Genomic DNA, 57,671 nt, shown 5'->3' with positions numbered 1-57,671 from the left:
ATAGTATACGACCAAGAAGGAAATTTTTCTAGGTGGATGGTTTTTGATAAAAACCTACAACCCGTTGAAGGAAATGCACCAGAGTTTGCAATAGGAGAACATTTGTACGATACGCGTGGTAACAAGGTAGAACTAAGGGGCTTTGATGTGATTGGACGTATGAAAGCGATGCCTTCTGGTGTAGCTAGAGTACTCAATACATATGACGAGTATAATAATCAAATTGAAGTTAAAATTTTAGATATTAATAATAAACTTCTTCAACATGTAAAAAGAGAATATAGTAAAGATGGGAAACGAATTGAATGGTTACGTTTTTACAACTCTGATGGAAATCTATTGATGCATCCTCAAGCAAAATTTGCAGCAATGAAATTCTTATATGCCAAAGATGGCAGTATGAATGGTAGGAAGTATTACAACGATAAAATGAAAGAAGTAAAAAGGTCGTAAAATAGAGCGTTGAAAAACTAAAATTGCATTCCTAATTTAAAGTTTAGTACTCTTCCTGTCATATAGTTAGGAATACCGTATTGATTTTTACTGTATGCATCACGCACCCATGTATTGGTATTGGAATTGCGAATATCAAAAATATTAAAGAGTTCTAAACCAGCGGTTAGTTCTTTAAAGCTTCGTAAAAAGCCAGTTTTATGTTGTTTATTGGCATCAGCAAAAACATAAGAAATTCCAACATCGGCACGTTTATAATCGTTCAAACGATTTTGAAATTGATATACATCAGCATAAGCAGGAGCTCCGCCAGGTAACCCTGTGTTATAAACAAGGTTTAGATAAGCTTTTAAGTCAGGTAAGTTAGGTACATAGTCTTGAAATAACACTCCAAACTTTAACCGTTGATCGGTTGGTCGAGCAATATAACCTCTGTTATTGATATTTTCTTCCGTTTTTAAATAACCAAAGCTTACCCAACTATCGTTGCCAGGAACAAATTCACCATTCAAACGAACATCTAAACCATAAGCATAGGCTTTGGTACTATTATCAGCGCGATAGCGAATACGGACATTGTCTACCGAATAAGCATTTACATCTGATAAATCTTTGTAATAAAGTTCAGTAACTAATTTAAAAGGGCGTTCCCATAAGTTGAAACTATATTCATTACCAGCAACTAGGTGAATTGATTTTTGAGCTTTTACTTCAGGGTGTACTTGTCCGTCATAGTCACGTAATTCTTTATAAAAAGGAGGTTGTGAATACCATCCACCAGATATTCTAAATAGCATATCGCTATCCCAATCAGGTTTTATAGCAAATTGTGCTCTAGGACTAAAGATTGTTTGAGAATAGTTATTAGTAGAAGCTGTTTTTATGGACCAATAATGAGAACGAACTCCAATATTCATCCAAACTTGGTGCTCGTTCCAAGTAGTTTTTCTACTAAATTGTAAAAAGCTAGTAATACGATTAATATCTGTTTCATTTTCTGCTCTTACATTTCTGTAAGGTTCAATAGGGCCTGTAAAAGGTTCGTATGGTTGATTATTAGTAATATGGTGCGGTGGGCGAACAGAAAAACCTAATGAATCTATCACTTCCCATTCACGAATACGATCCTTAATATTTTCTTTTTGGTATTTAATACCAGCTTTCCATTCATTATTACCGTCTTTTAAAGTAGCTTTTAGTTGAATGTTACTAATTAAAGCATCTAAATCGTTACGTGCATGATTAATTTGCGAACCTATTCCTTGAGAAAATTCAACTTCACCAAAATTTTCAGAACCAATATTACTATTTACTTCTCCTATAGCGTAAGCGGCAGCGATATCAAAGTATTCTTCTTCTTGAGTGTTAAAAGATGAAATTGTACCAGTAAGTTTTAGGTTGTCGTTAACTTGATAATCAGCAGATAATGCTCCAAATAAGGTTTGAAAACGATCTTTTTCTTGTCCTTGATAAAAAACAATCAACTCCAATGGATTTGTTAAGGTTCCAAATCGAGTTTTACGAGTTAATGGTTTATAATTGTAATTGTTGAGAGAGAAGTTCCCTAAGAAGTTTAATGTTAGTTTATTAGTAACTTGATAGCTTAAAAATGATTGAACATCTGTAAATTGGGGTCTAAAGTTAACTTCAGTCTGCTTATTATTTACAAATAAGCTATTATCACGATAACGAACACCAACAATAGCACTTAGTTTATTATTGACAAAAGTATCTTCAATAGTAAAACTTCCTCCTAATAGACTCAAATCCAATTGTATACCAAAATTGGTTGGTTTTCGATAGGTAATATCCAAAACAGAAGATAGTTTATCACCGTATTTTGCTTGAAATCCACCTGCAGAAAAATTGATATTCTGAATCATATGCGGATTGGTAAAACTTAATCCTTCTTGTTGACCAGAACGGATTAAAAATGGACGATATACTTCTATTCCATTTACGTATACTAGGTTTTCATCAAAATTACCTCCGCGAACATTGTATTGAGTACTTAATTCGTTATTGTTACTAACCCCAGGTAATGTCATTAATATATTTTCAACACCAGCATTAGCACCAAGTATGTTTTTTACCTTTTTAGTTTTTATTTTGGTAATACCTTGTGCTTCTTTTTGTTGGTTTTTAACGATAACTTCTTCCAGCTCTTCACTCTTAATTTGTAAAGTAGGGGAGAAGTTAAAGCTTTTTTTTCCTCTAGAAGTGAATTTTTTTACCAAAGTTTTATAAGAAACATGTGTAAATGTGACAGTAACAGTTTTACGAATAGGAATTGTAAATTGATACATTCCGTTGGCATCAGTAGTAGTTCCTTTAGATAAATAGGAAATCGCAACTCCTTCAATAGGTGTATTGAATTTATTGGTGATGATTCCTTTTACTGTAGCTGTTTTTTGTGCAAAAACAAGTGAAGGGAACAGTAATAAAAGAATAAATTTTTTCAAGCTTGTCTAGTTTACTTTTCTGAAAAATGTTGCTGAAACTGTTTCAGTATTACCCACATTATCAGAGACTACAAGTTTAAAAATATGTTTGCTACCTACCAACTTTTTATCATTAAAATCGTAAGTAAGAATTCCTTTTTTATGATTGTATTCCATTAAAACCCATTCACCATCAATGGTAGCACGGTAATTTTTAATACCGGTTTCTTTATCACTAATTTTAACTTTAAGTGTTTTGTTTTTAGAAATCCATTGATTATTGTTAAAGTTATATAATTGAATTGTTGGTTTTTCAGTATCAAAGCGTAAAGCATAACTTCCTAAAAGCTTAGTAGTGGTATACACTTTGTCTATTTTTTTTCTTGTAGATGTATATCTTGGATATCTAGGATTTGTAATATTAGCAATATATACATGTTGTTTTTGGTCTTCTGTTAAAAAAGAAGTCTCAAAAGTTAGTGTATAACGTTTATCTAAAGGAATTGTAGGATCATGAATCTTAGCAGTACCATTTTCAACCTTAAAATCGATAAAACAATCTTCATAAAAGGTGTTTTTAGGAAAAGCAATTGTTACATTTTTTTGGTGGAACTTATTAAATTCAGTTGCTATAATTTTATAGTTTGTGGTGTCTTTTTGCTTATATACTAAATTACTAGCAGTTCCACTAACTGGTATTCTTACTTTAGAGGTGTTGTGTTTGAAATCTTTGGCTATAATTTCAATATTGTAATTAGCTCCGTCTTCGATATGAATCTTTCCATTATTGACCAAATCTTCATAAAAGCTAAGTCTGTTTGCCTTTACTTTATGTGTTCTTTGTACTCTGTTTCTATACTTTTTATAGTGTTTATAATCGATTAATAGATTAATATATTTGCTTTCAGCAAAAGAAAAGGTTTCAACATCATGATAATATACTCGTTGACCATTTACTTTCATTTCTAAGCTATAAATTCCATTTTTATTCAATGCACCATTTAATCGGTCAAATACACTAATACCAAAACCAATAGTACCACTAGCTGTAATTTTTTCGGCAACATAATTGCCATTACCGTTGTTTTTGAAAGAAATAACAGATTCTAAAGCAGAATTATTAATTCTGGCATCGTCACTTAGTGGATATGCCATTAGCTTTTGAACAGTAGGAGTTTTATTATCCTTAGCTGTTAAGCCAAAATGCATTGGGTTTATAATATTTTCTGTTTGTGTATTTCTAATTTCATAATGTAAGTGTGGACCTCCAGAACTACCTGTGTCACCAGTATAACCAATAAGTTGTCCTTTTTTTACAGGAAATTTATCTGATTTAAGGAAAAGGTTTCCGGTACTATATTTTTCTTTTTTATACTGGATGTTTTTTACATATCGTTGAATACTTGGCTCAAATCGTTTTAAATGAGCATATACGGTAGTATAACCATTAGGATGTGTTATATACAAAGCTTTTCCAAAACCATATTGCTGCACTTTTATGCGAGAAACATAACCATCTGCCGGTGCATAAATAGGAATACCTTCTTTTCCTTGGGTTTTAATATCTATTCCTGAGTGAAAATGATTACTTCGTAGCTCTCCAAAAGTACCAGATAGTACTACGGGAATTTTTAAAGGATTTGAAAAATAATTTCGTGGATACTTATTTTGAGCATTCCCACTAATAAAAAAGACTAATAAAATAAGAGAAAAATAAAATTTCAAAATGCAATAGTTTTAAAGCAAAACTAGTAAAAATCTGACAAAAACCTTAAGGGTTCAGAATCAGTGTTTTGGTAAAAAACACTAAAAGAGTTGCTAATTATAAGTTATATTAATAACTTTGTGAATATAGTTTTATTCTCTAAAATAAATGAGTAACCCTTTAAAAGCAATTCATTTACTGGAAGATAGGTTGAAGAACTTACTTTCGAACTATGAGTTTTTGAAAGAAGAAAATAAAGTTTTACTTCAAAATAACGCGGAGTTACAAGTTTTATTACAAGAAAAAGAGAAGCAATTAGAAGAACAGCAGAAACAGTTTAATTTGCTGAAGGTTGCGAAAACTATTGAGGGCAGTAACGAAAATACAAGAGAAACAAAACTCAAAATAAATGCTTTAGTTCGAGAGATTGATAAATGTATTACTCTTTTGAACACATAATATAAAGTTCTTTACATGGCAAAAATAAAAGTTAATGTGGTAATTGCTGGTAGGACGTATCCATTGAGTGTAAATAGTACCGATGAAGAGGAAGGGTTACGTAAGGCAGCGAAAAGTATTAATGAATTAATTGCCAAGTTTGAACAAAGTTATGCGGTAGCAGATAAGCAAGATGTTTTAGCAATGAGTGCTTTACAGTTTGCATCAAAAGCAGAAATAGTATCGTTAAAAAATACTAAAGAAAAAGCCGAAGTATTGCAAAAGATAAATGAATTGACTAACTTGCTAGAAGATCATTTATAAAACGTTCTTTAAAATATATATATTTAATATACTGCCTACATTAGTACATTGTTTGTTAAACTCAACGTTATTCAATTATAAAGGATGAGTCGTGGTTAGTAAAGCAAGCCGATTTTACCTCGGATCCTTGATCAATCAGTTAATCCTAAACTTGTTATTTTGGAGTTTTTTAAAACCCTATTAATGTAGGCTTTTTTTATACAATCAAATCAAAATTATGGAGGGAATATTATTTCCTGTTTTAGCAGGAATTATAGGTGTAGCAGTAGGTTTTTTTATTGCTAAAATGTTAGAAAAATCTAATGCAAATAAATTAATACAAGAAACAAAAAAGGAGGCTAATAGCATATTAAAAGAAGCTAAAGTAGAAGCCGAAGCAATAAAAAAAGATAAGATTTTACAAGCTAAAGAAAAGTTTATAGAGCTTAAATCTGAGCATGAAAAAGTAATCCTATCAAGAGAAAAGAAAGTTTCTGATGTAGAAAAAAGAATAAGAGATAAAGAAAGCCAAGTTTCATCAGAGTTAGATAAAACCAAAAAACTTAATAAACAGTTAGAAAAGAAAGAAGCTGATTTTGATTATAAATTAGAATTCTTAGAAAAGAAAGAGTCAGAATTAGAAAAAATGCACAAGCGTCATGTAGATATGCTTGAGCAGATTTCAGGACTATCTGCAGATGAAGCCAAGACAGAATTGGTTGCATCATTAAAAGACGAAGCAAAATCTGATGCTATGTCTTTCATCCAAGACACTATTGAAGAGGCTAAAATGACAGCTCAACAAGAAGCTCGTAAGGTAGTTTTAAACACTATTCAGAGAGTAGGAGTAGAGCAAGCTGTAGAAAACTGTGTTTCTGTATTTAATTTAGAGTCGGATGATGTTAAAGGTAGAATTATTGGTAGAGAAGGACGAAATATTCGTGCTTTAGAATCAGCGACAGGAGTTGAGATTATTGTAGATGATACGCCTGAAGCAATTATCTTATCGTGTTTTGATCCAGTTCGTCGTGAAATTGCTCGTTTATCAATGCATAAATTAGTTACAGACGGAAGAATTCACCCAGCAAGAATTGAAGAGATTGTAAAGAAAACCGAAAAGCAAATCACTCAGGAAATTATTGAAGTAGGTAAACGTACTGTTATTGATTTAGGAATTCACGGTTTACATCCTGAATTGATTAAAACAGTTGGACGTATGAAGTATCGTTCTTCTTATGGTCAAAACTTATTACAACACTCACGTGAAGTAGCAAACCTTTGTGGTATTATGGCTGCTGAAATGGGATTAAATGCCAAAGCAGCTAAGCGTGCAGGTTTATTACATGATATAGGTAAAGTGCCTGAAACAGAAAGCGAATTACCACACGCATTATTAGGAATGCAATGGGCTGAAAAATATGGAGAGAAACCAGATGTGTGTAATGCAATTGGTGCTCACCATGATGAAATTGAAATGAAGAGTTTAATAGCTCCTATAGTACAAGTATGTGATGCAATTTCAGGAGCAAGACCTGGTGCACGTCGTCAAGTATTAGATTCTTATATTCAACGTTTAAAAGATTTAGAAGATATTGCTTTTGGGTTTAATGGTGTACAAAAGGCTTATGCTATTCAAGCTGGACGTGAATTAAGAGTAATGGTAGAAAGTGCTAAAGTAAACGATACTAAAGCTGCTGAATTATCATTTAATATTTCTCAAAAAATTCAGAATGATATGACTTATCCGGGACAGGTTAAGGTTACTGTAATTAGAGAAACAAGAGCAGTTAATGTAGCTAAATAAGTTTATTAGTTTATAAAATAAAAAAATCCCTCATCAATTTTGATGAGGGATTTTTGTTTAATCATGGTTTCTTCTTGATTTACCTTTTTGCTCAGGCTTTCCTTTTCTGTATTTGTTTTTATACTTTTTATTTTTGTAAGCCTTATGTTTACGTCTTTTTATAACTTTACTATGCTTTCCTATTTTTGCATTTGGTAGTGCTCTGTAATAGTAAAAGTTATTGTCTTCTCTATATTGACGGTAGTTTCTTCCAAAGTCTTTTCTGTAAAAATAAACGTCATCATAATCAAAAATATCTCCAATGTTTATATCGATATTTACATCAAACCCATCATCATCGTAGTAATAATGATCATCATCATGGTGATGGCTGTGTCCTGGTTTTACAAATCCTCTAAATCTTGGATTACCCCATCTATCATATTGAATGTGTAAGTTCCCCACTTTAAATAAATTTCCAAACTTATACCTCATAAATACACTACCAATTCTTTTTACATTTCCTCTGGCATCGTAGTTTATGTACACGTTTCCTACACTTCTAACACGGCCTCTTCTATCACGTTTTATACGTACACCGTAGTCAGAATATCTATCGTAGTGGGTATTGAAATCGAAATCTCCGTTTAAAAATACATGAAATTGGATTCCTCTTTCTACAAAGGTAACAGCATCATTATAACGATTTGTAACCCCAATTTTGCTAGTTGATTTTTCAATGTTGTCGGCATTTACAGTTGTTAATGACATCATTGCTAATAATAATAGTATCCCTGTTCTCATAATTGCTAATTTTAGGGTTATGCTTACTCTATATGCTTTTCGGCTTCCGCAGTTGTTGTGTAATTTTCAAAGAACGTGCCAAAAAATATTTTAATGCTTTTTTAAAATGGTAATATAAAGTGATGTTTTGCTTTATGTTGTTGATATATAGTGTCTTATTTTGAATTGAAAAAATAATTTATTTCTCCCCGTAAAAAGTTCTATATTTATACGACTTACTAGAAAACTTATACTTACGAATGATAGCAGCTATTGATAAAAACTTACAAAGGGGAATTAAACTATTAGAAGCGATTAGTGATGAACAATACAGCGATACATCAATTCCACCTTATTATTCAAGTATAGGTGCTAACATGAGACACATTCTAGATGTTTTTGCTTGTATTTTTAATGGATTAAATAAAAAATGTGTTGATTTTTCTGATAGAGAACGCAATCAGCTAGCAGAACAAAAAACAGCACATGGAATTGCATATTTTAAAGAGGTTATTGAGCAATTATACTGCTTAGAGGCAGAAGATTTTGATATAATTATTTCTGTTACAGATGATTTAGGAGCAGGGAAAGTAACGGCAAATTATACTTTAGGTAGCGCTTTGATACAAGCACACAGTCATGCAATACATCATTTTGCTAGTATAGGTTTTATTATAAATCAATTAGGAATAGAGTTGCCAGATGCAGATTTTGGATATAACCCTACGACACCAAAAAAAGAGCTAGTAAAATAATTATCGGTTAATATAAACCCAGCCTTTTTTAAGTTTTTGATAAGCATTTGGTTCGTCACCTAGTTCTAAATAGTAAAAATAAGTTGCTGCTGGAAGCTTGTCTTCTCTATTAATAGTCGATCTACCATTAGAGGTACCGTCCCAATTATTTCTATAGTCTTCAGTTTGATATACAATATTACCCCAACGGTTATAAATGACTAGCTTATTGTGAGCATATTCATCCACTTCATCAAAAACCAAGAAATCGTTAAGATTATCTCCATTTGGAGAGATTAAGATATTGTTATTGTTGGTTTTAATTTCATCATCTAATAATGAGCCAATAGTAATTACTTCATAATTGTCAGGAACAAATGCAGCAGATGTAATTGTTCCTTCAGACAAGTCTCCAGTAACTCTTAATACATCTAAATTTACCCATTGGTTTTCATTTTTACTCCAACCTACTACAATTAATTGAGAAACTTGATTAGCTAAAGAAGCAATATCACTACGACTATTCCATGTTAAAGTGATTTGGGTTTCGTTTTTTCCGTCCAAATCCCAGAATTCGATATTGCTAATATTTTCAATTACAGCTTGTTTTTGGTCTGTTAAAAAATTAGCAGTAAAGTTAGTAGGGAAATTAGGATCTTCGTAAAAATACGCTCCTTTAAAGAAGTAATATTTATCAGTATGAGGTAAGCTCATTGGACGTAACATTACCCCATCTCCTACAGGAAAGGTAAAATTGGAAGTATTTTTGTTTCCTTGTTTTAAAGATATATATCCGTTTACATGTCGCTGATTATCTTCACCTGCGTAGAAATCATAATCAACAAAATCTAATGAAATATTAAGGCTATTTTTAGGTGTAATTACTTGCCCATTAATAAAGCTCAATTGATTTCGTATTCCTAGAGAGTTGAGTAACTCTAAGTTTTGTAGAGCATCAATTTCTACATTAAAAAAAGTAATTCTATTAGTTCCGGAAATAATTCTAGTTTCATTCTCAGCATAAAAGCCAGCAAATCCTGTATAGTTATCTAATGTACCATCATTAATAACGTTAGTATGAAAACCTACTTGAGCATCATCATGTAATTGCACATTTCCTGAATTATAAAAGGCATTTTGTGCTGTAGTAAGAGTAATACAACTTATAAAAAATAATAACAATATGTGTTTTCTATAGAACATCATTTGTTTACTCTATAGGTTATACGGCGATTAGTAATGATTTTACCAGACGGCTGATTACAGTTATTAACGGTTATTGTAACTGAGTTTGAAGCATTATAACCAGAGTGTGTAATATTTATTTGATAAGTTATACTGCCATCTGTTGTAGGAGATGCAGATGTTGTATCAGAGTTTGTATTAGTGATATTTCCTGTTGTAGGCGTAGAAGCCCAATTATAAGTAGTAGTATTTCCTGAATTATAAGCAGTACCAGAAGGGTAAGCTGTAAATGAAATAGTTTCTCCAGAGCATAACTCTGTAACACTAGGCACTATTGTTACGGTTAATGATTGGTTACCTCCAGAATTATTAACTTCATTAAAAGATTCTACACTGCTACCACCACCACCGTTACAAGTAGCATAAATGTTTTTTCTAGCAGTACCTATTTCCAATGTTTGATTTTTACTACAAGGAGGAGGATTTATATAAATACCATGTGTTGAACCCAAAGAAGGATCGTCAGGTAGTGTGTTTTCAACAATTAGTTCAGTATTATCATTAGATAAGGTTAACGTAACAAAGCTAATCCATTTTAAGAGCCCATCTAGTTTGATTAAAAAAGTATTGGTAAAAATGGTAGCATTTGAATTTACCTCTAAAATTTCAATATTGGTGTCATCATTATCTCCAATAGTTATCGAGTTTACAGAGATAGAAATAGGTGAATTAATAGTGATAGTGTTACCATTAATTATATTAATGTCGTTTGTAGGGCCATTCCCAGGGTAATAAGTAGCGGTTACCCAGTTGGTACCATCAAATCGCTCCCAGTTTGTAGCTGTTGTCCAGTTTCCTGAATTAATACTTCTAAAATCATTAATATTTTGTGCAGATATATTGGTAAACATTCCTAGAAGGAAGAAAAACAGTAAGAACTTATTTTTTAACATATCGGCCTCTTTAAGGTTATTTAACTACAAAAACAACATTGATAATTGTGTTGTCATTTGTAGGAACATTGTCCACGCTATAAGTCATTAACCCGTTATCATCTATACTATTAATAGTTAAGATAGACGTGTCATAATCGGTAACGTAGTAGTATAATTCATCAGCATTATAAGTAGGTATTGTAGCTGGAGCACTAGTGCTACCAATCGCAGGGCTATTAAATTGAGCTGTGTATTGTGTATATAAGTTAATGGTTCTACCCGAACCAGTTGTACTAGCATCTATTGCAATTGATGGAGGATAGAATATTCTTGAAGCTTTAGTAGGGGCTATTTGTTCCCAGGCTCCATCATTATATATATATATCGTACTATGCTCACCTGAAGTTAATTCATAAATAAAAAAATCATTTTCTATAGGAGTATAGCCTACAGGAAAAGAAAATGTAGCAGGTGTGCTAGTTGAAGAGTTTGAAGTTTTTGTTACAGTATTTTGTTGGTTATTAGCCCATTCTACACCTGTACCAGTAGAGGTTAGTATTTGACCAGAAGTTCCAGCAGAGTCATTAATATCTAATAATGTATTGTTAAACTCAGTAGGGCTTTGTAACATAATATTATTAGGAGCAGAAAGTTGCATTGTTGTACCTGCTGAAATTTGAGAAGAAGTTCCAGAAGATATTTGCATTGTACCACCAGTAGAACTTATTTGTGTACCTAAAGTACTAAGCAACTGTAAGTAGTTAATGTTATTAAAAACTAAGTTATTTGTGTTACCGTTTAGTATACGGTTACTTGTTAAGGTTCCATCAGCAGTATAGATGTTTTGAGTAGCCAATGTAGAGGTGATTAATTTCCAACCATCTACAGTATCATATATTTTTATTTGATTGTTGGTAGTATCAAACCAAACATCGTTTTCAACTGGAAGTGTAGGTGCAGTTGTAGAGGTGGTTACAGTATTGTTGTTAACTGTTTGTATAGTTCCTTTATTATCAATAACCCTAACTTCTTGAGCATTGGCACTAAAAGTAAGTAGTACCAATGCAAAAGTTAGTATATATGTTTTTATATGTTTAATATTTTTTGACACTAAAAAACAAGCTTTATTATCTGATATAGTTTATTTCTATCTGATCACCATCATACATGTTAAAATTAGTACCACCAGCTACAGTAACACTATCTGCACCAAATGTGTAGTCAGTACCAGCAACTAATTTAGCTCCATTTCTATATACAGAAACTTTGTAAAATGATGTTGTAGCTGTAACACCAGTAACAGTAATTGTTTTAGAGTTAGCAGTTTGGTCTGTAGCATCCACAGTAGCTGTTGCATGAATACCTTGTACTTGTAATAGATCAGCAGCTAATATTTTTCTTACAGTTCCATCAGTTTCATCTTTAACTAATACTGTAAAACCATCTCCGTTATATGCAGTAGCAGCAACTTGATCAACAGCAGCAACAGTAGCAGCATCTACTTCATCTGTACCTACTAAAGTGAAGGTATTTCCATCAATAGTGAAGCTTTGACCATTAGTAGTAATTGTAGTTGCTGTATTTAATGTACCTCCTAATTGCCATGTAGTAACTACGCCTCCATTAGGAGCAGTATCAGTAAATTGTGTAATACCATTAGTTGATTGTAAGTACTTAACAGTACCTTTATTATCAATAACTTTTACATATCCAGTTGAGCTCCCTAGTGTTCCAGCCGCTTGTCTACCTATGTCTCCAGTTGTAGTTTGCGCACTAATAGTACCAACGGCTAGGAAACCAATGGCTACTAAAGCGACTTTTAATTTGTTTGTAATTGTTTTCATAATTTGAGTATTGATTGCGTTATTAAACTTTTTTATTGGTTATTTATTAATATAATTGAACTATTCGTATTTCATCACCTGCATAGCACATAGCATCAGGTTCTATGGTAATTGTTGTTGCGTTATCAACTGTAAAGTCTATTCTAACTCCGTTTCTGTATACGTTAATTTTATCAGTTGTGTATAGCGTAAGACCAGTAAAGGTTACTTGTCCATCTGTAGCTGTAATTTCTGTAACTTCTTCTCTTAGTAGATTTGATGCTGGAACTCTTCGCAATACTCCTGTAGCTCGATTAACTGTAACGATATCATCGGTATCAATATCTCCATTTTGTAGTCCAGTAATAGCCAATGTATTTGTGGCATCAGCCTCTATTAATGTAGGCTTAATTAAGGTGCCGCCTAATTGAAAGTTAAATCTGGAAATAGATATCCCATTGCTAGCAGTGTATAAACTACCGTTGGATGTACTCGTATTCGAATTTATCCAAGTAGTTCCATTATATGCATATACAAATCCTGTAGAACTGTCTATATATAGATCTCCTGGAATAGGGTTGGGGGCAGTAGTTGCATTAGGTGGGCCACTACCTCTTCTTGGATTGTTGTCTATAGAAATCCAATTGGTTCCATCCCAAATACTGGTGGAGTTATTTAGAGTATCGTTAATCCAAAAATCACCTATATTATTGTCAGATGGTGGAGAAGAAGAAGTAGTTACTTTAATTGATTCTCTTGTGTTCCCTGAATCTCCACATAGGCTTATCCATGCAGTTCCATCGTACATAAAAACACAGTTTTGATCAGTATTGTAAACTAAGGCACCATGTAGAGGTTGAATAGCATTCATTTGTGCGTCTGTCATTCTACTAATAACCAAAACCTTGTCTGAACTTTCTAATTCTAAAATAGAGTTTGAATGTATGGAAGAGGGATTTTCTCCAACTTTAACTTGAGAGAAAGTTGGAATTATTGCACAAAAAAGAAGTAAAGAAAAAAGTAATCTTCTTTCCATTCAGTTGAGTAGTTAATTGGTTTAAGACTCGGGGGGATTCTTAACAATACATGAACATGTATTCGCGCACAAATATAGAAAAGAATTTCTATTTAGAAAGGCGTTTAATTTTTTTTGTATACTTTTTCAATAAAATAATTTCATTAAGAAAGCTCAAAGAATCTTTGTATGGAGTGTTAAAATTTTTATGGTTTGTAATAGCAATATTAAAGAGCGACTTCCAATGTGTTCTTATTGCTTTCAAGGCTTTTAAATAGGTGTAATTTTGCGAATCGTAGATATGAGTAGGTTCAGCTATAATACCATTGATTTCTAGTATTTTAAAGTTGATTCCTTCTTCTAACTCCTCAAAAGTATTGTACTTTAAATCAATTCGTCCATAGTACCAACCGGGGATTGATTTACTTAGTGTGTCAAAGGTGTCAGTTAGTTTATCACTTATCAAATGATTACCATTAATAAACTGTGTGCCTTTGGAGTGATTGCCAACTGCCGTAAGTTTAATAACCTTATTTTTAACAGGGATTTCTGTAAGTTTATCTTGGTGAATTTTAGAAAATAAATCTACATATAATTTAGCTCTTTCATCAGCTAAAATTAGTTCTTTTAATGTAGATATTCCGTCTCCTGTAACAGATAAAAAGCGTTTTAAAGTTAATGAAGAAATTTTTCCAGAATCATCTTTTGGGTTCCTATGGTAAAATATACCGCACTCATTTTTATAGTCTAAAAACTCTTGAATAATAATATTAATAGAATATTTATCAAGATAGCTTTTTAAGGCTTCTTTTGTAGCTATTTTTTCAACTAATAAACCTCGAAAACCAACATCAGGTTTTGCAATTAAAGGAAAATTAATTTTTTGTTCATGAATTTCTTTACAAACAATTTTAAAATTAGTGTTTGGTTTAACTAAAACTGATTTAGGTCTATGTTTTTCAGGAACTAATAAAATTGTTTCGTACTTACTTTCGGTACCATTCCCAGAACTTTTTATACACGGATTAGCAGCGCTAAAAAAGGCGAAGTGTTTAGCCTTGAAAGCTAAATAAAAAGCATAAGGAAGATTAGGGAGGTAAAACATAGCGGATGGCCAATGCTCCCAATCAGTTATTTTTTTTATGGAATTGTTTTTAATCAAAAGTTATTTACTGAAAAGGTGGTCTAATATGGTTTTAAACGTTTTAAAGCCATAATATACGGTAAATAGTATTAATAAAACACCAACTACAAGTAGCCCATATGCAATAAAAACTTTGGGAGCGTCTTTAAAAGCGCGTAAAGCTTTAAAAGCAATACTTAATACTAAAGGAGAAACGATTAATAATCCTAAAAAAACTAAAAGCTTTTTTATACCAGTTTCCATAGTAGTAGGTTTATTCATTGGTAAAGTTTTTTATTGCTTCACGAACACTTCCATATTTTTTTAATAGTTCGCTAGCTGTTTTTTGGTCGATATTTAATTCAGAAGCTAACATTTTTTCACCTCTATCTACTAGTTTGTTGTTAGATAGTTGCATGTCTACCATTTTATTTCCTTTGACTCTTCCTAATTGAATCATACAAGCTGTAGAAAGCATATTTAATACTAGTTTCTGTGCTGTACCAGCTTTCATTCTAGAGCTTCCAGTTACAAATTCAGGACCTACAACAACTTCAATAGGAAATTGAGCAGTTAATGCTAAGGGACTTCCCTGGTTGCAGGTTATACAACCTGTAATAATACCGTTATTATTACATTCTTCTAAGGCAGAAATAACATAAGGAGTAGTACCAGACGCAGCAATTCCAACCACAACATCTTTTGATGATATCTCATGCTCTTGTAAATCTTTCCATCCTTGATTTGTTGAATCTTCAGCGAATTCAACAGCTTTTCTAATAGCATAATCACCACCAGCGATTAGTCCAACAACTAATTCATGAGGGACACCAAAAGTAGGAGGACATTCACTTGCATCTACAATACCTAATCTACCACTGGTACCAGCACCAATATAAAACAATCGTCCACCTTCCTTTAACTTTAAAACAATTTGTTCCGTAAGCATTTCTATTTGTGGAAGTGCTTTTTCTACAGCTAAAGGAACTGTTTTATCTTCTTTATTTATGTTAAACAATAATTCAGAAATACTCATTTTTTCTAAATCATTGTAGTTAGAGTCTTGCTCGGTTGTTTTAATAAACTTCATGCTTCAAATTTACTAATTAAAAGTTTTAAGAAATTAGAATGTGACAATTATAATTTTGTTGTGTCTTAACTGTAAGCCAAACAATGTTACGAGGGATTAAATAGTAATTCGGGGGACATTATTGTTTAATAATTTGTTTGGTTCACTTTTTTTAATAAAAAAAGCAGGTGATTTATCACCTGCTTTTGAGTTTTATATAACTAACTAATTATATGCTTTGTAAAATATCGTTAAGAGTTTTACTTGGTCGCATTACTGCATTAACTAAATCATCATTTGGTTCATAATACCCACCAATGTTAACCGCTTTACCTTGTACAGAATTTAACTCTTCTACAATTGTAGCTTCATTTGTAGCCATTTTCTCAGCTATAGGAGCAAATTGAGATTTTAAATCAGCATCCTTGTCTTGAGAAGCTAAAGCTTGTGCCCAATACATAGCTAAATAAAAATGAGAACCTCTGTTATCTAATTCTCCAGTTTTTCTAGAAGGACCTTTTTTGTTTTCTAATAAGGTATCAGTAGCATCATCTAAAGTTTCAGCTAATATTTTTGCTTTATTATTGTTATTTGTGTCACCTAGGTGTTCTAATGAGACAGCTAACGCTAAAAACTCTCCTAATGAATCCCATCTTAAGTGGTTTTCTTCAACTAATTGTTGAACATGTTTAGGAGCAGATCCACCAGCACCCGTTTCAAATAACCCACCACCGTTCATTAATGGAACGATAGATAACATTTTAGCTGAAGTCCCTAATTCTAAAATAGGGAATAAGTCAGTTAGGTAGTCACGTAATACATTTCCAGTCACAGAAATAGTATCTTTTCCTTCTTTAACTCTTTCTAAAGTATATTTGGTAGCTTCTACTTGAGACAAGATTTTAATTTCTAAACCTGTAGTATCGTGGTCTTGTAAGTATTTTTCTACTTTTTTGATAACCTCAGCATCATGTGCTCTTTCTTTACCTAACCAGAAAACAGCAGGAACTCCTGTAGCTCTTGCTCGAGTAACAGCTAACTTCACCCAGTCTTGAATAGGAGCGTCTTTTGTTTGACACATTCTCCAAATATCACCAGCTTCAACAGTATGCTCTAATAAGGTAGTTCCGTTAGCATCGATAACTTCAACTTTTCCATCAGCATCGATTTCAAAAGTTTTATCGTGAGAACCATATTCTTCTGCTTTTTGAGCCATTAAGCCTACGTTAGGCACAGTTCCCATTGTAGTAGGGTCGAAAGCACCATTCTTTTTACAGAAATCGATAGTTTCTTGGTATAAACCAGCATAAGAACTATCAGGAATCACAGCTTTAGTATCTTGCTGTTTTCCTTCTTTATTCCACATTTGTCCAGAAGTACGAATCATTGCTGGCATAGAAGCATCAATAATTACATCAGAAGGAACATGTAGGTTGGTAATTCCTTTATCAGAGTTTACCATTGCTACATCAGGATTGTTGGCATAAATAGTTTCGATATCAGCTAAGATTTCCGCTTTTTTATCAGCAGATAGTTCTTCAAGATTGCTTACTAAATTACCAAATCCGTTATTTACATCTATACCAATTTCTTTGAAAGTTTCACTGTGTTTAGCAAATAAATCTTTAAAGAAAACACGAACAGCATGTCCGAAAATGATAGGATCTGAAACCTTCATCATGGTAGCTTTCATATGTAAAGAAAATAAGACTCCTTTATCTTTAGCATCTTTAATTTGCTCTTCTAAAAAAGCTAGTAATGCTTTTTTACTCATTACAGAAGCGTCAATTACTTCTTTAGCTAATAAAGAGGTTTTTTCTTTTAAAACAGTCTTGTTTCCATTAGCATCTGTATGTACAATCTGTACATCAGTTGCATTAGGTACAGTAACTGATTTTTCACTGTGTGCAAAATCTCCTTCTGTCATTGTAGAAACATGAGTTTTAGAGTTTGAACTCCAAGCTCCCATTGAGTGAGGATTCTTTTTTGCGTAGTTTTTTACAGCTTTTGGAGCTCTACGATCAGAGTTACCTTCACGTAAAACAGGATTTACTGCAGAACCTTTTACTTTATTATAACGTGCTAAAACTGCTTTTTCTTCATCGGTGGTAGCTTCTTCTGGGTAATCAGGTAATGCATAACCTAAAGCTTGTAGTTCTTTTATTGCGGCTTTTAACTGAGGAACAGAAGCAGAGATGTTAGGAAGTTTAATAATGTTAGCTTCTGGCCTTTTTGCTAAATCTCCTAAAAAAGCTAAAGCATCTTCAACTTGTTGTTCTTTAGGTAAAAAGTCTGAAAAATTAGCAAGAATACGACCAGCAAGAGAAATATCTTTGGTTTCTACTTCTATGTTAGATGATTTTGTAAAAGCTTTTACGATTGGTAAAAACGAACGAGTAGCTAATGCTGGAGCTTCATCCGTTTTTGTGTACATAATTTTAGCAGTCTTATTCATATTTATAAGTAATAAATTAAATTATATTTTGAAGTGACGCAAATTTAAGAATTACGGTTGAGTTTTTTGATAGTAAATTATTATTAATTAGGGTGTTTTGTTGTGAATATGATAATTTAAGAAGGTGGAATAGAGAATTTGTTATTAAAAATAAAAGCCATATCAAACAATTTCTTGTAATTGATATGGCTTTCTCGAAATAGTAAGAGGTACTAATCTGTATTACTACATTATCAAATAAACAGTGTTTATGCTTTTTCCTTAGAGAAAGCTACATTACTACTTCAAAAGAAACTTTACCTTATAAATTATGTCACCTATAAAATAAAAGTTTCGATGTTTTTAAACAGGTTAGTTCAGCTAAATTTAAACCAATAATACTTATAAACTTATAACTAGAAAACTATAAATTATTAATAACTTACAATTAATCAAAAATTATGATGATCATATTTAGCCTAATTACGTTTAAAAACAAAATATATAAAGAACGTTACTTTAAAGGTTTACTTTTAGTGATTAATACAGCTAACTATAATTCTGACGTCACTTACTTTGTAAACTCTTTCCCAAATATAAGAAATAAATATCTCTTTTTAAGTGTTTTAGGTGTTTTGTTATCAACAAGTTAGGTGTGGTGTTTTATTAACAAATGTGAATAAAAAAAACACCATGAAAATCATGGTGTTTTTAATTTCTTTTGAAAAGAAGCTTCTAGCGTCTTCTTTCTTTAATTTTTGCTTTTTTACCAGTAAGACCTCTAAAGTAGTAAATACGTGCTCTACGTACTTTACCTTTTTTATTGATCTCAATCTTTTGGATAGTTGGTAAGTTAATAGGGAAGATACGTTCAACACCTACAGTACCAGACATTTTTCTAATAGTAAATGTTTCAGAAGCTCCACTTCCTCTTTTTTGGATAACAACTCCTCTAAAGAACTGAGTACGAACTTTATCTCCTTCTCTAATTTCGTAGTATACTGTAATAGTATCTCCAGCTGCGAATTCTGGTAATTCGTTTTTTGTTACAAATTCGTCTTGAACAAATTTTACTAAATCCATTTTCTTGTTATTTATGGTTGTATAAAAGCAACATTCACGATTTTCGTCAGAGGTTGATTTTGTGGCTGCAAATTTAGAACTTTTCTTTTGATAAAAAAAATAAATAAATCACTGATTACTAGTTAATCTAATAAATCTGGACGTATTTCTTTTGTTCTTTTGTATGCTTGTTCTGAGCGCCACTCTTCAATTTTAGGAAAATTACCTGATAGTAATACTTCAGGAACCTTCATTCCTTCATATTCTGAAGGTCTTGTATATACAGGAGGTGATAGTAAGTTGTCCTGAAAACTATCGGTTAAAGCAGAAGTTTCATCACCCAAAACTCCAGGAATTAAACGAATGACAGCATCACATAAAACTGCTGCAGCCAATTCTCCACCAGTTAGCACATAATCACCAATAGAAATTTCTTTGGTTACATATTTATCACGTACACGTTGATCTACACCTTTGTAATGTCCTGTTAGAATAATTATATTTTCTTTTAAAGAAAGGGTATTTGCTGTAGCTTGATTTAGGGTTTTTGCATCAGGAGTCATGTATATGATTTCATCATACGTTCTTTCAGATTGTAACTTTTCAATACATTTTGCAATGGGCTCAATCATTAAAACCATTCCAGCACCTCCACCAAATTGGTAGTCGTCTATTTGACGATAATTACCAAAACCATATTCTCGTAGGTTATGAAAATGAACTTCAGCGAGTCCTTTATCAATAGCCCTTTTCATCATTGAGTTTTCAAATGGGCTCTTTATTAAGTCGGGTTCTACCGTAATAATATCTATTCGCATGCGGCAAAGATAGATGTTTTAAAGGAGACTTTTTATGGGAATATTTTTTTGAATTTTTTAGGAAGTTCTTTTGTGATAGTGATTTTTTTATCACTAAAAGGATGTGTAAAAGTAAGTGTAGATGCATGCAGAAATAATCCTTTCCCTTTCAAAACCTTGTTTTCTAGAAAGTATTCTTTATCACCTAAAATAGGATTTCCAATACTAAATAAATGTTTGCGTAGTTGATGTTTTCTTCCTGTTTTAGGTTGTAATTTAACCAGGTTCAAGAAAGCAAACCGAGGAGATTCAATTGACTGTATGACTTCAAAAGAAGTAGAAGCCTTTTTATCATCAATAGGGAAGTTAATTTCTCCGTTCCTCTCCATTTTACCGATACAGATTGCATGATATGTTTTTTGAATCTCCTTTTTTTCAAATAGTTGGTTCAAAACAATAATACTTTCAGTTGTTTTTCCTATTAGTAATAGTCCACTTGTAGGATAATCTAATCGGTGTACAGGTCGAGGGCGAGTAGTATTAGGAGAAGTACTTTTTTGTAAGTTTTGCATGAGAGCATTATCAATTGTAGCAAAAGAATTTCCGCTAACTAAGATTCCTGCTGGCTTATAAATAATAGCTAAGTAATCATCTTCAAAAAGAACTTCTAAAGTAAAATTGAAATGTTTTTTTTGAGCTTTTTCTTCTAATTGAAATAACTCAATAGTGTCTCCTTCATTAATGTGTAAAGCTGTTGTAGCTGTTTTACCATTGACCTTTACTACCCCCTTTTTAATGGCTTTTTTTAGACTAGATTTAGTAGAGGTGGTTTTAAAAATTCCGACAGCATATTCTTGTAGTCGAATTGGGGTTTCAATAACTTTTACGAAGTGAGTTTCTAGGACTTTCAAAAAGGAGTGATGTTTTTTCAAAATTAGTTAATAAGATTAGAAAAATAGGGGATTTATATAGTAAAAATTATGAATAAGATAGTATATGAGTAAAAAAGTAATAGGTTGTGTATAAATTACCTTTAAGTTACATAGTATATATTAGGACTGATGTATATTAATAGCAGTAATGAAAGTTTGTAAATGAACATCCTTACCTCTTATACTTACGCTTATAGAAGTTTTTTTTAATGGTTGCAGACGGTATTATAACTTTAATATTCAAACTATTATTTATTATAAAAACTAACCCATCATGAAAAATTTAATATTTAATTCAACTATAGGTGTTAACTTTAGTAATACCTTTCAAAGTACAGGAAAACAAGTAAGTGCAACAAAAGCAGCCGCGCAAATAAAAGCAACGGGTGTTAAAACGGTTAAGATGTTTACCTACAATCAGACAGATTGTATTAGTGCTTTTGCTAAGGAAGGATTACAAGTTTTAGTTGATATTCCTAATGGAGATTTAAAAGCCTGTGCTAATAATGATACAACTACTATAAATGCCATTATAAAAGTATTATCAGATTATTCAACTACCATTCCAATGATATGTGTAGGAAATGAACCTCTAGGAAGTTGGTGGGGAAATGAGTTTACTGGAGATCTTGTAAGTGCTTTAAAAAATATTAAAAGTGCTATTGCAAAGAAAGGACTTACTACCAAAGTAACTGTTCCTTTTAATTATGCTATTATGGGAAGTTCATATCCACCTTCAGCGGGAGCTTTTAATGGTAGCTTGAAAGACACAATTTTAGACGTTTGTGCTATTTTAAAAGCAGATAATTCAGTGTTTATGGTTAATGTATATCCATTTATTACTCAAAAAAATCAGCCGAATAATGTTCATTTAGATTATTGTCTGTTTACTGCAGGTGAAAAGCATTGGGTTCATGATGGAAGTTATACATATAAAAATATTTTTGATGCAATGTATGATGCGTTATATGTAGCATTAGGAAATAATGGATATGGAAGCTTACCTATTGTTATTGGTGAAGCAGGATGGCCAACAGGACCAAGTGCCACTTACACTACAGCAACAAAAGCAAATGCACAAATGTTTAATCAAAACTTAATCAATCATTGTAAAAGTGGCAATGGTACACCACGGAATTCCAATGTAAAAATTCCTTGTTTTATTTTTGAAATGTATGATGAAGATAAGAAGCCAACTGATGCCGGTTTTTTTGAGCAACATTGGGGAGTTTATGGTTATAATGCAACAAAGAATGATTATGAAGCTAAATATTTATTGACTTGGTAATTATCCCTAGAGGAAATTTTTATTCTTTTTATTGAAACGAATCACTTTACGAATATAAAAGGAACTTTCTTGCCAGTTTTAAACACACTTATGGTTTTTTAAATGAAAAGTGACTTACAAGTTTTTAAATTAGATTCACTAATAACCTTAGGATAAGTCAAATATTAAATAAAATTTAAAGCTGATATACTACCAAATTTTATAAAACATGAAAACAACTAAGAAAGCCATACTTGCAATTAGTATGTTAATAATGATGGTATATGAATTACCTGCTCAAACCATTACTCATATAAGTCCTAGCTCAGGTTCTTTAACGGGGAATACAGTAGTAACTATAAAAAGGACTGGTTTTACAACCAAACCGACCGTTCTTTTTGGGGCAGTTGGAGTACCACTTAATGATATAAAAGTGGTTTCAAACACTAAAATAATAGTAAAAAGTCCAGCGGTAAGCTCACCAAAATCTGTAAAAGTAACGGTAATTGTAAACGGAAATAGTGCTACAACACCAAAATTTTTTGAGTATAAATTACCAGAGATTACGTCTATAAGCCCAGATTCATCCTCTGTAAAAGGAAATGAAATTATAACTATTAAAGGGAACTATTTGTCGGGCGCAACCTATGTTAAATTTGATCAAGCAGGTAACCCTCCGCTAACCGTAAATGATACCATAATTACGGTAAAAAATCCACCTCATATATCAGGAAAGGTTGGAGTGCAAGTACAGGTACAAGGTGTATATTCAATTATCAATAATAATTCAAAGTTTATTTATTCAAGCAATGCGCCAAAGGGTTCATACTCTATTTCGCTGAAAGATTCAACAGGATTGTCAAAAAAATACAAAGTATATGTTTTGGGGTATACTACAAACTCTCAAAAAATGTTAACGGTAAATCCTGCTACATTACAGGGGGAATTTACAACCATTACTTCAAAAGAAGGGTATATAGAATCATACGAATTAGGAAAAGAAATTACCTCTATAAAAGTAAGTAATAAAAATCCTGTAGTGGGAGCCAGAATATTTTTCTTTATAGCAGATACCTCTAAAACGTATAATGATAATGCCAGTAAGACGTCTAATAGGAATTTAGGGTTTCCTTTTTCAGAAAGTGGAGCGTCTGTATTACAAGTTAATAACCCTCCTCAAACTGATTTTCCACCATACAGCTATATTGAACCAACATTTGAAGCAAATCAAGGATTGTATATTGACGTTTCAATGGTAGATGGTTTTTTCTTTCCCCTGTCAATTATTGCTGAAGATAAAAATGGCAAAGAGCTGGATAGAATAGGGGTGTCAAAAGGAATAACTGCAGCAGATGTTACAAATGCTTACAAACCTTTTATGGCCAATGTTAAGGCTAATAAAGCGTATGATAATTTATATCATGTAGTTAATCCTGATTTAACGGCCTTACTAAATCCTGGTTTATATTTAGAGAATAATGCAAGTGCTTTAGAAACGATGTTTGATGAAGCGTTAAACAAATTGTTTACAGATGCTACTCTAAAAATGAATATATGGCAGAATGGAGATAATAAATTCCAAGCTTATTACGATGTAAAACCAGTATTAAAAACATTTCCGAAAACGTCTAATACACATGAAGCATTAGAGTTTACAAGTGTAGGAGCTACCACGTTACACGTGTTTAATCCCGTAGGATTCTCAGTAGTTTCATATTTTGATTCAACGTCAAATACCAGAAACCCCATTATGGGCAGTATAGCAAAAGGAACATTATTATTTGAAACACCACTGCCTTTAGAGACAGGACTTACCGTTGGTATGTATGTAAGTTCTAATGGTTGCGTAGTAGAAGGAACAACTGTAATAACAAAAATAAATACAACCAGTAAAGGAATTGTATCTGTGAATGTTAATACAAAAGCAACATGTACATCTCCCAATCTACAGTATAAGTTTGCAAAAGCACCAACCAACTATTATTATTCTTCAGGGCAAATGACTTTTGCCGGAATTGGCTTGTTTGCAGACGGTCCATTTAGGTATCCTAATGATGAAAATCTTCAAATTGTGGTAAACGGACTCGAAAACCAAATAAGTACAGCTTTAAATAGAGGAGTGGCCGTTAAAATATTTACAGATACTTCTTCAAAAGGTCATACGACTAAGAATTGGGGAGTAGAAACCAATTGGTATCCTAGTGGTGAACCGCAAAATTTATTTTCGTATTTTATGCATACAGCCAAAGTAAACGGAATAAACATTTTTTCATTACCTAAAAATAGTGTACAATCTGCAAGAGGAGATGTCATGGCAAAGGCTTATGGCTTTGCTTATGATGAAAATCCAGTAGGGAATTCCAATCAAGTACAACCTCAGGTTCCTTCAGAATTTCCGGGAGCTTATCCAAAAGGCACTACAAAATTGAAACTTGTTTTAGGTGCTTGGAAATAATTTTATTGAAAGGAAAATAGAGAATAAAATTTCTGTTTACCCCAAAAGACTTCTCAATATAAAATTCTTTCAGAATTTAATTCGAAGCTATATTTGGAACTTTTTATCTATTATTCACGTTACATATACTAAATAAAGAGGATGGCAAATAGCCATCTTCTTTATTTATATTTCTTTTAATACCCGTAGGGTCTTTTCCATCGAACAGGTGGAGCAGGCTCAGGTTTAGGAATGAATTCATTAGTTTTTAGTAAGCGTAAAGCTTCATCAACAGCCTTTTCGAGCTGAGGGTCTTTTCCTTTTAAAACTTTACTTGGCTCTTGGTGTATTTCGAAATCAGGAGCTACACCTTCACCTTCAACAGCCCAATTACCATCTAAATCAAAAAAACCACCACGAGGAGCAACCATTCTACCACCATCAATAAAAGCAGGTGTATCCCAAGTTCCTACTAAACCTCCCCACGTACGAGTTCCTACTAAAGGTCCTATTTTTCTTTCTTTAAACATGTAAGGAAAAAGGTCTCCTCCAGAGCCAGCACGTTCATTAATAATCATCACTTTTGGACCCCAAATACCAGCAATTGGAGTTGTCCATGGTTTTCTTTTATTAGCTTTACTATTAAAGTAACCAAAAGGTTTTCTCGATAAAATATCAATCATATAGTCAGCTGCACTACCACCACCATTATTTCTTTCATCTATGATAACTCCTTTTTTATCTTGTTGAGAAAAGTAGTAACGATTAAAAGAAGTGAATCCGTTGTTTGATGTGTTCGGAACATATACATACGCTAATTTTCCGTTAGATAGTTTATCAACTTTTCTTCTGTTTTCTTCTACCCAGTTGATCGAACGCAAATTTCTTTCGTTAGCTACTGGTTTTACTAAAACAGTTTTAGCTCCTTTAGGAGTAGGTTTAGAGTTTACTTTGATATAAATTTCTCTACCAGCGGTTTGTTCTAAGAACTTATAAGGATTGTCCTTTGAAGTCACAGTAACGCCATTAATTTCTAGTAGGTAATCACCTTCTTTAATATCGATACCCGGAAGTCCAAGAGGAGCTTTAATAGTCGGGTTCCAACGCTCTCCTTTATATATTTTTGAAAACTTATATAAACCATTAGACTCTTCAAAATCACAACCTAATAACCCGACAGGAACGTAGTTAGTTTTAGGAGTATCTCCTCCGTAAACATATGAGTGACCAATAGCAACTTCACCGCTCATAATGTCTACAACATAGTTTAAGTCGGTTCTGTGTCTTACATGATCAATCCATGGAGCATACCATTGATAGATTTTGTCCCATGGTGCACCGTGTACATTGTCAACATATAAAAAATCTCTCATATAGCGCCAACCTTCTTTAAAGATTTGATGGGCTTCAGCTTTAGGGTCTACTTTGATTTTTAAGTTGGTTTTTATTGAGCCTTTTCCAGGTTTTGCTGGAGATTTACTACTTACAATACTCCAGCTTCCTTTATTTGATAGTAATACAGATTCTCTATCTTCTGAAACTGTTATTGAACGAATTCCTTTAGTAAATTCAGTAGCTTTTTCTTTTGAAATATCATAGTCATGGATAATTACATCAGGTTTGTTTTGAATAGCTTCAGCTATGAAAACATGATTTTTTGGTGCTTTATATAAGGCTGTGTAGTTTTTAGCAGGAAGTTGTAAGGCAATTGCTCTGTTAAAAATACCTTCTTCATCAATCACAACTTTTATTTTATCAGCTTCTTTTGATGGTTTTTTGCCATTTTCTTTCTTGTTTTTATCATCCTCATTTGTCTTTTCTTTCTCAGCTTTTTCTTCGTCAGTTTTCGGTAGGTTAGGAGCTTTGTCTTTACTGTTCAAAACAATTGCATATAAACTACGTGTTACTGAAGGGTCGTAAGAGCTCATGTCTAGCCACCCAGATGCTAATCCGTAGTTTGTACTGGTCAAGGTATAAATATATTTTCCTGAAGCATCCCAAACCGGTGAAATAGCATCTGCTAAAGGATCCGTAATTTGAACTGTTTTTTTGGTGCTGATTTGGTATGCGTAAATAGACTTGAAATGATTTTTATTTTGTTTAGCATAAGCAATCCAATCACTATCAGGCGACCATTTCGGGTTCATGGTTCTATTAGGGTGTGCAAAATTATCAGTAGCTACTTTTTCAGCTTTTTTGGTTTCTAGATTCAAAACCCAAATATTAAAATGCGTATCGGTAAACGATACATGTTTTCCATTAGGAGACCAATCAGGTTTGAAATAAAAAGTAGGATTAGGAATTTTAATATATGATTTATTATCTCCATTTTGGTCGGCAATTACTAACTCGTATTCTCCATTTTTGTCAGAAAACCAAGCTACTTTATCTCCTTTTGGAGACCAAACAGGGTACCTGTCAGCAACACCTGAAGAGTTGGTTAAGTTTCTCCAAGTACCATTTTCTTTAGGAACAGTAAAAATTTCACCGCGGTATTCAAAAATGGCTCTTTTTCCTTTAGGAGAAATATTAGGGTTCGTTAAATTTCTTCCTTTTACATCCATCCAACGCGTTCTTGCATAGTTTAAATCACCATGAACTGTTATGGGGATTTGCTTAGTAGCTGAGGTGCTAGGGTTTAAAAAGTGGATGTATCCTCCTTGTTCATAAACAATCCCGTTTGAATTAGCATCCAGACTTTTTACGTCGAATTTTTTATGAAATGTAAGTTGTTTTTCTTGTTTCGTTGTTAAATTATATGACCAAATATTACTAGTGTAGTCTCTTTCAGAAATGTAGTAAATACTACCGTTGAACCAAACAGGATCTAAATGCCTTTCTTTATCTTTTTGAGGAGTTTTTATTAGTTTTTGATTTTGCATATTCAAAATCCAAATAGGCATTGCTTGACCACCGCGATAATTTCGCCATTCCGCATCCCAACTTGTAATAGGAGTGTAGGCGAGATATTTACCATCTTTTGAAAATTCTCCATAGGCGGCTCTTGGAACTTTTACAGCTTGAGGTAATCCTCCTTTTAATGAAACAGTATAGAATTTATTAGTTTGAGTTGGTTTACCTTCTCTAGATGAACGAAATAAAATTTTGTTATCAGGAGTCCAACCTTGTACAAAGTCACCACTTGGGTGGTAGGTTAATCGCTTAGGTTCACCGCCAGTAGCAGGAATTACATATACATCAGTATTTCCATCATACTGTGCAGTAAATGCAATCATAGTACCATCATTAGAAAAATGCGGATTAGATTCATAGCCCTTATCGCTCGTAAGTCGTATAGCATTTCCTCCTTGAATAGGAGCTTTCCATAAGTCGTTTGCATATACAAAAACGACTTCAGAGTTAGATATTGTAGGTTGCCTTAAAAGGCGTGTTCCTTGGGAAAAACCAGTATAGCAGACAGCTAAAGTAAGTAAGGTTAGTATTTTTTTCATGCTTTGTTGAAATTTTAAACCTTAAAACTACTTAATTAACTGTTAAAGGGAGTGAAAAAATTGTTAAAACCTTAAGCGAAAAAGGCTTAAGTTAAAAACTAAAACCCAACTGCTTTGTCATCTCCACGAGGATCAGCACCGCCTTCTAATTTTCCATTTGGGAGCACTAAGATAGCGTCTACTTTACCAATTATAGGAGAGTTGGTTTCGTCTAATTCATATCCGAGTTGTCGTAGTTTATTTTTGACTTTTTTGTCAAAACCTGTGGGCTCCATTTTAATCACGTCAGGTAACCATTGATGATGAAAACGTGGTTGATTCACTGCTTCTTGCATTCCCATGTCAAATTCATGTACATTTAAAATGGTTTGTAACACAGATGTGATGATGGTTGAGCCTCCAGGGGTTCCTACAACCATATACAAGTTTCCGTTTTTCTCTACAATGGTAGGAGTCATAGAGCTTAACATGCGTTTTTCAGGTTCTATTTTATTAGCTTCAGCTCCAACTAAACCAAACATGTTTGGTATGCCTGGTTTGCTTGAAAAATCATCCATTTCATTGTTTAGGAAGAACCCTAAATCAGAGCAGTACAACTTGGAACCATAAGCACCGTTGATTGTTGTAGTGGCAGAAATTGCATTTCCAAATTGATCAACAATAGAGTAGTGGGTGGTTTCATCGCTTTCAACCATTGTAATATTTCCGTGAGAAACATCTGTTGAAGAGGTGGCTTTTTCAAAAGAAAAATCAAGCATTCGATTTTTTGTGTATTCTTTACTGATGAGTGTCTTAATAGGGATCTTTATAAAATCAGGATCTCCTAAATAAAAACTTCTATCTGCATAAGCTCTACGTTCTGCTTCAGTAATTACCTGCATAGCTTTTGTTGAATTATGGCCGTATTTACCTAAATCAAATGGTTCAATTCCATTCATTATTTGTGCTAAACAAATTCCCCCACTAGCAGGTGGAGACATAGAAATGATTCGTAAATCATCGTAGGTAAAAGTGATCGGAGTTCTCCATTTAGCTTCATACTTTGCCAAATCTTCTTCGGTCATAATTCCACCATTGTTTTGCATAAAATCAACAAGGCGTTTAGCGGTTTCTCCTTTGTAAAACTCATCACGACCGTTTTTTGCAATACGTTCCAAAGTAGCTGCTAAAGCAGGATATTTGATAGTGTCTCCTTTTTTCCAAGGCTTGTCAAAAAGAATAGAATCTTTATTTACTTTTAAAAAGTAATGTTGATATTTTTTTATACGGTCTTCTTGTTTTTGAGTAACAACAACTCCTTTTTTAGCTAAAGCTATGATTGGTTTTAAAATTTCTTGAATAGGTAATGATCCGAATTTTTTATGTGTGGCAAAAACACCAGCTACTGTTCCTGGGATTCCTACTGCCATAGCTCCTAAAGTGCTTTTATTTTTAATTACGTTTCCTAAGCTATCTAAATACATGTCTTTATGAGCAGCAAGTGGTGCTTTTTCACGATAGTCTAGTGCGCCAACTTCTCCTGTATTTTTTCGATAAACCATAAATCCACCGCCACCAAGATTACCAGCATAAGGATACGCTACTGCTAAGGCTAATTCTGTAGCTACCATAGCGTCGAAAGCATTTCCTCCTTTTTGTAAAATATCCGAACCAATTTGTGAAGCTTCTTTACGGGCGGAAACTACCATGGCTTTTTCGGTAATTGTACCTACAACTTTTTCTTTTTTACAGCTATATAATGCTGTGAGTGTTAAAAAAAATAAGAATGCTTTTTTCATGTGTTATTAACTTAGTTCTTTTAATTTTTGATGTGAGAATACACGAAGGTCTTCAAAAAAAGTAGTGAAATCGTTTTCGAAAATTTGATAATTTTCTAACAAATCTCCAGTAGCTAAATTCATTTTAGACTTTCCGTTAGTACGTCTATTCATTCCGTTTAGCACTTCCTGAATTCCTTTGGCAAATTGGTAATTATACAACCAATTATATTGTACCATATATGGGAGTATTTCTTGTGTTTTCTCAGGTAGAATATCAATATTGTCTTGAAGTAATTGATATACAGAGTTTACATAAATGTTTAGCGGGATTTGAGAGTAATTTCTCCAGTTTTTTGCTAGATAATGATCGTAGAAAATGTCAATAATAACTCCATCATAGTGTCGGTAACGTTCATGTAAACGTCGTTTACTTATTCTAACAATTTCATGCGCATCTGTATAGGTGTCAATTTCGCGATGTAGCAAAATCCCTTTTTGAATATCTTCATGAAAGTGGGAAAATTTATTCCCTTTCACGTGATCTGCTATAAAATTACCAATCATAACATTTGTATTGCTTTCAGAAAGGTATAAGTGCGCTAAAAAATTCATTTTATAAATGTAAACAAAAAACCACAACTGAAAAGCTGTGGTTTTAAAGTTTATGTGTAAGTATTTAATTCTTAACTGGAGTATTCTTTAAAATTTCTAATAAAAATTTCCAGAATTTTTGTGTTGATGATATTTGCGCACGTTCATCAGGTGAGTGTGCGCCTTTAATATTTGGACCGAAAGAAACCATATCCATTTCTGGGTAGTTTTGGCCTAAAATACCACATTCTAATCCAGCATGACATGCAGCTACAATAGGTTTTTCGTTGTGTAATTCTTCGTATAAGTTAGTTACAGTTTTTAAAATTTCAGAATTTACGTTTGGTAACCATCCTGGATACGAACCAGAAAACTCTACGTCAAAACCAGCTAATTCAAAAGATGAACGTAACGAGTTTGCTAAATCCCATTTATTAGTTTCAGAAGAAGAACGAGTTAAACATCCAATTTTAATAGCTCCGTCTTTTACAATGATACGGGCAATGTTGTTTGAAGTTTCTACTAATCCTTCAATATCTGGACTCATACGATACACGCCATTCAAAGCAGCGTAAACCGCTTTAATTAATCCTTCTTGAACACCTAAATCCATTACAGTTTCAGGAGTGTCAACTTCTTTTAATTCAATAGTTAGGTTAGGTTCTAGTGTTGAAAATTCAGCTTTGATGTTGTTGATAAGCTCATGAATTTCAAATAAGAAAGGTTCTTTAGAAACAGCATCAATAACTACAGTTGAAAAGCTTTCACGAGGAATAGCATTACGTAAGCTACCTCCGTTAATTTCCGAAACACGTAATCCGAAGTTTGTAAAACCATCAAATAATAAACGGTTCATAATTTTGTTAGCGTTTCCTAAACCTTTAATGATGTCCATTCCTGAGTGACCACCATTTAGTCCAGTAACAGAAATTTCATAAGCGATTGTATTTTCAGGAGTAGTTTCTTCACTATAACTTCTAGTAGCAGTAACATCTACACCACCAGCACATCCCATTCCTATTTCATCGTCTTCTTCTGTGTCTAGGTTTAATAAGATTTCACCTTCTAACAATCCACCTTCAAGTCCCATAGCACCTGTCATACCCGTTTCTTCATCAATGGTAAATAAAGCTTCAATAGCTGGGTGAGGAATATCAGTGGACTCTAAAACTCCCATGATAGCAGCAACACCTAAACCGTTGTCAGCTCCTAAAGTAGTTCCATCAGCTTTAACCCAATCACCATCTACAAACATTTTAATTCCTTCAGTGTCAAAATCAAAAACAGTATCTGCATTTTTTTGATGTACCATATCTAAATGGCTTTGCATAACTACTGTTTTTCTGTCTTCCATTCCAGCTGAAGCAGGCTTGCGAATAATTACATTCCCAACTTTATCAACCATGGTTTCAAGATTTAGTTTTTTACCGAAATCTACCATGAACTGTATTACTCTTTCCTCTTTTTTCGATGGACGAGGTACAGCGTTTAAGTCGGCAAAATTTTTCCAAACAGCTTTTGGTTCTAGGTTTCTTATCTCTGAATTCATGTGAATTGAAGTTTTAATTTTAAAGCTACGAAGATACTTAATCCTTATCGAAAAATTGTAAATTCGCAACATGGATTTTTCGTCAAAATTATTAGAAAATGCAGTAAATGAAGTAAGCAGATTACCAGGTATTGGTAAGCGTACTGCGCTTCGTTTGGTGTTGCATTTATTGAAACAGCCGAAAGAAAACACGAAGTATTTAGTGGAGGCTTTAACACATTTACGAAATGATGTAAAATCGTGTAAAAAGTGTCATAATATTTCAGATACTGTGTTGTGTGATATTTGTAGTAATCCGAAGCGAAATGCTGAGATTGTATGTGTGGTAGAAGATATTCGTGATGTAATGGCGATTGAAAACACAGCACAATACAGAGGTTTGTACCATGTGTTAGGGGGAAAGATTTCTCCTATTGAAGGAATTGGCCCTCAAAACTTACAAATTGAATCATTAGTTGAAAAAGTAAAAGAAGGCGAGATTAAAGAACTGATTTTTGCGTTGAGTTCTACTATGGAAGGTGATACCACCAACTTTTATATTTACAAACAGATAGAGAAATACGGAGTAACTACATCAACCATTGCTAGAGGAATTTCGGTAGGAGATGAGTTAGAATATGCAGATGAGGTGACGCTTGGGAGAAGTATTGTAAATAGGATACCGTTTGAGCAGTCGATAAAAGGGTAAGAGAAATTGTTGAAAAATGAAAAGATCAACTTAAAGAAAACCATTTCTCCTAACTAGTACTATACAATATGGAGGAATGAAAATCTATTTTGTTGTAAAGTATAAAGCTAAAAAAGTTATTTAAGTGTCTAAAGATAAAAACTTGATTAGTTAGGTAGTAAAACTTGATATTTTGTTGAACTCTTATTTTCTCTAAGCTCTATAGAGTTACCTTTAAAAGTTATGTGATTTTTATTAGATAATTCAAATGAAGAATTGCCAAGAGCTTTCCATGTACCAGTTATTTCTTCAGTGAAAACACAATCAATAGTAGATGCGCCCATATTGTATATTTGAGCATTGTATGTTTTATCTTCCTTAAAAGAAAATAATGTTAAAGTTCTACAATAGGGAATAGGTAGTTCTCCTGTTTCATCGTGTACAAATTTTAAATACCAATTACCAACTATAGAGTTGTCAACTATTTCGTTATTGGAAGAGCAAGAGAGTAATAGGCTCGATATAGTAATTGATAAAATTAAAATCTTTTTCATAGTACTATTATTATTTGTGTTTTCTTTTATAGAGTTATTCGTCTAGCTTTTTATCTTCATCTATCAATTCTTGCTCGTATTTATCCCAAGATTTTTTAGCTCTTACTTTTTTATAATAACGAATACCAATCATCAATAATACTCCAAATAAGATAATTCCTACAACGCCCCAAATCCAGTTGATAGCACTCTTTAAAACCACTAAAAATACAGCTGCAAATAAAATTACGGTCGGAATTTCATTAAAGGCTCGAAGTTTATTAGAGGAATACTTAATCTCGTCACGTTGCAATTCTTTATAAACTTTATGACAAAATCCGTGGTAAAAATACAGAGCCAATACGAAAGCTAGTTTTACATGCATCCAAGACATTTTTAAGTACACAGGGTTTTTATATAGCATCCAAAAAGCAAAAAAGCTGGCTAAAAATAATGAAGGCCATGTAATAATGTACCATAAACGTTTAGACATTAACTTGTATTGGGTTTGTAGTATAGTTTTTGCAGGTTCGTCTTTTTTTTCAGCCTCTACATGGTAAATAAATAAACGACCTATGTAAAATAAACCAGCAAACCAAGTAACTACAAATATGATGTGTAATGCTTTTACGTATAGAAAATCCATGAGTTTTAGTGTTTGAAAGTTGTAAAGTTACAAGTTTTTAATTTTGCTAACTGCTAATCAGGATGAAATTATCACGTCATTATCACTCTTTATAATGACACTTTTTGTTGTCATTGCAAGCCTTTTGACTGTTGCTCAAGACAGTCTAAAGCGTGGGAATCTGTTAATCGTTTGCTGTTAACTGAAATTCTTTAATCCATCCAGCTAATACATTTACCCATTCGTCATTGTCGTTAATACAAGGAACTGTATGGAATTCTTCACCACCAGCTTCTAAAAACTCGTGTTTACCTTCCATTGCAATTTCTTCTAAGGTTTCTAAACAGTCAGATACAAAGGCAGGAGTAACAATGGCTAATTTTTTAATGCCGTCTTTTTCAGCTTTGTTAACAATCGTTCTGTCTGTGTAAGGTTGTAACCAAGGATCTACTCCTAAACGTGATTGGAATGAAGTTGATACTTTATTTTCGTCTAATCCTAATTCAGAAATTACGTTTTTGGTAGTTTGATAACATTGGTGACGGTAGCAAAACTTATGAGCTTCAGAAGGAGTGTTACAACAACTTAAATTTCCTGCTTCAGGATTACAATGCGATTTTATAATATCTGACTTTCTAATGTGGCGCTCTGGTACACCGTGATAAGAGAATAAGATATGGTCGTAGTCTTTATCAGCTAAATAATCTTTTATACTATTAGATAATGCTTTGATGTATTCTGGTTTGTTGTAAAAAGCGGGTACATCTGTAATCTTCATGTTTGGGAAAAACCCTTTTCTCAGTTCTTCAGCTAACACCAAAATAGTCTCAGTTGTTGCCATGGCAAACTGAGGGTATAACGGAACCAATAAAACTTCAGTAACACCTTTGTCATGTAGCTCTTGTAATCCACTTTTAATTGATGGATTTCCGTAGCGCATAGCTAAAGCAACAGGAAGTTCCGTTTTTGCTTGTACTTTGTTTTGTAAACGCTCAGATAAAACGATTAAAGGAGAGCCTTCTTTCCACCAGATTTTTTGATAAGCCTCAGCTGATTTTTTGGGACGGGTATTTAAAATAATACCTTTAACAATAAATGTTCTTAACCAATAAGGAACGTCAATAACACGTTCATCCATTAAAAATTCCCCTAAGTATTTTTTTACATCTTTTGGGTTTGTACTTTCTGGTGATCCAAGGTTTACTAATAAAACTCCTTTCATATTTTGGCTGAATTTATTTCAGAATCTTTTTATTTAATTGGTTTGTTGTTTCGTATAGAGCAATAGCTAAACTATGAATTACATTCATACTAGAATTACGCCCATACATTGGTATAGCTACTGTTGCATCTACTAAGTTAACGTTTTCTATACCATTTCTTTCGCTACCCAAAAGTAACACAATTTTAGAATGTGAAGTGAAATCGTAATCGCTAATATTTATACTTTCATCGGTAATTTCAATTCCAATAATAGTATTTCCTTCTTCTTTTAATTTATGTATAAGTTGTTCAAAATTACCGTAGGTATCATGTGGTATTTGTTGAATAGTATTTCGAGCTGTTTTCTTAACAATTCTATTGTCTATAGAAGGAGAACTTTCGTGTAAATAGATTTTGGATATTCCAAAACTTTCTGAAATGCGAAAACACATTCCTATATTTTCAGGAGTACGGATAGCATCACAAACTATAGTTACTGGAAAATTTTGTTGGCTGTTTTCTATGTCGTAATGAGTGAGTTGTTTCATTTTTAGTTAAAAGTTGTAAGTTTTTAATTTTGTCTACTGTCTACTGTCTACTGTCTACTGTCTACTGTCTACTGTCTACTGTCTACTGAGTTAAACTCATTACATATTGCTTAGGAGTGGTGCCAAACTTCTTCTTAAAAGCGGCAATAAAATGACTAGAAGTACTATATCCAACCTGTAAACCTACTTCGTTTACGTTGTATTGGTTACTTTCTAAAAGCTTTCTAGCATGGTCCATTTTATAGTCGAATAAGAAGCTATATACAGTATCTCCGTAAATTTGTTTGAATCCTTCTTTTAACTTTTTAAGATTTAAACCTACTTCGTTAGATAAATCTTGTAAACTTGGTGGTTCACTCATTCTAGCAATGATAATATCTTTTGCTTTTCTAATTTTTAAAACCTCACGATCATCAACCAAAAAAGGGCAATATTCCTCATTGGTGTTCTCACCACTGTCAAAATGTAAACTCAATAATTCGTATGTTTTACCCTTAATATATAGGTCACGCATTGAACTTTGGTTTTTTGCCGTTAAAATTTGTTGAAGTACCAATAAAACGTTAGCGTTTATTTCTGCATTATCGTAATACTTTTTGTTTTTATTGTTCTCACTTAAAAAAGGTATATAGCTAGCTTCTTTAGAGAAAAAAGCGTGAAATTTTTCAATAGAAATTAAAACAGAAACCAAAGAGGTTTTAGGTAGTATTTCTAAGTTAATTGGTAAATCTTGTTGTGGGTTGTATAAGAAGATAGAATGCTTGTCTAAAACATTAAAAGTATAACTATTATTGTTAAAGTGGAATTTGCAATTACCTTTAACACAGTAGTGTAGTTGTATATAAGAGTTGTCTATATCTCTTTTAAAAAACTCTGTTTTGTCAGAGTTATTTTGGAATTTTAGTACAAAAAAACCTTGTTCTATAGGAACTTCTCTAAATGTACTTTCTGCGATGTTTTTTGACATGGATTCAGTGGTTTTTATAAAGCTTGCTATTTAGAATGATTCTAAAATAAAATGTTTCTCCTAGTCTATTTTACTGCAAAAATACACTTTTGCGTAAGTTTTAGAGGTGTTTTTAAGTGAAAAAACGAATAGCGACATTAAAAGTTCTTTTAGCGATACTTTTTTTTGTTCAATATTTATATTTTTGACCGACTTTTTTGAAGAAGACTCAATGACAGTAGAAAATAAACATCATAGTAATTTATACAACATAGGCGTTAGTTATAAAAAGGCTGATGCTGCGATTAGGGGGAAGTTTAGTATTTCTAAAGAAAATCAAATACAACTTTTAGAAGAAGCAAAACAAAAAGGAGTAGACGGAATTTTTGTATTGTCTACTTGTAATAGAACTGAGATTTGTGGTTTTGCAGAACACCCTTTTCAGTTAATAAGTATGTTGTGTAAGTACTCAAATGGTTCGGTAGAAGAATTTGCAAACGTATCAAACGTATATAAAAATAAAGAAGCTATTAATCATCTGTTTAGAATGGGAACAGGATTAGATAGCCAGATTTTAGGAGACTACGAAATAGTTGGTCAGTTGCGTCAGGCATTTAAACAGGCTAAAGAAGTAGGAACTACAAATGCATACTTTGAGCGTTTATTAAACCATGTAATGCAAGCAAGCAAGCGAGTTAAAAATGAAACAAAATTAAGTTCAGGGACTACTTCGGTGTCGTATGCAGCTGTTCAGTACTTGATTAATAATTTGTCAGATTATAACTCGAAAAATATTTTAGTATTTGGTTTGGGGAAGATGGGGAAGCATACCTGTAAAAACCTAGCAGAGTATACACAAAATACATCGGTAAGCTTACTTAATAGAACGGAAGAAAAAACAACAGAATTTGTAAAAGAACACAATTCTATTAGAAAAGCGTCGTATGCAAATTTAGCAGAAGAAGTTTCTAATAGCGATGTATTAATCGTTTCTACAGGAGCTAGTTTTCCTACAATTACAAAAGAACATGTTCCAACAGATAAAGAATTATTGATTTTAGATTTATCAATGCCAGCGAATGTGTCAAAAGAAGTTGCTGATTTAGATAATGTAACGATGGTGAATGTAGATGATCTTTCAAAAATAACAGACGAAACGTTAGCTATTCGTCAACAAGAAGTACCCCTTGCAGAGGCAATTATTGAAACTCATAATCAAGAATTTCAAGAATGGTTAAATCACAGAAGATTTACCCCAGCTATTACTGCTTTAAAAGAATCGTTACAAAGCATTCAACAAGGAGAAATAGCTTTCCATAAGAAGAAAATTAAAAATTTTGATGAAGAACAGGCAGAAATATTAACATCAAGATTTATTCAAAAAATAACCACACAATTTGTAAAACACTTAAAAGACGAAGAGACTTCGGTAAATACGAGTATTGAAGTAATGGCTAAAGTGTTCGGAGCAAATTTAGAATCCATCCATGCAGAAGATAATTAGAATAGGTACACGCGATAGCCAATTGGCTATGTGGCAAGCAAAAAAAGTTCAAAAACTTTTAGAAGAATTAGGTCATCAAACTCAATTAATCCCCGTTAAAGCAACGGGTGATTTAGTTTTAGATAAACCCCTTTACGAATTAGGAATCACAGGGATTTTTACTAAAAATTTAGATATCGCCATGTTGAATGACGATATTGATATTGCAGTACATTCTATGAAAGATGTTCCTACTGTATTGCCAGAAGGTATTATACAAGCAGCGGTTTTAAAACGTGCGAATTATAACGATATTTTGTTGTTAAAAGACAATGAAGAGTTCATGGCACAACCTAACGGAGTAATTGCTACAGGTAGTTTACGTAGAAAAGCACAATGGTTAAACCGTTACCCAACACATACCGTAGAAGGTTTACGTGGAAATGTAAATACGCGTTTACAAAAGTTAGAAGATAACGATTGGAACGGTGCTATTTTTGCTGCGGCGGGACTAGAAAGAGTTGGTTTACGACCTAAAGGAGCCGTTAATTTAACGTGGATGATTCCAGCACCAGCTCAAGGTGCAATTATGATTACTGCTTTAGAGGAGAATGAAGAAATCAAAGAGATTTGTGCTGAATTAAATGACAAAGACACTGAGATTTGTACAGGTATAGAACGTGAGTTCTTAAATCGTTTAGAAGGTGGATGTACAGCACCTATTGGGGCATTAGCTTTTATAAATGAAAAAGAAGAAGAAATTAACTTTAAAGGAATTTTATTGAGTAGAGATGGTAAAAAGAAAATTGAAGTTAGTAAAAAAGTAAAAGTAGGAAAGCATAAATATATTGCAAAAGATTGCGCTAATTATGTGATTGATAAAGGAGGGAAGTTAATTATGATGGAAGACGAAGGAATTGAAAAACAATTTTCAATTTATTCGACTAAAAAACTATCTGAAGCGCAAAAGAAATTATTACCTACACACATGAGTGTTCAGGATAGTGATTTTATTAAAATTCGCTTTAACAGAATTGCTCCTAAAGTAGTTAAAGAAGAAATTGAACATGTAATTATTACCAGTAAAAATGGAGTAGAAGCATTGCTAAACTCATTTACTTCAGATGAATTACAATTTAAAAATATTTACTGTGTTGGAAGAAGAACTAAAAAGTTAATCGAACAACGTATCGGAAAAGTAACGCATTCAGAAAGAAACGCTAAAAAACTATCAGAATATTTATCAAAAGAGTTGAAAGGACAAGAGGTAACTTACTTCTGTAGTAATTTACGTTTAGAAACTTTACCACTTATTTTAAAAGCAAACGAAATTATTGTAAATGAAGTAGAAGCTTATAAAACCATGTACAGTCCAGCAAAAGTTGATGAAAAAGTAAACGGAGTACTGTTTTACAGCCCATCAACAGTTGAGAGCTATATGGAAAAAAACACTGCTGATAAAATAGCTTTTTGTATTGGAGATAGTACTGCTAATGAAGCAAAAAAACATTTTAAAGAAGTACAAATAGCAAAGATGCCAACTGTAGAAAGTGTACTAGAGTTGGTAAACCTTCACTTTGTAAAAGAATAAACTATGTTTAGAACACGCAGACTAAGAAAAACAGAAAACATCCGTCGTTTAGTTAGAGAAAACAAGCTATCGGTAGATGATTTTATATATCCATTATTTATAGAAGAAGGAACAGGTATTGAAACAGAAATTCCTTCCATGCCAGGAATCAACCGTTACTCATTAGATACCATTTCTAAAGAATTAGACGAAGTTGTAGCCTTAAAAATTCCAGCAGTACTGTTATTCGGTATCCCATCTAAAAAAGATGATGAAGGTACTGAAACTTGGAACGATAACGGAATCATGCAACAAGCTATCCGATTCATAAAAAAGAACTATCCAAGTTTATATGTAATTACTGATGTATGTTTTTGTGAATACACTTCACATGGTCATTGCGGAGTAATACACGATAATGATGTAGATAACGATGCTACTTTAGTAAACTTAGCAAAGCAAACTGTATCACATGCGAAGGCTGGAGCAGACATGGTAGCGCCATCAGGAATGATGGACGGTGCTATAGCTATGATGCGTGAATCGTTAGACAATACTGGTTTTGCAAACTTACCAATCATGGGGTATTCTGTAAAATATGCTTCAGGTTTTTATGGACCTTTTAGAGAAGCAGTAGATTCAGCACCGTCATTTGGAGATAGAAGAACTTATCAAATGGATCCTTCTAATAGAGATGAAGGATTACGTGAGGCAACTTTTGATGACGAAGAAGGAGCAGATATTTTAATGGTAAAACCAGCTTTATCATATTTAGATATCATTAGAGATCTAAAAAACAATTTTGATAGACCTATTGCTTGCTATAATGTGAGTGGGGAATATTCAATGGTAAAAGCAGCTGCTGAAAAAGGATGGATTGATGGTGAAAAAGTAATGATGGAGAGCTTACTTTCTATGAAAAGAGCAGGAGCAGATATTATCATTACCTACTTTGCAAAAGAAGCTGCGAAAGTTTTAATGAGATAATTTGAAAATGAGTTAACCAACTAAAAACTCATAACTAACAACTAATAATTAGCGAAGAATGAGCTTTAAGAAATCACAAGAATTATATAATAAAGGACTAGAAAACTTAGTAGGAGCAGTAAATTCACCAGTACGTGCATTTGCATCCGTGGGAGGAAATCCTTTGTTCATAAAAAGTGCAAAAGGGAGTAAGATAACAGATGTTGATAATAATTCGTACATCGATTTAGTGTTGTCTTATGGTCCAATGATTTTAGGACACCGCCATAAAAAAGTAGAAAAAGCTATTAGAAAAGCTTTGAAAAAAGGATATTCTTTTGGAGCATCAACAAAAGGTGAAATTAAATTAGCAAAAATTGTTTGTGATGCTTTCCCAGGAATGGACAAAGTACGTTTTGTAAATTCTGGTACTGAAGCGGTATTAAGTGGAATTCGTTTAGCAAGAGCATACACAGGAAAAGATAAAATAATCAAGTTTGCTGGTTGTTATCATGGACACCAAGATGCGTTACTAGTAGCAGCAGGTTCAGGTTTAGCTACGTTAAGCTTACCAGGAAGTAAAGGAGTGCCAGAAGGAGCTGTAAAGAATACGTTGATAGCTAATTACAATGACTTAGAAAGTGTAAAAGCACATTTTGAAGCACACGATGATATTGCAGGAGTTATTTTAGAGCCTATTGCAGGAAATATGGGAGTAGTGACTCCACAAGATGACTTCTTAAAAGAATTAAAAGAGTATGTAAACTCAAAAGGAGCTTTATTAATTATTGATGAGGTAATGACAGGGTTTCGTTCTAAGTTTGGAGGAGCACAAGAAGTATTAGGTGTAGAAGCAGATATTACTTGTTTAGGAAAAGTAATTGGAGGTGGATTTCCAGTAGGTGCATATGGAGCACGTAATGAAATTATGGAAACAGTTGCCCCTTTAGGAGGAATGTATCAAGCAGGAACTTTGTCAGGGAATCCAATTGCAATGGCAGCGGGAATTTCAACCTTAACAGAGTTAAAGAAACAAAATCCATATGAAAAGTTTAATGAGATTGCTCAAATTATTGAGGTATTCTTGTTAGAATCAGCAAAAAAGCATGGGGTTGAAATTACAGTTAACCGATTTGGTTCAATGATTAACCCATTTTTTACCAATAAAAAAGTAATCAATTTTGAAGATGCGCAAACTTCAGACACAAAGAAGTATGCTACTTTTTTCTGGGAAATGATTAAAAATGGTGTGTTTTTACCGCCAAGTCAGTTTGAAGCTTGGTTTTTGTCATCAGCATTAACAGAAAAAGATATTCAAGAGATAGCTAATGCCATTGATAAGTCGATGGAAGCAGTATCAAAAATGTAGAATAAATAATTGTCATTACAAAGAAGTGTAGCCAAGTTAATGTAAAACAGCTTCACTCTGTTTGCAATGACGTAGAAAAGATATGATAAAAAACGATTTATTTTTAAGAGCTTTAAAAGGAGAAACAGTTGACCGTCCACCAGTATGGATGATGCGTCAAGCAGGAAGATATTTGCCGGAGTTTATGGAGATTCGTGAAAAGTATGATTTCTTTACACGTTGTAGAACTCCAGAATTAGCATCAGAAATTACTGTACAACCAATTCGTAGGTACGGAATGGATGCAGCTATATTATTCTCAGATATTTTAGTAATTCCACAAGCAATGAATATTGAAGTGGAAATGAAACCTAATTTTGGTCCATATTTACCAAATCCTGTAAGAGATAAAAAAGGCTTAGATAGTGTAATTATACCTGATATTCATGAAGAACTAGGGTATGTAATGGATGCTATTAAAGCAACTAAAGAAAAGCTGAATGATGAAATACCGTTGATAGGTTTTGCAGGGTCTCCATGGACAATTTTATGTTATGTTGTACAAGGGCAAGGATCAAAAAACTTTGATAAAGCAAAAGAATTTTGTTTCACTCAACCAGTTTTGGCACACGAATTGCTTCAGAAGATAACAGATACCACGATTGCTTATTTAAAAGAAAAGGTAAAAGCAGGTGTGAATGCAGTACAAGTTTTTGATTCTTGGGGAGGAATGTTATCTCCAACTGATTATCAAGAGTTTTCATGGCAATACATTAATCAAATAATAGAAGCATTAAAAGACGATGCACCAGTAATAGCTTTTGGTAAAGGATGTTGGTTTGCCTTACATGAAATGGCACAATCAAATGCTTCAGCTTTAGGAGTAGACTGGACGTGTTCAGCAAGAAATGCGCGCTATTTAACAGGAGGAAATATTACATTGCAAGGTAATTTTGACCCTTCAAGATTATTGTCTCCACCGGCTGAAATAAAAAAGATGGTACACCAAATGATAAATGAGTTTGGTAAAGACAAATATATTGTTAACTTGGGGCACGGAATTTTACCGAATATCCCGCTAGAGAATGCAAAAGCATTTATTGATGCGGTAAAAGAGTATAAAGCCGACAGATAACCCCTTTTAAATAATTAAAAATGAAGAAATTATCTTTTGTTTTGATGTGTTTTTTAACAACTGTTATTTTCGCACAAAATAAAACGTATTACAATTTTGCAGTAAACAATTGTGTAGAAGAAAGTGCCGAAGGTTTGATTGATAAGTGCATTAAAGGCTCTTATTTGTTAAATTATAACTTTACTACAATGGATGGTAAAACGGTAAGTACAGACAAAATTAACAAGCCAATTGTGTTGATAGCTAATGCTACTTGGTCGGCTCCTTGTTGGGGAGATGTACCAGCCTTAAACAAAATGGTAGAAAAATATAATGATCAATTAGAGTTTATTATGATTTTCTGGGATAAGGAAGCTAAGGTTAAAAGAATGGCTGAAAAGTTAGATAAGAGAATTAAGCTAGTTCCTGCAAGAGATATTGATAAAGTTCAAAAAGGATTTTTAGATATCAGTGGTTTTGTTCACAGATTAGATTATCCAACAGCATATTTAATTGGTAAAGATAAACAGTTTATTAATGTTAAAAGAGGAGCTGCAACACCAACAAAAGAACTAGGTTGGGATAAAGTTAACGAAATCAACACTAAGAATTTTGAAGACTTTTTAGCACCAATTTTAAAGTAAATTAATTCAACAATACTTTATAGACCTCTTTCTTTATTGAAAGAGGTTTTTTATTTTCACAAAAAAAAGAAATGATACAAAATATTGTAAAAGGAATCCAAGCTTATTTCGGTGCTTTCGGAATGATTTCAAGATTAAAACTATGGAAGTATTTTATAATCCCAATGTTTATAAGCCTATTAACAGCAGCATTTGTTGGCTTTATGGCCTATACATTTTCAGATAATATAGGTCATTACATAGCTAATTTTTGGAAATGGGAATTTGGTAAAGAAACATTTGAGGTAATTAGTACTTTTTTAAGTGGATTACTTATTGTGGTAATAGGTTTGGTATTATACAAACACATTGTAATGGCGCTTTCAGCACCTTTTATGAGTCCTGTTTCAGAAAAAATTGAAGATCATCTTAGAGGAGAAGATCATACACACAGAATAACATCTTTTCAAGAACAATTAATTAGAGGGATACGAATAAATCTTAGAAATTTAACAAGAGAACTATTGTTAACAATTCCTGTTTTGTTATTAGGTTTCATTCCCGTAATTGGTATTATTTCAACCGTATTACTGTTTTTAATGCAAGCCTATTACGCTGGTTTTGGAAATATGGATTATACCTTAGAACGCCATTTTAAATACAGAGAAAGTATCAGTTTTGTAAAACAAAATAAAGGATTAGCGATAGGAAACGGAATTGTTTTTATGCTTTTTTTGTTAATCCCTGTAATTGGAGTAATCCTCGTTTTACCATTATCTGTTACTGCTGCGACTACAGAAACTATTAAGAAAATACAGCTTAAAAAATTACCAGAATAAGTACTTTTGCACTTCAACAGAAATAAACACATGAAAGAACAATTTTACGCCTATATTCAAGAATTACAAGATACTATAACATCTAAATTAGAAGAGATAGATGGTAAAGTTAAATTTCAAGAAGATTTATGGAAGCGTGCTGAAGGTGGAGGAGGTAGAACACGTGTGATTGAAAATGGAAATATTTTTGAAAAAGGTGGCGTAAATATATCTAAAGTTTTTGGTGAATTGCCTGAAGCATTAAGAAAGCAATTTGGAGTAGAAAGTGGAGACTTTTTCGCTTGTGGATTAAGTTTAGTAATCCATCCAAAGAATCCATTTGTACCAACCGTACATGCCAATTGGCGTTATTTTGAAATGTATGACGGTGAAGGAAATATTGTTACACAATGGTTTGGTGGTGGACAAGATTTAACTCCGTATTACTTATTTGAAGAAGACGCGGTACATTTTCATACGGTATGTAAAGAAGCTTGTGATAAGCACCACCCAGATTTTTATCCAAAGTTTAAAGAAACTTGTGATAACTATTTTTGGAATGCACACAGAAACGAAGCGCGTGGATTAGGAGGTTTGTTTTTCGATTATTTAAAAGAAACGAAAGAGTTCTCAATGCAAGATCGATATGATTTTGTGACTGAAGTAGGAAATAGCTTTTTAAACTCTTATGTGCCAATTGTAGAGAAAAGAAAAGATATAACCTACACTCAAGAACATAAAGATTGGCAAGAAGTACGTAGAGGTCGTTATGTAGAATTTAATTTAGTACACGATAGAGGAACACTGTTCGGGTTGAAAACTAACGGGCGTATCGAAAGTATTTTAATGAGTTTACCGCCTACTGTACAATGGAAATATAACCATCACCCAGAAGAAGGTTCAGAAGAAGCGAAATTATTAGCAGTGTTGGCTAAACCTAAAAATTGGGTGTAGTCTCAAACTTATTTCCAAACAACATTTTTCTTAGTAAGCTCATTGTTCACATTATGAATATGGAAAAGACGTGCCTTTAATAATAGTTTTCTTCCATTCATAGTTCGAGTATATACTAACTTAGATTTACCGATATGTTTGTTCCAATGAGATTGAAAAATTTGACACTCTTTTTTACGAGCACTAAAAATTTCTGGAACAGGAAAGAAGTTGTTCAATTTTAGTTTTTTACGCAACCAGTTCGTTTTTATCAATAAATACTTCGGGTTATCTATAGGTTGTAGTAGCTCATCCAAAGCCTTTATAAATAGTGTGCTTTCATATCTATTAGCCCCGTGAATAGTACAAGAAACATTTCCTTCGGCTAATAATTCGGTTTTAATTTGTATTTCATCTAACGGTGTTGTTAAATGGTCTAAATCATGAAGAGACTCCAAAATTGCAGCTGCCATTTTATCTATCTTCTTATGAATCAATCCGAAGTATACATACAATTGAACAGACTTATAAATTTTGTAACCAAATGTCAATCCTAAGGCAGATGATAATGCAAGTAGAAAGTAAACGACACCTTTTTGTAATAAAACATTAAAGTTTTTAATGATAAACTCAGGAATAAAAAAAGACAAACCAATAATAATTTCGCCTACTATATACTTTACAATATCTTGATAGTATAATTTTTTTTGCTTTGGAAATTGCTCATTCTTTTCATTATAAAAAGTAAGCTCTTTAATAACCCCTTTTCCTTTACAAATGGCATTTGTCCATCGTTGAGCGATTAAATCCCTGTTTTTAGAAAGTTCTAAAGTCTTTTTGTTTTGTTGTTGAATGTCCTTATCAATAAAACTTGTAGGAAGATGTAAACGTTCAATTCCGTTAGAAATAACAGCTTTTTCATCATTAGAAATCCCTAAAAAAGCATTGAAGCGACGAGCAAGAATTTCAAAATCTCGTCCACCTAATTCATCAGAAGTATCAATACAAGCCAAATGCCAAATTAAGCCCACTTTATTAGGGTTTTTACTATCAACTCTAATTGCACGACCACGCATTTGGTTAGAAGTAACAAATGAGCCTACAACGGAAGCTAAAATTAAACTGTTGATGGATGGAGCATCCCAACCTTCTCCTAGTAGCGATTTTGTACCTATTAAAACTTTGATATGACCAAGCTCAAAAAGTTGAGTAATAGCTTCAACAATAGTATGTTTCGATGAATTTTTACTTGTAAGAATTACATATTCGGTATCTGATTTTAAAGGAGTGTAATTGTAGTTGTCAATAGCATCAATCAAACCAATTTTAGCAATATTACTACTATGAATAATAACTAAACTTCCTGTAAGTACTGCTAAAGTACTTTTATTTTTTGTAGTTGTTCTAACGTGATGGAAAATAGGGACAACTCCTAGTTTTTTAATTTCTTTGATTTCAGGTAAAGAACAGTTTAGGTATTCTTTTCTAATATAATCCGATAAGATAACACAACGTAAATCGTCTTGTAAGTTTTGTTGTTCTTGTTGAACAATCGTAGTAATACTTTTTAATTTACTTGGACTATTACTTAATGACTTATACAAAAGCTCATTTCCTACTAAATTGACTTTATTTTTACTAAATACAGTCAATTTTCGAAGCCTTTTTTCTAAAGTATTAAGATAAACTTCATGCTCAAGAAGGTAATCGCGATCAGTTACCAATAAATGTTGGAACAAAACTTGAACCCATTCATTCGTAATTGAAGGGAATTCAATTTTTTCCTTTTTATCAAAGCCCAATACTTCTAGTTTTTCAATAGGAATAGTTTCTTTTGCTTCGTGTAAGAAAATTAATAGAGAAGAAAAGAAGTCAGAAAACCTGTAGAGTTCTTCTAAGTTTTCCTCCGTTTTAGCGTAAAATCGATGTTGTTTTAGAAAAGAAATAAATTCTTTATCGTTTAAAATATCAGTAACAAACTGAGCAACTCTTAATCGAAAATCGGTAATAAAATTAATTTCTTGATCTTCTGGTTTAGACAGAAAAACTAAATCTTGATGCGGACAAAGATTGTGTTCTTTTACTAAATCGGGAACCACAATTTCGTCGTCAATTTCTCCACAAAGCTTAAAATACTTTTGAATTTCTGAGATTTCACTATCGTATGGTGGAGTAGCAGTTAAAGCAACAACAGTTTGTATGTGTTGCTCTTTCAAATCATACAAACATTTCCACCAAGCATTTTTCAAATGATGAGCTTCATCTAATAACAAAACTTCTATTTGATGTTTTTTGAAGAAGTTATAATAGCCTTCTTTTGTTTCAAAAGACTTATAAAAACTGTGTAAAGCCTGATATGTAGAAAAGGTAATATCAGAAGGTTGTTTAATATCAAATGAAATCTGCTTGAAATTACAATCGGTAGTAAAAAAGTTTTGCAAACGATCTTCCCACTGATTTCTAATGGTTAAAGTTGGAGCTAAAATCAATGTTTTTTTACCGACTCTTTTAATAATTTCTATCCCTAAAATGGTTTTTCCTGAACCTGGTGGCGCTACTATATGGAAATGATTATCATTTATATGTGTAGAAAAATTTTCTAAGACCTTAGCTTGATAAGGTCTCCAGCTGAATAAGAAATTAAGATTAGCAATAGTAATGCTCAACAATTTTTAATTAGGTTAAAGAGTTCAAAAATAGAATTTTGAGCTAACAATCAAAAGTTTAATTCAATATTGAGTTATTCGTAATAATATCTGTTTTTTACAGAGATAACAATAATCTATTTATGGTTTTTAAGAGTTGAATTGAGAATAATTTAATTGATAAAGAAGGAAACTAAAATATTTAACGGATAAAATCATGAAAAAATCGTTGCTTTTTAGTAACTTCGCAAGCGTTTAAAATTATACACTATGGCTAGATACGAATTGAAGTTGCCTAAAATGGGCGAAAGTGTTGCAGAAGCAACAATAACTTCTTGGGTAAAAGAAGTTGGAGAAACTATTGATATAGATGAGACCGTTGTTGAAGTAGCTACAGATAAAGTAGATAGCGAAGTACCTAGTGAAGTAGAAGGAACCTTAGTTGAAATCTTATTTGAAAAAGATGCTGTTGTGCAAGTAGGTGAAACTATTGCAATAATAGAAACAGAGGGTGAAGAAGGAGCAACAACAGATGCACCTAAGAAAGAAGAGGTTAAACCAGAAACTGTTGCTGCAGTAGAAAAAACAGTTGAAGTAGCTAAAGAAACAGTAGCTACTACGATTGATACTTCATCAAGCGATCGTTTTTACTCACCATTAGTAAAGAGTATTGCTCAAACAGAAGGAATATCTGTAGAAGAGTTAGAAACTATAAAAGGAACAGGTAAAGAAGGTAGAGTAACTAAAAATGATATTTTATCATATTTAGAAAACAGAGGACATCAACCTAAAGTTGCGACACCAACTCCAACAGAAAAGAAATCGGCACCTCAACCTGCACCAGTGCCAGTTTCATTAAGTGGTCAAGATGAAATTATAGAAATGAGCCGTATGGGGAAATTAATCTCTAAACATATGGTTGACTCTATTCAAACATCAGCGCACGTACAGTCGTTTATTGAAATTGATGTAACTAATATTGTTAATTGGAGAAATAAGGTTAAGAATGCTTACCAACAAAGAGAAGGAGAGAAGTTAACATTTACACCAATATTTATGCAAGCTGTAGCTTCTACAATTAAGAAGCATCCTATGATAAACATTTCTGTAGATGGTGATAAAATCATTAAGAGAGGAAATGTAAACTTAGGAATGGCAGCAGCTTTACCTGATGGAAATTTAATTGTACCAGTAATTAAAAATGCTGATATGTTAAATTTAGTAGGCATGACCAAACAAGTAAACGATTTAGCATCTAGAGCTCGTGCTAATAAGTTAAAACCAGACGAAATTCAAGGAGGAACTTATACGGTAACGAATGTTGGTAGCTTTGGAAGTATTACAGGTACACCAATAATTAACCAACCTCAAGTAGCAATTTTAGCTTTAGGAGCTATTGTTAAGAAACCAGCAGTTATTGAAACTCCAGAAGGAGACTTTATAGGTATTCGTCACAAAATGATTGTTTCACACTCTTACGATCATAGAGTGGTAAATGGAGCTTTAGGAGGTATGTTTATAAAAACATTAAAAGAAATTTTAGAATCTTGGGACGTAAATCAAGATTTTTAAAAAAACAATATAATATTTTAAAAGGCTTAGGTATTTACCTAAGCCTTTTTATTTTTAACTATATTAGCTACTTTAACTACTAATAGAAATTAAAAAGATGAAAAAAATTTTAATAGCACTTTTGTTAGGTGTAACTATGGTGAGTGCAGCACAAGAAAAAGTGTTACTACGCTTAAACTATGAAAAAGGTCAAAAGTACACTATGGACATGAAAATGGCTCAAGTAATAGGTGTTGGTGTAATGACAAACAACATGCATATTCAAATGAAATATGATATAACAGGAGTTTCAGATGACACATATGAAAGTAGTGCCAAAATTACCAAAATGGTAATGGATATGAAACAAGGAGGTGTGAATGTGTCATATGACTCATCTAAAAAAGATGAAGAGTTAGATGAAACAGGAAAAATGATGAAGTCAAGAATGCAGCCTATGCTATCAGCTACAATTATGACTAAAGGTGATAATTTAGGAAATATTTTAGAAACGAAGGTTGAGCCTAGTAATATTCAAGGAGCAAAAGATTTTACAAAACAATCTAGTAGTGTAATCTACCCTAAAGAAGCAGTAGCGGTAGGTGATACTTGGACAAAAACTAAAAATGATGGAGCAATGAGTTTTAGTTTTACTTATAAAGTAAAATCAATCTCTCCTAAAAATGTTTTAATAGATATTTCAGGTAAAATTACAGGAGCTGCAGATGGTGATATCACAGGAGCTATGGATATAGACAGAGGTTCAGGTATGCCTTTAGAATCAAAAATTAATATGACAATGAAGATTCAAGGACAAGATGCGACAACAAATATGATGGCGAAGTTCACGAAAGGCTAAAAATATATTAATCATATATTTAGTTGAAAAGCTCAGAATTTATTCTGAGCTTTTTTTATATGTTAAAAAAAAATAGTTAAAACACTTGTTTATAGTGTGTTATAATTTGTTAATTTTGTAATACTCTCATTATACTTCTCACAAAGGGCTAGTTTATAATACATTTTTTAAGCTACTCCATAATTACATTTTTAATCATAACTAAAAACATAACTATTATGAAAACAGTTAAACTTAAGCTATTAATGGGATTTCTATTATTTATGGTTATTCCATCAACCATCTTTTCGCAAGAAGAGAATCAACGTCCTGAGTATATAACTGTCACAACGGGGCACTGGAACTTAAATTATGAAAATTTTGATAAAGGAGAATGGATTGCTGTAGAAAAAGAGTTTTTAGATAAAGTTGTAAAAAAGAATGAATTTATCTTAAGATCGTTTGTGTTTTTGCACCGCTTTACACCAGATAATACAGAAATAATTTTTGTAACTACGTATTCTTCTTGGGATAATATTGATAAAGCTTACAAAAGAAGTGGTGAGTTAGCAAAAGAAGCTTGGCCAGATAAAGATAAAAGAGATGCATACTTTAAGAAAAAGGATGCGTATTATACACATCATCATTCAGATGAGATTTATGCACCTATTGGAGGAGCTAAGATGTTACAGCCTACCAATAAAGAAATGATTTGGTTGATAGTAAAAGGGCATTTTGCATTTCCAGAAGATGGCTCTATGAAAGAATATGATGAATTATCTAAGCAATACCTAGATAATGTTATTCAAAAAAATGAATTTATAAAAGGATTTTACCAACATGCACACGCTTGGGGATCAGATAGAACAGAATATACCAGGGCTTATGTAATAGAGTCAATGGGAGATTTAGATAAAATGGGAAAAAGAAGTAACGAACTTTTTAAAGAACATTGGTCTGATGAAGCAAAAAGAAAAGAGTTCGGAAAAAAAATGAGAAAGTACTTTACAGGTAAACATGGGGATTATATTTATACATCAGTACCAGAACTAACTAAATAAATAGAAATAAAAGGAGCTCAGAAATTTCTGAGCTCTTATTTTTTATGAAAGTACCACCAATTCATATCTCTTGTGAGTTTATATCCTAACTTTTCATAAAGTTGTATTGCAGGGTTTCCTTTATTAGTGTGTAAAATAGGATGTTTCCCATCTTTTAAAATTTCTTTAGTAACATGTTGAGAAAGTTGTTTAGCCAATCCTTTTCTGGTATGTTCAGGGTGAGTAACTACGGCACTAACTTCAATAAAACTATCAGTTTGCATACGTTGCCCAGTTACAGCAACAAGTTTGTTATCCTTAAAAATACCGAAATACTTCCCCATATCGAAAGTTCTTTTTCTATAATAACCAGGCATTACTAACCATACTAGATTATAAATTTCATCAACATGTTTTTCAGTTAATGGTATTATTTCCTCAGTAATATCAAAATTAGTTAAGTCTTCAAGTATCATTTGGCAACCATCAATCTTTTTATATAGAAGAATTTTGTCTTTGTCGTAAGTAGGTGTTTTATTTTCAGAAACCAAAAAGAATTTATCAGTAAGTTTTGAATATTCATTCAACGCATCTGTAGTTTTTGAAACATCAGTAAAAGCACCAAAAGGACAAACTGTGGGATTATAAAACTTTACACCATCATAATTAATAGCAAATTTTTCATGTGTTTCACACAACGAATGCCAAACAGGATTTTCAAGTTTATTATTCATTATAAATATTAGTTAAAGCAGTTTTTAAGCTAGGGAAAATAAAATTATAAGCACTATTTGTTTTTTTAGAAGAAACTCTACTTCCTTTTAATAAAATATAAGCCATTTCTCCTAATGCTGTTTTTAAAATAAAAGAAGGAGCATTCATAGGAAGCACAGGTTTATTAATAACCTTTCCTAGTAGCTTTGTAAAACTTTCATTAGTCTGGTGTTCGGGAGCAACAGCGTTATAAACTCCACTAAAGTTATTGTCTTCTATTGCTTTTATATAAAGCCTACACAAATCATCAATATGAATCCAAGGCATGTATTGTTTTCCATTACCTAAAGCTGATAAAAACAAAGGAGTATTCATTTTTTGTAAAGCTCCACCATTTTTTGAAAGTACCACACCAGTTCTTAAAATAGTTATAGGAACATCTATTTGCTGGAATTGACGAGTAGCTGCTTCCCATTTCATACAAATTTTGGAGATAAAATCATTTTCAGGTTTATCATTTTCTGTAAATATTTTATCAGAAGTAATAGCCCCATAATATCCTATACCAGATGCAGAAATAAACTTTTTAAGAGGTATTTGATATTCTTGTACTTTATTGAAAAGTAAGGTAGTAGTCTTTACACGACTATCAATCAACTCTTTTTTTCTTTCATTGGTCCAACGTTTATCAGCAATTCCAGCTCCTGCTAAATGAATAATATATTCTACGTTAGTAAAAGCATCTTTATCGATAAAACTTTCTTTAACATTCCAACGGAATTCATTGTTTTTCTTAGGACTTCTAGTAAGAATATTTACCACATATCCTTTACTAGTTAACTTCTTAGTTAGCTCTTTACCAATTAAACCAGTTCCGCCTGTTATTAATATTGTACCCATAGTACTCAAAAATAAACATTCATTTTTAAAGATGCTAAGAGATAAAAGAATAGTATAAAAAAAATAACACCTATACCCCTAGTGAAATATGGGTGTTTAACTCATTTATAAAAAAAAGTTAAAAAAATAAAAACCATCATTATCATTTTCTCGTAAGTAAGGTTGAATGAGTAATTAACTTTTAAAATTTACAACCATGAAAAAAATGAAATTAATTATTGGAGCTAGTGCTTTAGCATTAATAGGGCTAGTTTTATTAGCAGCCGATCATATTGACGCTCCAGACGTAACAGGAGGCTCAAGTGATATTACAGACTTTTATGCTTTCCAAGGAGAAAACACAAGCAATCTTGTATTTGTAGCAAATATTCAAGGGTTATTGAGTCCATCAGCCACAGCATCGGCAAGTTTTGATGAGAATGTATTGATTGAGTTTAATATCGACAACAACGATGATAAAGTTGAAGATTTGGTAATTCAAGCAATTCCAAGAGATGGAAAAATGTACTTTTTTGGACCATATAATCCATCAACTACTGGTTTAAGTAGCACACTACCACAAGATGGTTCAGAGTATGGGGTGTCTATAACTCCTTATGGGTCTAGTGCTATTATTGGAAGTAAAGGAGGAATGCAATTTTTTGCAGGACCTAGAGACGATCCATTCTTCATGGATTTCGCTCAATACGGTGAAATTATAGCGGGAAATGCAGGTGGTTTTAATGATCCTGGTGCAGATACTTTTGCTGGTACTAATGTATTGTCAGTAGTAGTAGAAGTTCCAAAATCTATGATTGGAGGCTCAGGAACCATAAATACTTGGGTAGAAACTAAAATGAAACAGTAAAAAAACAATCAACTTTAAAAATAAAAGACATGAAACTTAACAATATAAAAATTTTAGCAATTTCAATCCTATCAATTTTTGCCTTAGCAAGTTGTAGTGATGACGATAATAATATACCTCCAATGGCTTCTATTGATTTCTCAGGAAGCTATATGCAAAAAGATCAAATGGGTAGGCCAGCAGTAAATACAGTTTTTGTGAATAGTGATATGAAAGATGCGTTTAATGTAACTATACCGTCAGAACAAGGAGCAAACTTTGCTGCAATGTTTGAAGCGAATTTAAAAGCATTAAGTCCAGCATACGCAAATGATGGAGATACTAATGCATTAGGCTTAGATGCTGCAACTTTTGCTAGTGTTTTAGCTACTGATGTACTAACTGTTTCATTAGATGGTACAACAACTTTTTATGATGGTACTAATGTGTTAACAGGGAGAGCTTTAGCAGATGATGTAATTACAGTTGAATTATTATTGATTTTTGGAGGAGAAGATTTTTCTGAAAATCCAACATTATCAGATGATCATGTAGATGGGAATGATAAAGCTTTCTTAAGTTCTTTTCCATATTTAGCTAGTCCTTGGTAAAATGAGGTGACTAAACCTCTTAGAGTTAAAATTGGTTGCTTTTTTAGCAACCAATTTTTAAACAAATTATTAACTAAAAATCCTTCTAAAATGAAAACTATTAACATAATTATATGTGCTGTTTTAAGTAGTACTATATTGAGTTGTACTACATCAAAAACAACAAAAGTAGCTAGCCAAGAAGAGTATAATAAGTATTTACAAAATACAATGACTACTTCAGAATCGTTAGCTCAAAAAGAACTAGATTTTTGGCAGAAAAAACTAAACAATCAGCCAACACAATATCCGTATTTAAGTAAAATAGCAAAGGCTAATACATTACTTTTCTCAGAAAAAGGAAATATTTCTTATTTGATAGAAGCGGAAAAAAAGCTGTTAAAAATTAATCAAAAAACCAATTATAACAAAGCTTCACATTTACGATCATTAGCAAGAAACTATATTTCTCAACATCGATTTAAAGAATCGTTAGAATTATTAAAAAAAGCAGCAATAAATGGAGAGAATATAAACGCTACTCAAAAAATGCTGTTTGATGTTTATTTAGAGTTAGGAGAACCTAATAAAGCTTTAGAATACTTAGCAAAAATTGAAGATTATGCCGACTTTGACTACCTAATAAGAGTTTCTAAATGGCATGATTATAAAGGAGATTTGTCTTCAGCAATTCGATTTATGAAAAAGGCCATGAGAAAAGCAGAAGAATCGAATAATAAAGAATTAAAAGCTTGGAGCTATACTAATTTAGCAGATTTCTATGGTCATAACGGTCAAATAAAGGATTCTTATAATTTATACTTAAAAGCGTTGGAGTTAGATGATAGTAACGCGTATGCAAAAAAAGGTATTGCTTGGATAGTGTATTCTCATGATAAAAACCCAGACGAAGCACTACGAATTTTAAATATAATAAGCGACGAACATTCTTCACCAGATTACTATTTGTTAAAGGCAGAAATAGCCGAGTTTAAGAATAATTTAACAATGAAAGAAAGTAATATAGAGGTATATTTATCGGCCGTAAAAAATAGCTTATATGGTGTGATGTATAATCAACATTTAGCTAAGTTGTATTTAGAAGAATTTAATGATACATCTAACGCATTATCATACATTGAAAAAGAAATAGAGAGTAGGCCTACGCCACAATCTTACGATTTATTAGCTTGGTATTATTACAAGAATAAAGATTTTAAAAGAGCTTTAGAAGTTATTAATACACACGTAGTAAATAAAACTTTCGAGCCCGAAATACAATATCATATAGCTGAAATTTACAAAGCAAATGGAATTAAAGATAAAGCTATGGCTTTAAAAGAAGAGTTATTGGAAAGCTCTTTTGAATTGGGTCCATTAATGATAGAAAAAATTTTAAGTATATAATTAAACCTCAGTATTTTGAAAGCAAAAGTTTTATTTTTAGCAGCATTATTGGCTGGCTGTCATGTATTTTCACAACAATTTAAAGGAAAGGTATTTAACACAAATAAAAAACCTTTAGAGAACGTGTATGTATATAACACTACCAGTAATAGTCATACACATACAAAAGTAAACGGAGAATTTATTTTAGATAGTTCTAAGGAAGGAGATGTTATTGAGTTTGGAATTCTAGGATATAAAAAAATTAACTTACAATTAGATAATGTAGACTTAAAATCATCTAAAGTAATTGTTTTAGAAATGAAAAGTTTTTTATTAGATGAAATGGTATTATCTAATAAAAGAGATCCATTACAAACAATTGTAAGAGTTGATTTAGATAAAAAACCAGTAAGTTCGTCTCAACAAATATTACAACGAGTACCGGGGCTTTTTATAGGGCAACATGCAGGAGGAGGAAAAGCAGAACAAATATTTTTAAGAGGTTTTGATATAGATCATGGTACTGACATTGCATTATCAGTAGATGGCACTCCTGTAAATATGGTTTCTCATGCACACGGACAAGGGTATAGTGATTTACACTTTATAATTCCTGAAACCATTGAAAAAATTAACTTCGGAAAAGGACCTTATTATGCTAGTAAGGGAGACTTTAATACAGCCGGATATGTAGATTTTAAAACAAAAACATATTTACAAAACAGTAGAGTTGAAGTAGGTATAGGGCAATTCAATACTTTTAGAACTTTAGGAATGTTTAATTTGTTAGATAAAAACAATACTGACAACGCCTATGTAGCTATTGAATATTTAGAAACAGATGGTTTTGTAGAGTCTCCTCAGAATTTTAGCCGAATTAATATTTTTACGAAGTATAGAACTTTTTTAAAAGATAATAGTAGTTTATCATTATCAGCTTCACATTTTACTAGTAAATGGGATGCTTCTGGGCAAATACCACAAAGAGAAGTTGATAATGGAAATATTACTCGTTTTGGTTCAATTGATGATACTGAAGGAGGAACCACATCGCGAACAAACATAAATTTAGAACACTCAAAAGTTTTAAAGAATGATGTTAGTGTAACTTCAAACGTTTTCTATTCAAATTATAATTTCAATTTATTTTCAAACTTTACTTTCTTCTTAGAAGACCCTGTAAACGGAGATCAAATAAAGCAAACTGAAAACAGAGATGTTTTCGGGTTTAATACACAGTTTAAAAAGAAAACACAATTATCAAATACACCTCTAGAGTTAACTTTTGGAACAGGTTTACGTGCTGATATCGTAGATAATTTAGAGTTATCGCATACGCTTCAAAGAAAAGAGGTATTAGATCAAATTCAATTAGGAAAGGTAAATCAAACTAACTATTATGCCTTTGTAAATAGTGAATTTGAGTTTGGGAAGTTTATGATAGCACCAGCGTTACGTTTAGATTATCTAAAATTTAATTACAATGATTATTTGTTAGATGAGTATAAAACGTTTTCTGAATCGCAAGTAGTTGTAAATCCTAAAATTAATATAACCTATACTCCAAATGCTAAAATTCAATGGTTTTTAAAATCTGGAATAGGGTTTCACTCAAATGATACTAGGGTAGTGGCTACACAACCTAATAGAAAAACATTACCTAGAGCTTACGGTGTTGATTTTGGAACTGTTTGGAAGCCTACTTCAAGAATAGCTATAAACACAGCATTATG

At 32.3% G+C, this 57,671-nt stretch carries 50 protein-coding genes and 1 other RNA gene (2 of these 51 cut by a window edge); 24 read left to right on the top strand and 27 right to left on the bottom strand.

Features of this window, described 5'->3' with window-relative positions; translation table 11 throughout:
* On the top strand, positions 1 to 453 hold the final stretch of the coding sequence (locus tag ACKTTR_RS10730; RefSeq protein WP_408027834.1) for a hypothetical protein. 690 nt of this gene lie to the left of the window's left edge; 453 of the gene's 1,143 nt are visible here — the last part of the coding sequence; its start codon lies off the left edge, out of view; its stop codon occupies positions 451 to 453.
* A gap of 17 nt (positions 454 to 470) precedes the next feature.
* Here the strand turns inward: ACKTTR_RS10730 and ACKTTR_RS10725 are convergent, their stop codons facing one another.
* Both ACKTTR_RS10725 and ACKTTR_RS10720 read right to left on the bottom strand, forming a co-directional pair.
* Positions 471 to 2,915, bottom strand: coding sequence for a carboxypeptidase-like regulatory domain-containing protein (locus ACKTTR_RS10725; RefSeq protein WP_408027833.1), 2,445 nt, complete (start codon positions 2,913 to 2,915; stop codon positions 471 to 473).
* A 6-nt stretch (positions 2,916 to 2,921) separates the two neighbouring features.
* The gene (locus ACKTTR_RS10720) at positions 2,922 to 4,619 is read right to left on the bottom strand and encodes a M23 family metallopeptidase (protein ID WP_408027832.1); all 1,698 of its coding nucleotides are present in this window, start codon (positions 4,617 to 4,619) and stop codon (positions 2,922 to 2,924) included.
* Between the two features lie 148 nt (positions 4,620 to 4,767).
* On the opposite strand from ACKTTR_RS10720, the gene ACKTTR_RS10715 reads away from it, so the two are divergent.
* From ACKTTR_RS10715 to rny, 4 genes are all read left to right on the top strand, one after another.
* Complete coding sequence (locus ACKTTR_RS10715) at positions 4,768 to 5,058, top strand: hypothetical protein (RefSeq protein ID WP_125067109.1); 291 nt, start codon at positions 4,768 to 4,770, stop codon at positions 5,056 to 5,058.
* A 15-nt stretch (positions 5,059 to 5,073) separates the two neighbouring features.
* Positions 5,074 to 5,361, top strand: a complete 288-nt coding sequence (locus ACKTTR_RS10710) for a cell division protein ZapA (protein WP_099213796.1) — start codon at positions 5,074 to 5,076, stop codon at positions 5,359 to 5,361.
* 59 nt (positions 5,362 to 5,420) lie between these two features.
* Positions 5,421 to 5,529: non-coding RNA, 6S RNA (ssrS, locus tag ACKTTR_RS10705), on the top strand.
* 49 nt (positions 5,530 to 5,578) lie between these two features.
* Entirely contained in the window at positions 5,579 to 7,144 is a 1,566-nt protein-coding gene (gene rny / locus ACKTTR_RS10700) for a ribonuclease Y (protein ID WP_125067111.1), read from the top strand.
* Positions 7,145 to 7,201: 57 nt separating this feature from the next.
* On the opposite strand, the gene ACKTTR_RS10695 is transcribed toward rny, so the two are convergent.
* Positions 7,202 to 7,927, bottom strand: coding sequence for a hypothetical protein (locus tag ACKTTR_RS10695; protein ID WP_408027831.1), 726 nt, complete (start codon positions 7,925 to 7,927; stop codon positions 7,202 to 7,204).
* Between the two features lie 239 nt (positions 7,928 to 8,166).
* On the opposite strand from ACKTTR_RS10695, the gene ACKTTR_RS10690 reads away from it, so the two are divergent.
* Positions 8,167 to 8,661, top strand: a complete 495-nt coding sequence (locus ACKTTR_RS10690; protein ID WP_408027830.1) for a DinB family protein — start codon at positions 8,167 to 8,169, stop codon at positions 8,659 to 8,661.
* Here ACKTTR_RS10690 and ACKTTR_RS10685 read toward each other — a convergent pair whose 3' ends face one another.
* The 12 genes from ACKTTR_RS10685 to ACKTTR_RS10630 form a co-directional block, all read right to left on the bottom strand.
* Positions 8,662 to 9,846, bottom strand: a complete 1,185-nt coding sequence (locus tag ACKTTR_RS10685; RefSeq protein WP_408027829.1) for a gliding motility-associated C-terminal domain-containing protein — start codon at positions 9,844 to 9,846, stop codon at positions 8,662 to 8,664.
* Entirely contained in the window at positions 9,843 to 10,778 is a 936-nt protein-coding gene (locus tag ACKTTR_RS10680; protein WP_408027828.1) for a hypothetical protein, read from the bottom strand. The genes ACKTTR_RS10685 and ACKTTR_RS10680 overlap by 4 nt, the downstream gene beginning before the upstream one ends.
* 16 nt (positions 10,779 to 10,794) lie before the next feature.
* On the bottom strand, positions 10,795 to 11,871 hold the full coding sequence (locus ACKTTR_RS10675) for a hypothetical protein (RefSeq protein ID WP_408027827.1): 1,077 nt from the start codon (positions 11,869 to 11,871) through the stop codon (positions 10,795 to 10,797).
* 16 nt (positions 11,872 to 11,887) lie between these two features.
* Complete coding sequence (locus ACKTTR_RS10670; protein WP_408027826.1) at positions 11,888 to 12,604, bottom strand: hypothetical protein; 717 nt, start codon at positions 12,602 to 12,604, stop codon at positions 11,888 to 11,890.
* A 46-nt stretch (positions 12,605 to 12,650) separates the two neighbouring features.
* On the bottom strand, positions 12,651 to 13,619 hold the full coding sequence (locus ACKTTR_RS10665) for a hypothetical protein (RefSeq protein ID WP_408027825.1): 969 nt from the start codon (positions 13,617 to 13,619) through the stop codon (positions 12,651 to 12,653).
* Positions 13,620 to 13,707: 88 nt separating this feature from the next.
* Positions 13,708 to 14,760, bottom strand: a complete 1,053-nt coding sequence (locus ACKTTR_RS10660) for an ATP-grasp domain-containing protein (protein ID WP_408027824.1) — start codon at positions 14,758 to 14,760, stop codon at positions 13,708 to 13,710.
* A 3-nt stretch (positions 14,761 to 14,763) separates the two neighbouring features.
* A complete protein-coding gene (locus ACKTTR_RS10655; RefSeq protein ID WP_408027823.1) occupies positions 14,764 to 15,003 on the bottom strand; it encodes a DUF6095 family protein in 240 nt (79 codons plus the stop codon).
* Positions 14,996 to 15,811 carry an N-acetylmuramic acid 6-phosphate etherase gene (gene murQ / locus ACKTTR_RS10650; RefSeq protein WP_408027822.1) on the bottom strand — a complete coding sequence of 272 codons (816 nt, stop codon included), beginning with the start codon at positions 15,809 to 15,811 and terminating at the stop codon, positions 14,996 to 14,998. Before murQ ends, ACKTTR_RS10655 begins: the two co-directional genes overlap by 8 nt.
* Before the next feature lie 208 nt (positions 15,812 to 16,019).
* Positions 16,020 to 18,245 (bottom strand): NADP-dependent isocitrate dehydrogenase, encoded by a 2,226-nt coding sequence (locus ACKTTR_RS10645; RefSeq protein WP_408027821.1) that lies wholly within the window; start codon positions 18,243 to 18,245, stop codon positions 16,020 to 16,022.
* A gap of 714 nt (positions 18,246 to 18,959) precedes the next feature.
* Entirely contained in the window at positions 18,960 to 19,307 is a 348-nt protein-coding gene (gene rplS, locus ACKTTR_RS10640) for a 50S ribosomal protein L19 (protein WP_408027820.1), read from the bottom strand.
* A 122-nt stretch (positions 19,308 to 19,429) separates the two neighbouring features.
* Positions 19,430 to 20,104: a tRNA (guanosine(37)-N1)-methyltransferase TrmD gene (gene trmD / locus ACKTTR_RS10635; protein WP_073183128.1), complete on the bottom strand. Its 675-nt coding sequence runs from the start codon at positions 20,102 to 20,104 to the stop codon at positions 19,430 to 19,432.
* A 32-nt stretch (positions 20,105 to 20,136) separates the two neighbouring features.
* The gene (locus ACKTTR_RS10630) at positions 20,137 to 20,994 is read right to left on the bottom strand and encodes an RluA family pseudouridine synthase (RefSeq protein ID WP_408027819.1); all 858 of its coding nucleotides are present in this window, start codon (positions 20,992 to 20,994) and stop codon (positions 20,137 to 20,139) included.
* Between the two features lie 295 nt (positions 20,995 to 21,289).
* On the opposite strand from ACKTTR_RS10630, the gene ACKTTR_RS10625 reads away from it, so the two are divergent.
* Together ACKTTR_RS10625 and ACKTTR_RS10620 are read left to right on the top strand one after the other, a co-directional pair.
* The gene (locus tag ACKTTR_RS10625; RefSeq protein ID WP_408027818.1) at positions 21,290 to 22,303 is read left to right on the top strand and encodes a glycosyl hydrolase family 17 protein; all 1,014 of its coding nucleotides are present in this window, start codon (positions 21,290 to 21,292) and stop codon (positions 22,301 to 22,303) included.
* Between the two features lie 208 nt (positions 22,304 to 22,511).
* Positions 22,512 to 24,737 carry an IPT/TIG domain-containing protein gene (locus ACKTTR_RS10620; protein ID WP_408027817.1) on the top strand — a complete coding sequence of 742 codons (2,226 nt, stop codon included), beginning with the start codon at positions 22,512 to 22,514 and terminating at the stop codon, positions 24,735 to 24,737.
* Between the two features lie 176 nt (positions 24,738 to 24,913).
* Here ACKTTR_RS10620 and ACKTTR_RS10615 read toward each other — a convergent pair whose 3' ends face one another.
* From ACKTTR_RS10615 to ACKTTR_RS10600, 4 genes are all read right to left on the bottom strand, one after another.
* A complete protein-coding gene (locus tag ACKTTR_RS10615; protein ID WP_408027816.1) occupies positions 24,914 to 28,168 on the bottom strand; it encodes a S41 family peptidase in 3,255 nt (1,084 codons plus the stop codon).
* Positions 28,169 to 28,266: 98 nt separating this feature from the next.
* Positions 28,267 to 29,946, bottom strand: a complete 1,680-nt coding sequence (ggt, locus tag ACKTTR_RS10610; protein WP_408027815.1) for a gamma-glutamyltransferase — start codon at positions 29,944 to 29,946, stop codon at positions 28,267 to 28,269.
* A gap of 6 nt (positions 29,947 to 29,952) precedes the next feature.
* The gene (locus ACKTTR_RS10605) at positions 29,953 to 30,540 is read right to left on the bottom strand and encodes an acyl carrier protein phosphodiesterase (RefSeq protein ID WP_408027814.1); all 588 of its coding nucleotides are present in this window, start codon (positions 30,538 to 30,540) and stop codon (positions 29,953 to 29,955) included.
* 64 nt (positions 30,541 to 30,604) lie between these two features.
* A complete protein-coding gene (locus ACKTTR_RS10600) occupies positions 30,605 to 32,068 on the bottom strand; it encodes an aminoacyl-histidine dipeptidase (RefSeq protein ID WP_408027813.1) in 1,464 nt (487 codons plus the stop codon).
* 70 nt (positions 32,069 to 32,138) lie between these two features.
* Between ACKTTR_RS10600 and recR the strand changes: the two genes are divergently transcribed.
* Positions 32,139 to 32,756 carry a recombination mediator RecR gene (recR, locus tag ACKTTR_RS10595; protein WP_408027812.1) on the top strand — a complete coding sequence of 206 codons (618 nt, stop codon included), beginning with the start codon at positions 32,139 to 32,141 and terminating at the stop codon, positions 32,754 to 32,756.
* A 146-nt stretch (positions 32,757 to 32,902) separates the two neighbouring features.
* Here the strand turns inward: recR and ACKTTR_RS10590 are convergent, their stop codons facing one another.
* The 5 genes from ACKTTR_RS10590 to ACKTTR_RS10570 all read right to left on the bottom strand — a co-directional run bounded on the left by ACKTTR_RS10590 (position 32,903) and on the right by ACKTTR_RS10570 (position 36,611).
* Complete coding sequence (locus ACKTTR_RS10590; protein WP_408027811.1) at positions 32,903 to 33,289, bottom strand: lipocalin family protein; 387 nt, start codon at positions 33,287 to 33,289, stop codon at positions 32,903 to 32,905.
* A gap of 34 nt (positions 33,290 to 33,323) precedes the next feature.
* Entirely contained in the window at positions 33,324 to 33,914 is a 591-nt protein-coding gene (locus ACKTTR_RS10585) for a CopD family protein (protein WP_408027810.1), read from the bottom strand.
* 163 nt (positions 33,915 to 34,077) lie between these two features.
* Entirely contained in the window at positions 34,078 to 35,115 is a 1,038-nt protein-coding gene (gene hemH / locus ACKTTR_RS10580) for a ferrochelatase (RefSeq protein ID WP_408027809.1), read from the bottom strand.
* A 13-nt stretch (positions 35,116 to 35,128) separates the two neighbouring features.
* Positions 35,129 to 35,644, bottom strand: coding sequence for a TrmH family RNA methyltransferase (locus ACKTTR_RS10575; protein WP_408027808.1), 516 nt, complete (start codon positions 35,642 to 35,644; stop codon positions 35,129 to 35,131).
* Between the two features lie 82 nt (positions 35,645 to 35,726).
* The gene (locus ACKTTR_RS10570) at positions 35,727 to 36,611 is read right to left on the bottom strand and encodes a helix-turn-helix transcriptional regulator (RefSeq protein WP_125345272.1); all 885 of its coding nucleotides are present in this window, start codon (positions 36,609 to 36,611) and stop codon (positions 35,727 to 35,729) included.
* A 211-nt stretch (positions 36,612 to 36,822) separates the two neighbouring features.
* On the opposite strand from ACKTTR_RS10570, the gene hemA reads away from it, so the two are divergent.
* From hemA to hemF, 8 genes are all read left to right on the top strand, one after another.
* Positions 36,823 to 38,094 carry a glutamyl-tRNA reductase gene (gene hemA / locus ACKTTR_RS10565; RefSeq protein WP_408027807.1) on the top strand — a complete coding sequence of 424 codons (1,272 nt, stop codon included), beginning with the start codon at positions 36,823 to 36,825 and terminating at the stop codon, positions 38,092 to 38,094.
* Complete coding sequence (hemC, locus tag ACKTTR_RS10560; RefSeq protein WP_167714016.1) at positions 38,078 to 39,664, top strand: hydroxymethylbilane synthase; 1,587 nt, start codon at positions 38,078 to 38,080, stop codon at positions 39,662 to 39,664. Before hemA ends, hemC begins: the two co-directional genes overlap by 17 nt.
* 3 nt (positions 39,665 to 39,667) lie before the next feature.
* Positions 39,668 to 40,630 carry a porphobilinogen synthase gene (gene hemB / locus ACKTTR_RS10555; protein ID WP_408027806.1) on the top strand — a complete coding sequence of 321 codons (963 nt, stop codon included), beginning with the start codon at positions 39,668 to 39,670 and terminating at the stop codon, positions 40,628 to 40,630.
* A gap of 58 nt (positions 40,631 to 40,688) precedes the next feature.
* Positions 40,689 to 41,978 carry a glutamate-1-semialdehyde 2,1-aminomutase gene (gene hemL, locus ACKTTR_RS10550; protein WP_408027805.1) on the top strand — a complete coding sequence of 430 codons (1,290 nt, stop codon included), beginning with the start codon at positions 40,689 to 40,691 and terminating at the stop codon, positions 41,976 to 41,978.
* Between the two features lie 82 nt (positions 41,979 to 42,060).
* Entirely contained in the window at positions 42,061 to 43,092 is a 1,032-nt protein-coding gene (gene hemE, locus ACKTTR_RS10545; RefSeq protein WP_125067140.1) for a uroporphyrinogen decarboxylase, read from the top strand.
* A gap of 20 nt (positions 43,093 to 43,112) precedes the next feature.
* The gene (locus tag ACKTTR_RS10540; protein ID WP_408027804.1) at positions 43,113 to 43,715 is read left to right on the top strand and encodes a TlpA family protein disulfide reductase; all 603 of its coding nucleotides are present in this window, start codon (positions 43,113 to 43,115) and stop codon (positions 43,713 to 43,715) included.
* Between the two features lie 71 nt (positions 43,716 to 43,786).
* Entirely contained in the window at positions 43,787 to 44,533 is a 747-nt protein-coding gene (locus ACKTTR_RS10535) for an EI24 domain-containing protein (protein ID WP_408027803.1), read from the top strand.
* 30 nt (positions 44,534 to 44,563) lie between these two features.
* Entirely contained in the window at positions 44,564 to 45,466 is a 903-nt protein-coding gene (gene hemF, locus ACKTTR_RS10530) for an oxygen-dependent coproporphyrinogen oxidase (protein WP_408027802.1), read from the top strand.
* An 8-nt stretch (positions 45,467 to 45,474) separates the two neighbouring features.
* Here hemF and ACKTTR_RS10525 read toward each other — a convergent pair whose 3' ends face one another.
* Complete coding sequence (locus ACKTTR_RS10525; protein ID WP_408027801.1) at positions 45,475 to 48,111, bottom strand: DEAD/DEAH box helicase family protein; 2,637 nt, start codon at positions 48,109 to 48,111, stop codon at positions 45,475 to 45,477.
* Positions 48,112 to 48,360: 249 nt separating this feature from the next.
* On the opposite strand from ACKTTR_RS10525, the gene ACKTTR_RS10520 reads away from it, so the two are divergent.
* The 3 genes from ACKTTR_RS10520 to ACKTTR_RS10510 all read left to right on the top strand — a co-directional run bounded on the left by ACKTTR_RS10520 (position 48,361) and on the right by ACKTTR_RS10510 (position 51,540).
* The gene (locus ACKTTR_RS10520; RefSeq protein WP_408027800.1) at positions 48,361 to 49,662 is read left to right on the top strand and encodes a dihydrolipoamide acetyltransferase family protein; all 1,302 of its coding nucleotides are present in this window, start codon (positions 48,361 to 48,363) and stop codon (positions 49,660 to 49,662) included.
* A 97-nt stretch (positions 49,663 to 49,759) separates the two neighbouring features.
* Positions 49,760 to 50,500: a DUF6263 family protein gene (locus tag ACKTTR_RS10515; RefSeq protein ID WP_408027799.1), complete on the top strand. Its 741-nt coding sequence runs from the start codon at positions 49,760 to 49,762 to the stop codon at positions 50,498 to 50,500.
* Positions 50,501 to 50,718: 218 nt separating this feature from the next.
* A complete protein-coding gene (locus ACKTTR_RS10510) occupies positions 50,719 to 51,540 on the top strand; it encodes a hypothetical protein (protein ID WP_408027798.1) in 822 nt (273 codons plus the stop codon).
* Positions 51,541 to 51,575: 35 nt separating this feature from the next.
* Here ACKTTR_RS10510 and ACKTTR_RS10505 read toward each other — a convergent pair whose 3' ends face one another.
* Positions 51,576 to 52,253: a GNAT family N-acetyltransferase gene (locus tag ACKTTR_RS10505; RefSeq protein ID WP_408027797.1), complete on the bottom strand. Its 678-nt coding sequence runs from the start codon at positions 52,251 to 52,253 to the stop codon at positions 51,576 to 51,578.
* Entirely contained in the window at positions 52,246 to 53,133 is an 888-nt protein-coding gene (locus tag ACKTTR_RS10500) for a TIGR01777 family oxidoreductase (protein WP_408027796.1), read from the bottom strand. Before ACKTTR_RS10500 ends, ACKTTR_RS10505 begins: the two co-directional genes overlap by 8 nt.
* 196 nt (positions 53,134 to 53,329) lie before the next feature.
* Here ACKTTR_RS10500 and ACKTTR_RS10495 point away from each other — a divergent pair, with 196 nt between their 5' ends.
* The 4 genes from ACKTTR_RS10495 to ACKTTR_RS10480 all read left to right on the top strand — a co-directional run.
* Positions 53,330 to 53,980 carry a DUF4331 family protein gene (locus ACKTTR_RS10495; protein ID WP_408027795.1) on the top strand — a complete coding sequence of 217 codons (651 nt, stop codon included), beginning with the start codon at positions 53,330 to 53,332 and terminating at the stop codon, positions 53,978 to 53,980.
* A gap of 29 nt (positions 53,981 to 54,009) precedes the next feature.
* The gene (locus tag ACKTTR_RS10490) at positions 54,010 to 54,570 is read left to right on the top strand and encodes a DUF4331 family protein (protein ID WP_408027794.1); all 561 of its coding nucleotides are present in this window, start codon (positions 54,010 to 54,012) and stop codon (positions 54,568 to 54,570) included.
* A gap of 90 nt (positions 54,571 to 54,660) precedes the next feature.
* A complete protein-coding gene (locus ACKTTR_RS10485) occupies positions 54,661 to 55,956 on the top strand; it encodes a cell surface protein (protein WP_408027793.1) in 1,296 nt (431 codons plus the stop codon).
* Between the two features lie 15 nt (positions 55,957 to 55,971).
* Positions 55,972 to 57,671 carry the 5' portion of a TonB-dependent receptor gene (locus ACKTTR_RS10480; protein WP_408027792.1) on the top strand. The gene runs 529 nt beyond the window's last position, so only the first 1,700 of its 2,229 coding nucleotides appear in the window; it begins with the start codon at positions 55,972 to 55,974; its stop codon lies beyond the right edge, outside the window.

Source organism: Tenacibaculum litoreum, assembly GCF_964513915.1.
GTDB lineage: Bacteria > Bacteroidota > Bacteroidia > Flavobacteriales > Flavobacteriaceae > Polaribacter > Polaribacter litoreum.
The sequence above is the reverse complement of the archived record's forward strand: the minus strand, read 5'-3'. Positions and strand labels throughout refer to the sequence as shown.

Coding starts and splice junctions, on each gene's coding strand:
- ACKTTR_RS10715 (WP_125067109.1), top strand. CDS start 4,768: ATGAGTAACCCTTTAAAAGCAATTCATTTACTGGAAGATAGGTTGAAG.
- ACKTTR_RS10710 (WP_099213796.1), top strand. CDS start 5,074: ATGGCAAAAATAAAAGTTAATGTGGTAATTGCTGGTAGGACGTATCCA.
- rny (WP_125067111.1), top strand. CDS start 5,579: ATGGAGGGAATATTATTTCCTGTTTTAGCAGGAATTATAGGTGTAGCA.
- ACKTTR_RS10695 (WP_408027831.1), bottom strand. CDS start 7,927: ATGAGAACAGGGATACTATTATTATTAGCAATGATGTCATTAACAACT.
- ACKTTR_RS10690 (WP_408027830.1), top strand. CDS start 8,167: ATGATAGCAGCTATTGATAAAAACTTACAAAGGGGAATTAAACTATTA.
- ACKTTR_RS10685 (WP_408027829.1), bottom strand. CDS start 9,846: ATGATGTTCTATAGAAAACACATATTGTTATTATTTTTTATAAGTTGT.
- ACKTTR_RS10680 (WP_408027828.1), bottom strand. CDS start 10,778: ATGTTAAAAAATAAGTTCTTACTGTTTTTCTTCCTTCTAGGAATGTTT.
- ACKTTR_RS10670 (WP_408027826.1), bottom strand. CDS start 12,604: ATGAAAACAATTACAAACAAATTAAAAGTCGCTTTAGTAGCCATTGGT.
- ACKTTR_RS10665 (WP_408027825.1), bottom strand. CDS start 13,619: ATGGAAAGAAGATTACTTTTTTCTTTACTTCTTTTTTGTGCAATAATT.
- ACKTTR_RS10655 (WP_408027823.1), bottom strand. CDS start 15,003: ATGAATAAACCTACTACTATGGAAACTGGTATAAAAAAGCTTTTAGTT.
- murQ (WP_408027822.1), bottom strand. CDS start 15,811: ATGAAGTTTATTAAAACAACCGAGCAAGACTCTAACTACAATGATTTA.
- ACKTTR_RS10645 (WP_408027821.1), bottom strand. CDS start 18,245: ATGAATAAGACTGCTAAAATTATGTACACAAAAACGGATGAAGCTCCA.
- rplS (WP_408027820.1), bottom strand. CDS start 19,307: ATGGATTTAGTAAAATTTGTTCAAGACGAATTTGTAACAAAAAACGAA.
- trmD (WP_073183128.1), bottom strand. CDS start 20,104: ATGCGAATAGATATTATTACGGTAGAACCCGACTTAATAAAGAGCCCA.
- ACKTTR_RS10625 (WP_408027818.1), top strand. CDS start 21,290: ATGAAAAATTTAATATTTAATTCAACTATAGGTGTTAACTTTAGTAAT.
- ACKTTR_RS10620 (WP_408027817.1), top strand. CDS start 22,512: ATGAAAACAACTAAGAAAGCCATACTTGCAATTAGTATGTTAATAATG.
- ACKTTR_RS10615 (WP_408027816.1), bottom strand. CDS start 28,168: ATGAAAAAAATACTAACCTTACTTACTTTAGCTGTCTGCTATACTGGT.
- ggt (WP_408027815.1), bottom strand. CDS start 29,946: ATGAAAAAAGCATTCTTATTTTTTTTAACACTCACAGCATTATATAGC.
- ACKTTR_RS10605 (WP_408027814.1), bottom strand. CDS start 30,540: ATGAATTTTTTAGCGCACTTATACCTTTCTGAAAGCAATACAAATGTT.
- ACKTTR_RS10600 (WP_408027813.1), bottom strand. CDS start 32,068: ATGAATTCAGAGATAAGAAACCTAGAACCAAAAGCTGTTTGGAAAAAT.
- recR (WP_408027812.1), top strand. CDS start 32,139: ATGGATTTTTCGTCAAAATTATTAGAAAATGCAGTAAATGAAGTAAGC.
- ACKTTR_RS10590 (WP_408027811.1), bottom strand. CDS start 33,289: ATGAAAAAGATTTTAATTTTATCAATTACTATATCGAGCCTATTACTC.
- ACKTTR_RS10585 (WP_408027810.1), bottom strand. CDS start 33,914: ATGGATTTTCTATACGTAAAAGCATTACACATCATATTTGTAGTTACT.
- hemH (WP_408027809.1), bottom strand. CDS start 35,115: ATGAAAGGAGTTTTATTAGTAAACCTTGGATCACCAGAAAGTACAAAC.
- ACKTTR_RS10575 (WP_408027808.1), bottom strand. CDS start 35,644: ATGAAACAACTCACTCATTACGACATAGAAAACAGCCAACAAAATTTT.
- ACKTTR_RS10570 (WP_125345272.1), bottom strand. CDS start 36,611: ATGTCAAAAAACATCGCAGAAAGTACATTTAGAGAAGTTCCTATAGAA.
- hemA (WP_408027807.1), top strand. CDS start 36,823: ATGACAGTAGAAAATAAACATCATAGTAATTTATACAACATAGGCGTT.
- hemC (WP_167714016.1), top strand. CDS start 38,078: ATGCAGAAGATAATTAGAATAGGTACACGCGATAGCCAATTGGCTATG.
- hemB (WP_408027806.1), top strand. CDS start 39,668: ATGTTTAGAACACGCAGACTAAGAAAAACAGAAAACATCCGTCGTTTA.
- hemL (WP_408027805.1), top strand. CDS start 40,689: ATGAGCTTTAAGAAATCACAAGAATTATATAATAAAGGACTAGAAAAC.
- hemE (WP_125067140.1), top strand. CDS start 42,061: ATGATAAAAAACGATTTATTTTTAAGAGCTTTAAAAGGAGAAACAGTT.
- ACKTTR_RS10540 (WP_408027804.1), top strand. CDS start 43,113: ATGAAGAAATTATCTTTTGTTTTGATGTGTTTTTTAACAACTGTTATT.
- ACKTTR_RS10535 (WP_408027803.1), top strand. CDS start 43,787: ATGATACAAAATATTGTAAAAGGAATCCAAGCTTATTTCGGTGCTTTC.
- hemF (WP_408027802.1), top strand. CDS start 44,564: ATGAAAGAACAATTTTACGCCTATATTCAAGAATTACAAGATACTATA.
- ACKTTR_RS10520 (WP_408027800.1), top strand. CDS start 48,361: ATGGCTAGATACGAATTGAAGTTGCCTAAAATGGGCGAAAGTGTTGCA.
- ACKTTR_RS10515 (WP_408027799.1), top strand. CDS start 49,760: ATGAAAAAAATTTTAATAGCACTTTTGTTAGGTGTAACTATGGTGAGT.
- ACKTTR_RS10510 (WP_408027798.1), top strand. CDS start 50,719: ATGAAAACAGTTAAACTTAAGCTATTAATGGGATTTCTATTATTTATG.
- ACKTTR_RS10505 (WP_408027797.1), bottom strand. CDS start 52,253: ATGAATAATAAACTTGAAAATCCTGTTTGGCATTCGTTGTGTGAAACA.
- ACKTTR_RS10500 (WP_408027796.1), bottom strand. CDS start 53,133: ATGGGTACAATATTAATAACAGGCGGAACTGGTTTAATTGGTAAAGAG.
- ACKTTR_RS10495 (WP_408027795.1), top strand. CDS start 53,330: ATGAAAAAAATGAAATTAATTATTGGAGCTAGTGCTTTAGCATTAATA.
- ACKTTR_RS10490 (WP_408027794.1), top strand. CDS start 54,010: ATGAAACTTAACAATATAAAAATTTTAGCAATTTCAATCCTATCAATT.
- ACKTTR_RS10485 (WP_408027793.1), top strand. CDS start 54,661: ATGAAAACTATTAACATAATTATATGTGCTGTTTTAAGTAGTACTATA.